Source organism: Collinsella ihumii, from assembly GCF_030385545.1.
In the GTDB taxonomy this organism is placed as follows: Bacteria; Actinomycetota; Coriobacteriia; order Coriobacteriales; family Coriobacteriaceae; genus Collinsella; species Collinsella ihumii.
The window spans coordinates 112,911-170,581 of the sequence record NZ_JAUEIQ010000004.1; the positions used below are offsets into that span (position 1 = coordinate 112,911).

54 protein-coding genes and 1 riboswitch (2 of these 55 cut by a window edge) are annotated in these 57,671 nt (G+C 66.1%); of the genes, 43 read left to right on the forward strand and 11 right to left on the reverse strand.

Going from position 1 to position 57,671, the window contains the following annotated elements; translation table 11 throughout:
* From QVN30_RS05385 to pyk, 14 genes are all read left to right on the forward strand, one after another.
* Positions 1-127, forward strand: partial view of a BMC domain-containing protein gene (locus QVN30_RS05385; protein ID WP_087200347.1) — the end only. The gene continues 176 nt to the left of window position 1, outside the view; only the last 127 of its 303 coding nucleotides appear in the window; its start codon lies beyond the left edge, outside the window; it ends in the stop codon at positions 125-127.
* Complete coding sequence (locus QVN30_RS05390; RefSeq protein ID WP_087200349.1) at positions 114-383, forward strand: EutN/CcmL family microcompartment protein; 270 nt, start codon at positions 114-116, stop codon at positions 381-383. The genes QVN30_RS05385 and QVN30_RS05390 overlap by 14 nt, the downstream gene beginning before the upstream one ends.
* 14 nt (positions 384-397) lie before the next feature.
* Positions 398-1,387, forward strand: a complete 990-nt coding sequence (gene pduL, locus QVN30_RS05395; RefSeq protein WP_087200350.1) for a phosphate propanoyltransferase — start codon at positions 398-400, stop codon at positions 1,385-1,387.
* Positions 1,388-1,440: 53 nt separating this feature from the next.
* Positions 1,441-1,728, forward strand: coding sequence for a BMC domain-containing protein (locus tag QVN30_RS05400; protein WP_289826759.1), 288 nt, complete (start codon positions 1,441-1,443; stop codon positions 1,726-1,728).
* 431 nt (positions 1,729-2,159) lie between these two features.
* Entirely contained in the window at positions 2,160-2,444 is a 285-nt protein-coding gene (locus QVN30_RS05405; RefSeq protein WP_289826786.1) for a BMC domain-containing protein, read from the forward strand.
* A 309-nt stretch (positions 2,445-2,753) separates the two neighbouring features.
* On the forward strand, positions 2,754-4,376 hold the full coding sequence (locus tag QVN30_RS05410) for an acetaldehyde dehydrogenase (acetylating) (RefSeq protein WP_289835711.1): 1,623 nt from the start codon (positions 2,754-2,756) through the stop codon (positions 4,374-4,376).
* Between the two features lie 120 nt (positions 4,377-4,496).
* Positions 4,497-4,763 carry a BMC domain-containing protein gene (locus QVN30_RS05415; protein WP_087201036.1) on the forward strand — a complete coding sequence of 89 codons (267 nt, stop codon included), beginning with the start codon at positions 4,497-4,499 and terminating at the stop codon, positions 4,761-4,763.
* A gap of 6 nt (positions 4,764-4,769) precedes the next feature.
* Positions 4,770-5,600: a tetratricopeptide repeat protein gene (locus QVN30_RS05420; protein WP_289835712.1), complete on the forward strand. Its 831-nt coding sequence runs from the start codon at positions 4,770-4,772 to the stop codon at positions 5,598-5,600.
* Positions 5,597-6,532 (forward strand): DUF4037 domain-containing protein, encoded by a 936-nt coding sequence (locus QVN30_RS05425; protein ID WP_289835713.1) that lies wholly within the window; start codon positions 5,597-5,599, stop codon positions 6,530-6,532. Before QVN30_RS05420 ends, QVN30_RS05425 begins: the two co-directional genes overlap by 4 nt.
* 25 nt (positions 6,533-6,557) lie before the next feature.
* On the forward strand, positions 6,558-7,250 hold the full coding sequence (locus tag QVN30_RS05430) for a DUF4125 family protein (protein WP_289835714.1): 693 nt from the start codon (positions 6,558-6,560) through the stop codon (positions 7,248-7,250).
* Entirely contained in the window at positions 7,247-8,104 is an 858-nt protein-coding gene (locus tag QVN30_RS05435; protein ID WP_289835715.1) for a MerR family transcriptional regulator, read from the forward strand. Before QVN30_RS05430 ends, QVN30_RS05435 begins: the two co-directional genes overlap by 4 nt.
* Positions 8,105-8,205: 101 nt before the next feature.
* On the forward strand, positions 8,206-9,300 hold the full coding sequence (locus tag QVN30_RS05440; protein ID WP_289835716.1) for a 1-propanol dehydrogenase PduQ: 1,095 nt from the start codon (positions 8,206-8,208) through the stop codon (positions 9,298-9,300).
* A gap of 500 nt (positions 9,301-9,800) precedes the next feature.
* A complete protein-coding gene (locus QVN30_RS05445) occupies positions 9,801-10,652 on the forward strand; it encodes a class II fructose-bisphosphate aldolase (RefSeq protein WP_204587536.1) in 852 nt (283 codons plus the stop codon).
* Positions 10,653-10,944: 292 nt separating this feature from the next.
* A complete protein-coding gene (gene pyk / locus QVN30_RS05450; protein WP_087201050.1) occupies positions 10,945-12,402 on the forward strand; it encodes a pyruvate kinase in 1,458 nt (485 codons plus the stop codon).
* 186 nt (positions 12,403-12,588) lie between these two features.
* On the opposite strand, the gene QVN30_RS05455 is transcribed toward pyk, so the two are convergent.
* Positions 12,589-13,668 carry a threonine aldolase family protein gene (locus tag QVN30_RS05455; protein WP_289835717.1) on the reverse strand — a complete coding sequence of 360 codons (1,080 nt, stop codon included), beginning with the start codon at positions 13,666-13,668 and terminating at the stop codon, positions 12,589-12,591.
* 131 nt (positions 13,669-13,799) lie between these two features.
* On the opposite strand from QVN30_RS05455, the gene hisS reads away from it, so the two are divergent.
* Together hisS and QVN30_RS05465 are read left to right on the forward strand one after the other, a co-directional pair.
* Complete coding sequence (hisS, locus tag QVN30_RS05460; protein WP_289835718.1) at positions 13,800-15,116, forward strand: histidine--tRNA ligase; 1,317 nt, start codon at positions 13,800-13,802, stop codon at positions 15,114-15,116.
* A 710-nt stretch (positions 15,117-15,826) separates the two neighbouring features.
* On the forward strand, positions 15,827-18,616 hold the full coding sequence (locus QVN30_RS05465; protein WP_289835719.1) for a phosphoenolpyruvate carboxylase: 2,790 nt from the start codon (positions 15,827-15,829) through the stop codon (positions 18,614-18,616).
* A 119-nt stretch (positions 18,617-18,735) separates the two neighbouring features.
* Here QVN30_RS05465 and QVN30_RS05470 read toward each other — a convergent pair whose 3' ends face one another.
* The 3 genes from QVN30_RS05470 to QVN30_RS05480 all read right to left on the reverse strand — a co-directional run bounded on the left by QVN30_RS05470 (position 18,736) and on the right by QVN30_RS05480 (position 21,790).
* Positions 18,736-19,512, reverse strand: a complete 777-nt coding sequence (locus QVN30_RS05470; protein ID WP_289835720.1) for an amino acid ABC transporter ATP-binding protein — start codon at positions 19,510-19,512, stop codon at positions 18,736-18,738.
* Positions 19,513-19,518: 6 nt separating this feature from the next.
* Positions 19,519-20,832 carry an amino acid ABC transporter permease gene (locus QVN30_RS05475; protein WP_289826769.1) on the reverse strand — a complete coding sequence of 438 codons (1,314 nt, stop codon included), beginning with the start codon at positions 20,830-20,832 and terminating at the stop codon, positions 19,519-19,521.
* Positions 20,833-20,938: 106 nt separating this feature from the next.
* A complete protein-coding gene (locus tag QVN30_RS05480; protein WP_204571297.1) occupies positions 20,939-21,790 on the reverse strand; it encodes an ABC transporter substrate-binding protein in 852 nt (283 codons plus the stop codon).
* 491 nt (positions 21,791-22,281) lie between these two features.
* Here QVN30_RS05480 and aspS point away from each other — a divergent pair, with 491 nt between their 5' ends.
* A complete protein-coding gene (gene aspS / locus QVN30_RS05485) occupies positions 22,282-24,036 on the forward strand; it encodes an aspartate--tRNA ligase (protein WP_289835762.1) in 1,755 nt (584 codons plus the stop codon).
* A 594-nt stretch (positions 24,037-24,630) separates the two neighbouring features.
* On the opposite strand, the gene QVN30_RS05490 is transcribed toward aspS, so the two are convergent.
* The 5 genes from QVN30_RS05490 to QVN30_RS05510 form a co-directional block, all read right to left on the reverse strand.
* Positions 24,631-24,765 carry a family 1 glycosylhydrolase gene (locus QVN30_RS05490; protein WP_273342558.1) on the reverse strand — a complete coding sequence of 45 codons (135 nt, stop codon included), beginning with the start codon at positions 24,763-24,765 and terminating at the stop codon, positions 24,631-24,633.
* A 26-nt stretch (positions 24,766-24,791) separates the two neighbouring features.
* On the reverse strand, positions 24,792-25,442 hold the full coding sequence (locus QVN30_RS05495) for a hypothetical protein (RefSeq protein ID WP_289835721.1): 651 nt from the start codon (positions 25,440-25,442) through the stop codon (positions 24,792-24,794).
* A gap of 103 nt (positions 25,443-25,545) precedes the next feature.
* Positions 25,546-25,929, reverse strand: a complete 384-nt coding sequence (locus QVN30_RS05500) for a VOC family protein (RefSeq protein ID WP_289835722.1) — start codon at positions 25,927-25,929, stop codon at positions 25,546-25,548.
* A gap of 73 nt (positions 25,930-26,002) precedes the next feature.
* A complete protein-coding gene (locus QVN30_RS05505; protein WP_289835723.1) occupies positions 26,003-27,205 on the reverse strand; it encodes a chloride channel protein in 1,203 nt (400 codons plus the stop codon).
* Between the two features lie 69 nt (positions 27,206-27,274).
* Positions 27,275-28,243 (reverse strand): helix-turn-helix transcriptional regulator, encoded by a 969-nt coding sequence (locus QVN30_RS05510; protein WP_289835724.1) that lies wholly within the window; start codon positions 28,241-28,243, stop codon positions 27,275-27,277.
* Between the two features lie 157 nt (positions 28,244-28,400).
* Here QVN30_RS05510 and QVN30_RS05515 point away from each other — a divergent pair, with 157 nt between their 5' ends.
* The 3 genes from QVN30_RS05515 to QVN30_RS05525 are packed head-to-tail and all read left to right on the forward strand — an operon-like array spanning position 28,401 to position 31,696.
* A complete protein-coding gene (locus tag QVN30_RS05515; RefSeq protein WP_289835725.1) occupies positions 28,401-29,966 on the forward strand; it encodes an ABC transporter ATP-binding protein in 1,566 nt (521 codons plus the stop codon).
* Positions 29,963-30,664, forward strand: coding sequence for an ABC transporter transmembrane domain-containing protein (locus tag QVN30_RS05520; protein ID WP_289835726.1), 702 nt, complete (start codon positions 29,963-29,965; stop codon positions 30,662-30,664). Before QVN30_RS05515 ends, QVN30_RS05520 begins: the two co-directional genes overlap by 4 nt.
* A gap of 33 nt (positions 30,665-30,697) precedes the next feature.
* Positions 30,698-31,696: an ABC transporter ATP-binding protein gene (locus QVN30_RS05525; protein ID WP_289835727.1), complete on the forward strand. Its 999-nt coding sequence runs from the start codon at positions 30,698-30,700 to the stop codon at positions 31,694-31,696.
* 69 nt (positions 31,697-31,765) lie between these two features.
* Here the strand turns inward: QVN30_RS05525 and QVN30_RS05530 are convergent, their stop codons facing one another.
* A complete protein-coding gene (locus QVN30_RS05530; RefSeq protein WP_273342576.1) occupies positions 31,766-32,488 on the reverse strand; it encodes a UTRA domain-containing protein in 723 nt (240 codons plus the stop codon).
* Between the two features lie 259 nt (positions 32,489-32,747).
* Here QVN30_RS05530 and treP point away from each other — a divergent pair, with 259 nt between their 5' ends.
* From treP to QVN30_RS05640, 22 genes are all read left to right on the forward strand, one after another.
* The gene (gene treP, locus QVN30_RS05535) at positions 32,748-34,748 is read left to right on the forward strand and encodes a PTS system trehalose-specific EIIBC component (protein ID WP_289835728.1); all 2,001 of its coding nucleotides are present in this window, start codon (positions 32,748-32,750) and stop codon (positions 34,746-34,748) included.
* Between the two features lie 115 nt (positions 34,749-34,863).
* Positions 34,864-36,564, forward strand: coding sequence for an alpha,alpha-phosphotrehalase (locus QVN30_RS05540; RefSeq protein WP_289835729.1), 1,701 nt, complete (start codon positions 34,864-34,866; stop codon positions 36,562-36,564).
* A 454-nt stretch (positions 36,565-37,018) separates the two neighbouring features.
* Positions 37,019-37,330 carry a DUF6110 family protein gene (locus QVN30_RS05545; protein ID WP_289835730.1) on the forward strand — a complete coding sequence of 104 codons (312 nt, stop codon included), beginning with the start codon at positions 37,019-37,021 and terminating at the stop codon, positions 37,328-37,330.
* Between the two features lie 87 nt (positions 37,331-37,417).
* The gene (locus tag QVN30_RS05550) at positions 37,418-39,553 is read left to right on the forward strand and encodes a heavy metal translocating P-type ATPase (RefSeq protein WP_289835731.1); all 2,136 of its coding nucleotides are present in this window, start codon (positions 37,418-37,420) and stop codon (positions 39,551-39,553) included.
* Positions 39,554-39,621: 68 nt separating this feature from the next.
* Positions 39,622-39,747: riboswitch (TPP riboswitch) on the forward strand.
* Positions 39,748-39,798: 51 nt separating this feature from the next.
* Complete coding sequence (locus QVN30_RS05555) at positions 39,799-40,107, forward strand: thiamine-binding protein (RefSeq protein WP_289835732.1); 309 nt, start codon at positions 39,799-39,801, stop codon at positions 40,105-40,107.
* The gene (locus QVN30_RS05560; RefSeq protein ID WP_079988981.1) at positions 40,091-40,900 is read left to right on the forward strand and encodes an ABC transporter permease; all 810 of its coding nucleotides are present in this window, start codon (positions 40,091-40,093) and stop codon (positions 40,898-40,900) included. The genes QVN30_RS05555 and QVN30_RS05560 overlap by 17 nt, the downstream gene beginning before the upstream one ends.
* A gap of 52 nt (positions 40,901-40,952) precedes the next feature.
* Complete coding sequence (locus QVN30_RS05565) at positions 40,953-42,035, forward strand: ABC transporter substrate-binding protein (protein WP_079988980.1); 1,083 nt, start codon at positions 40,953-40,955, stop codon at positions 42,033-42,035.
* Between the two features lie 58 nt (positions 42,036-42,093).
* Entirely contained in the window at positions 42,094-42,846 is a 753-nt protein-coding gene (locus QVN30_RS05570) for an ABC transporter ATP-binding protein (RefSeq protein ID WP_289835733.1), read from the forward strand.
* Between the two features lie 772 nt (positions 42,847-43,618).
* Positions 43,619-43,858, forward strand: a complete 240-nt coding sequence (locus QVN30_RS05575) for a FeoA family protein (RefSeq protein ID WP_066828580.1) — start codon at positions 43,619-43,621, stop codon at positions 43,856-43,858.
* A 58-nt stretch (positions 43,859-43,916) separates the two neighbouring features.
* Positions 43,917-44,138, forward strand: a complete 222-nt coding sequence (locus QVN30_RS05580; protein WP_066828578.1) for a FeoA family protein — start codon at positions 43,917-43,919, stop codon at positions 44,136-44,138.
* Positions 44,139-44,277: 139 nt separating this feature from the next.
* Complete coding sequence (feoB, locus tag QVN30_RS05585) at positions 44,278-46,512, forward strand: ferrous iron transport protein B (RefSeq protein WP_289835734.1); 2,235 nt, start codon at positions 44,278-44,280, stop codon at positions 46,510-46,512.
* 153 nt (positions 46,513-46,665) lie between these two features.
* The gene (locus QVN30_RS05590; protein WP_087201083.1) at positions 46,666-46,869 is read left to right on the forward strand and encodes a hypothetical protein; all 204 of its coding nucleotides are present in this window, start codon (positions 46,666-46,668) and stop codon (positions 46,867-46,869) included.
* Between the two features lie 436 nt (positions 46,870-47,305).
* Positions 47,306-48,652, forward strand: coding sequence for a glutamine synthetase family protein (locus QVN30_RS05595; RefSeq protein WP_087201084.1), 1,347 nt, complete (start codon positions 47,306-47,308; stop codon positions 48,650-48,652).
* A 140-nt stretch (positions 48,653-48,792) separates the two neighbouring features.
* Positions 48,793-49,455: a response regulator transcription factor gene (locus tag QVN30_RS05600; RefSeq protein WP_066828554.1), complete on the forward strand. Its 663-nt coding sequence runs from the start codon at positions 48,793-48,795 to the stop codon at positions 49,453-49,455.
* Positions 49,456-49,707: 252 nt separating this feature from the next.
* Positions 49,708-51,129 (forward strand): S1C family serine protease, encoded by a 1,422-nt coding sequence (locus QVN30_RS05605; protein WP_289835735.1) that lies wholly within the window; start codon positions 49,708-49,710, stop codon positions 51,127-51,129.
* A gap of 168 nt (positions 51,130-51,297) precedes the next feature.
* Positions 51,298-51,768, forward strand: coding sequence for a deoxycytidylate deaminase (locus tag QVN30_RS05610; RefSeq protein ID WP_066828549.1), 471 nt, complete (start codon positions 51,298-51,300; stop codon positions 51,766-51,768).
* Positions 51,769-51,973: 205 nt separating this feature from the next.
* Positions 51,974-53,311 (forward strand): electron transport complex subunit RsxC, encoded by a 1,338-nt coding sequence (gene rsxC / locus QVN30_RS05615; protein WP_289835736.1) that lies wholly within the window; start codon positions 51,974-51,976, stop codon positions 53,309-53,311.
* A complete protein-coding gene (locus tag QVN30_RS05620) occupies positions 53,308-54,255 on the forward strand; it encodes an RnfABCDGE type electron transport complex subunit D (RefSeq protein ID WP_229254060.1) in 948 nt (315 codons plus the stop codon). Before rsxC ends, QVN30_RS05620 begins: the two co-directional genes overlap by 4 nt.
* Entirely contained in the window at positions 54,242-54,829 is a 588-nt protein-coding gene (locus QVN30_RS05625; RefSeq protein WP_289835737.1) for an FMN-binding protein, read from the forward strand. The genes QVN30_RS05620 and QVN30_RS05625 overlap by 14 nt, the downstream gene beginning before the upstream one ends.
* A gap of 1 nt (position 54,830) precedes the next feature.
* Positions 54,831-55,481: an Rnf-Nqr domain containing protein gene (locus tag QVN30_RS05630; protein WP_204538522.1), complete on the forward strand. Its 651-nt coding sequence runs from the start codon at positions 54,831-54,833 to the stop codon at positions 55,479-55,481.
* Positions 55,481-56,077 carry an Rnf-Nqr domain containing protein gene (locus QVN30_RS05635; protein WP_066828473.1) on the forward strand — a complete coding sequence of 199 codons (597 nt, stop codon included), beginning with the start codon at positions 55,481-55,483 and terminating at the stop codon, positions 56,075-56,077. The genes QVN30_RS05630 and QVN30_RS05635 overlap by 1 nt, the downstream gene beginning before the upstream one ends.
* An 11-nt stretch (positions 56,078-56,088) precedes the next feature.
* Entirely contained in the window at positions 56,089-56,253 is a 165-nt protein-coding gene (locus QVN30_RS05640) for a hypothetical protein (RefSeq protein WP_289835738.1), read from the forward strand.
* 225 nt (positions 56,254-56,478) lie between these two features.
* On the opposite strand, the gene QVN30_RS05645 is transcribed toward QVN30_RS05640, so the two are convergent.
* Positions 56,479-57,135, reverse strand: a complete 657-nt coding sequence (locus QVN30_RS05645; protein ID WP_289835739.1) for a helix-turn-helix transcriptional regulator — start codon at positions 57,133-57,135, stop codon at positions 56,479-56,481.
* A gap of 322 nt (positions 57,136-57,457) precedes the next feature.
* Between QVN30_RS05645 and ligA the strand changes: the two genes are divergently transcribed.
* Positions 57,458-57,671, forward strand: partial view of an NAD-dependent DNA ligase LigA gene (ligA, locus tag QVN30_RS05650; RefSeq protein ID WP_289835763.1) — the beginning only. It continues 1,964 nt past the right edge of the window; the window shows 214 of its 2,178 coding nt (coding positions 1-214); the start codon lies at positions 57,458-57,460; the stop codon falls past the right edge of the window.

The window sequence follows — 57,671 nt, forward strand, 5'->3', positions numbered from 1 at the left end:
GAGCGACATCCGCGGCGCCTGCCCCCAGCACATGGTCTGCCTGGCGGTGGCGGGTGACACGGCGGAGGTCATGGAATGCCTGGCGCGGATCGAACGGGGAGGGGGTGAGGCCCGTGGTGGTGTGTAAGCTCGTCGGCTCGCTCTGGGCGACGCGCAAGTACGAGGAGCTCAACGGCATGAAGCTCATGCGCGTCGAGATCATCGAGGGCGCGGATGCCGGGCGGCGCATCGTCTGCGTGGACACCGTGAGCGCCGGCGTCGACGACCGCGTGCTCGTGGCCGAGGGGACGGCCGCCTACCTGTTCATGAAGGAGAAGTTCGACGTCAACGCCCCGGTTGACGCGGCGATCGTAGGAATTATCGACGAAGACGTGAGTCTATAAGAAAGGAGGAGCAGATGAAGCGACTGATCAGCGCGGCCGACGTGCAGGCGGCGGCCAAGCGCGGGGAGCGCCTTGTCGTGGACGACAACACCATCGTGACCGCTCAGGCGGCAGATGAGGCCCGCGAGCTGGGCGTCGAGCTGGTGCGCGGCGACGCCTCCGCGGCTGTTGCGACGCCGGCGCCCGCACCTGCGGCGGCGCCCGCGCCGGTGGAGCCCGCAGCCGCGTCTGCCGCCGAACCTGCCGCCGAGCCCGCGACGGGCAGCGGCACCTGTCCGGTGCTCACCTATGCGCGCGAGCACGAGCCCGTGCTCTCTGCCGAGGAGATGGAGCGGGTCATCGGCGACGCCATCGACAAGGGGGTCTGGACCGAAGGGCAGCTCGCCGAGCTGTTCGGCAGCGCGCTTGGCGGCGCGTCGGCGCGCACATGCGCCCCGCTCACCGTGCCGGTCGGCGTCTCGGGCCGCCACATCCATCTGTCCCAGGCCGATCTGGACGCCCTGTTCGGCGCCGGCCACGAGCTCACGTGCGCCAAGGAGCTCTCGCAGCCCGGCCAGTTCGCCGCCAAGGAGACGGTGACCCTGGCCGGTCCCAAGGGCGTCATCGAGCGCGTGCGCGTGCTCGGGCCCGTTCGTCCCGAGACCCAGGTCGAGATTCTCTCCGGCGACACCTTCAAGCTGGGCGTGAAGGCCCCGGTGCGCCTGTCCGGCGACCTCGCCGGCACCCCGGGCGTGACCGTGATCGGCCCGGCCGGCTCGGTGGCGCTCACCCACGGCGTCATGGTGGCCGCCCGCCACATCCATATGTCCTGCTCCGAAGCGGCCGAGCGCGGCCTGCACGACGGGCAGACCGTATCCATCGTCGTCGCGGGGGAGCGCGGCGGGCGCCTGGACAACGTGATCGTCCGCGCCAACGACGCGAGCGCCCTCGATTTCCATATCGACACCGAGGAGGCCAACGCACTCGGCCTCAAGAACGGATCTGTCGCCGAGATCGTCAAGTAATAGGCACCCGTGCCCCGAGGTAGGGGCGCGCCTGAACCAAGAAGGAGACTGCAATGGCAAACATGACCCAGGCCCTCGGCATGATCGAGACGAAGGGGCTCGTCGGCGCCGTGGAGGCGGCCGACGCCATGGTGAAGGCGGCCAACGTGTCGCTGATCGGCAAGGAGCAGGTCGGCGGCGGCCTCGTCACCGTGTTCGTGCGCGGCGACGTGGGCGCCGTGAAGGCCGCCACCGACGCCGGCGCCGCGGCGGCCCAGCGCGTGGGCGAGCTGCTCTCGGTCCACGTCATCCCGCGCCCCGACGGCTCGGTCGAGACGATCCTGCCCGGTAGCGAGGCGTAAGCGCCATGGCGGAGCAGGAGAAGGGGACGCCCGGAGCGGGTGGCACCTCGCCCGAGTCCGCGCCCAAGCAGGCTGGCCGTCCGACGGCCAAGAAGGCCCCGGCCAAGCGCTCGACCCGAAAGCCCCGCGCGTCTGCGAAGAAGGCTGAGCCCGCTGCGGTGAAGCCGGCTGACGAGGCCGTTGCGGCGGCTCCCGAGTCCAAGCCGGAGCCCAAGGTCGAGGCCCCGGCGCCCCAGCAGACAGAGCCGGTCGAGGCCGCGTCCGAGTCCGTTCAGCAACCGGCTCCCGAGGCCCCTGAGGTCCCGGAAGCCTCGACCACCGATGCGGCGTCCCAAAAGGACGCCGCGCCCGCCGCAGAAATCCCCGCGGCACCCGATACCCAGACCACCGTGCGGGATGAGGTCCCGCAGGCCATCAAGAAGGAGACTGCAATGGCAAACATGACCCAGGCCCTCGGCATGATCGAGACGAAGGGGCTCGTCGGCGCCGTGGAGGCGGCCGACGCCATGGTGAAGGCGGCCAACGTGTCGCTGATCGGCAAGGAGCAGGTCGGCGGCGGCCTCGTCACCGTGTTCGTGCGCGGCGACGTGGGCGCCGTGAAGGCCGCCACCGACGCCGGCGCCGCGGCGGCCCAGCGCGTGGGCGAGCTGCTCTCAGTCCACGTCATCCCGCGCCCCGACGGCTCGGTCGAGACGATCCTGCCCTCCTCGAAGTAGCGGATCGGGCGCCTAGCTCCGCCCGTCGCATACCGGGGCTCGCGGCCTGCCGATGCGAGCCCTCGGATCGATCCCCCTCTCGCGTCTGGACCCGCGCGCTGAGGGCCCAGGAGACAAAAAAGATCGGTGTCTCCCCGAGGAGGCGCCGGATGAACCGTCCGGCGTCTCCCTCTGGCCCCAGCGCGCGTCCAGTCGCATATGCGCCGGCCCGTGCGGCAGCATCCGACAGGACCGGCTGACATCAGTTTCGGACGCAGACAGTCGTGCCCGCGCCCGCGTCAACGAATCACACCTATGGAAGGAGGCACGATGCAGGATTTCGATTTCGACCTTCAGAGCATCCAGGCCGCACGCGAGCTCGCTCGCCGCGGCAAGGTCGCCGCGAACCAGATCGCCGAGTTTACCGAGGAGCAGATCGACCGCATCTTGCGTCACATGGTCGAGGTCGCCGAGGCCAACGGCGAGCAGCTTGCGCGCATGGCCGTCGAGGAGACCGGTTTCGGCGTCGTGGAAGACAAGGTCTTCAAGAACCATATGGCCTCCGGCCTGCTGTATGAGCAGATCCGCGACCAGAAGACCATCGGCATCATCGATGTCGACGAGAAGCTCCAGACCATCACCATCGCCGAACCCGTCGGCCTGCTCATGGGCATCGTCCCCTCGACGAACCCCACCTCGACGGTGCTCTACAAGTCGCTCATCGCCCTCAAGGCGCGCAACTCCATCGTGTTCTCGCCGCATCCCGCGGCGGCCAAGTGCACGCAGACGGCCATCCAGCTCATGTGCGACGCCGCCGTCGAGGCCGGTGCGCCGGCCAACATCATCCAGGGCATCACCCTGTCCACGATGGCGGCGACCAACGAGCTCATGCATGCTCCCGAGGTGGCCATGATCATCGCCACCGGCGGACCCGGCATGGTGAAGGCCGCCTACAGCTCGGGCAAGCCGGCCCTCGGCGTGGGCGCGGGCAACTCGCCGGCCTACATCGAGGCCACGGCCGACGTGCACGCCGCCGTCCGCCGCATCATGGCGTCCAAGACCTTCGACAACGGCACCATCTGCGCATCCGAGCAGAGCGTGATCTGCGAGACCTGCAACCGCGAAGCCGTCATCGCCGAGTTCACCCGCCAGGGCGGCTACTTTATGTCCGAGGACGAGTGCAACAAGGTCTGCGCGCTGCTGTTCCGCAACGGCCATGCCATGAGCCCCAAGTTCGTGGGCCGCAGCGCCCAGGTCATCGCCGACGCCGCCGGCATCACCGTTCCCGCCGGCACCCGCGTGCTCATCGGCGAGCAGCACGGCGTGGGCGACAAGTGGCCGCTGTCCTACGAGAAACTCACCTGCGTGCTGGGCTTCTACACGGTGTCTAACTGGGAGGAGGCGTGCGACCTGTCGATCGCGCTGCTCCAAAACGGCATCGGCCACACCATGAGCATCCACACCGAGAGCAAGGACATCGTGCGCAAGTTCTCGGTGAAACCCGCCTCGCGCATCCTGATCAACACCGGCGGCACCCAGGGCGGCACGGGCCTTTCCACCGGTCTGGACATCGCGCTGACGCTGGGCTGCGGCACCTGGGGCGGCAGCTCCGTGTCCGAGAACGTGGGGCCGCGCCACCTCATCAACGTCAAGCGCGTGGTGAACGGCATCATCGAGCCCGATGAGCTGGTGGCCCGCGACGAGCTGTTCGCGAAGTACCATCCCGAGCTGGCGCGCACCCGCGGTCACAAGGATGCCGCGTGCTGCGCATCCGCTCCGGCTCAGGCCGCCACGGCGCCGATCTCCTATTCGCCGGGCTGCGGCTGCGGCGCGGCTTGCGCTCCGGTGACCGCTCCGGCTCAGGCCGACAAGCCCTCCGATGCCGTCGACGCCGACGAGCTGAAGAGGATGGTCGAGGAGCTCGTGAAGGCGTTTCGCAGCATCCCCGAGTAACGCATGCACCTCGGCGCGCGCGGGCACATTACCCCTGCGCGCCGCGCGGCAAGCGGGGCGCATCGCCCCGACGACTATATGTTCCAGGGGCGCTAGGCCCCGCAGATGAGGAGGACAATCATGAACGAGGCACTGGGTATGGTCGAGACGTACGGCGCGGTGGGCGCCGTCGAGGCCAGCGACGCTATGGTGAAGGCCGCCGACGTGCGCCTGATCGGCAAGGTCAACGTGGGCGCGGGCATCGTGACCACGTTCGTGCGCGGCGACGTGGCGGCCGTGAAGGCCGCGACCGACGCCGGCGCCGCGGCGGCGCAGCGCGTGGGCGAGCTCCGCTCGGTCCACGTCATCCCGCGTCCGCACACCGACGTCGAGACCATCCTTCCGTAACGCGCCATGGACTCGCGCGCATTCGACATCGAGGGCTTCCTGCGCGACGCAGACCGCTGCTATCGGGAGCTGCGCGGCGACGAGGTGGTGCGCTTCTTCGAAGAGGCGCTCCTGCGCGCCCGCGCCTGCGGATCGGCCGACGCCGTGATCGTGGTCGCCAACGAGTTCGGCAGCGTGGCCCGTACCCGGGGCGAGCTCGGGCGCGCCCGCGAGCTGTATCGCGAGGCGTTTTCCCTGCTCGAGCGGCGCCCCGGCGAGGTCCCCGTCCGCTCGCGCGCGAGTCTTCTGCTCAACTACGGTGACGTGTGCGTGGCGCAGGGGTCGTTCGCCGAGGCGGTCGAGCTGTTCGACGCCGCCGAGGCCCTGCTCGCCGATGAGCCGGAGTGCTGCTACGAGCGCTCCGCCATCTGCAACAACCGTAGCTCCGCGTGGCGCGGGCTCGGCCGCATGGCGGATGCCCGGCGCGACCTGGAACGCGCCGTCGACCTGCTCGGGCGGGTACCGGGTTCTGCGGGCGCTCGCGCGGTGGCCCGCGTGAACCTGGCGCAGCTGCTCATCGACGAGGGGCGGCTCGATGCGGCGGAGCGCGCGCTCGCGCCGGCGCTCGAGGCCTTCCTCACGCTGAGCGGCGGACGCGATATCCACCGCCCGAACGCCTTCGCCGCCGCAGGGCAGCTCCGCATGCTGCAGGGCCGCTATGCCGAGGCGGCGGTGTGCTACCGGGAGGCGGCGCGCTCCCTTGCCGACAAGGTCGGTGCGTCCGAGAACGTCGAGCGCCTGCGGGCGGCGGGGTCCCGCGCCGCGCGTCTTGCCGGATGGGAGGCGGGTGCATCGTGAAGGGGCTCGAGCTTTCGCGCCGCTACTTCGAGGCCTACGGGCCGTCGCTGTTCGCCGGCCTGCCTGCCGACGTGCGCGCCCAGGCGGCCATCGGCCTGGTAGGGCCGGGGTCGGAGTGCCTGGGGTTCGATGACGAGCTGTCGCGCGACCACGACTTCGGGCCGGGCTTTTGCATCTGGCTGCCCGCAGCGGTCTTCGATGTCTGGGGTCCCGAGCTGCAGAGGCGCTACGACGCGCTGCCCCGCACATTTCTGGGCCTCCCCCGCCCGCAGGCCGCGCCGCTTTCCGGCAAGCGCGTGGGCGTGTTCGAGACGGGCTCGTTTTTGCGCGCCTTCACCGGGCTCGATCGCCCGCCGGCGACGTTCCGCGAGTGGCTGGCGATTCCCGAGCAGTTTCTAGCCGTGGTGTCGGGCGGCGAGGTCTTTGTCGACGAGGGCGGCGGCATCTCTGCGGCTCGCCACGTCTACGAGGGCTTTTATCCCGAGCCGGTGGTGCGCCAAAAGGTGGCGGCAAACCTTGCGACCATGGCCCAGGCGGGCCAGTACAACCTGCCGCGCTGCCTGTCGCGAGGCGACGCCGTAGCCGCCGGGGCGGCGCGCGCCGAGTTCGCATGCGCCCTCATGGCGGTCCTGCATCTGCTGAGCCGGGTATATATGCCGTTCTACAAGTGGTCGTTCAGATCGCTTGTCGAGCGCACGGCGGCAGGCCGCGCCTATGCGGCGCGGATCGAGGCGCTCGTGGCGGCGCCCGTGCGCACGGTGCGCGCGGGCGAGGTCGAGTGCCTGTGCGCAGGTGTGCTGGGCGCGGTGCGCACGCTGGGATGGACGGGTTGCGCAAGCGATTTCCTGCTGGATGCGGCGCTCGACATCCATGGCCGCATCGAGGACGAGTATCTGCGCGCCTGCCCCTTGGGTGCCGGCGCGTACGCGTGAGGCATCTTCGATTCGAGGAGAGGACATGGGCTGCTGCAAGCTGGGCGCGCCGTCCGGGCGCCGTTTGGAGGTGTATCCGCTGTTCGCTCGCCCCGGCGTGCGCGCGCTGCTCGGGCGCGCGGGCGCGGGTGAAGCCGATACGGCCGTCCTGCGCGAGATCGTGGCGCTCGAGTGGGAGCAGTTCGACCGCGTTGAGGGCATGTTCGGCCGAGCGTCCTGCCAAGACGACCTGCAGTCGTTTTTCGTGTATCGGCTGGCGCAGCACCTCGCCTTCCCGCGCGCGGCGCTACCGTATATCCTCGACGATCTGCGCAGTGCCGAGGCGGGTGGCCGCAATCTCGTCGAGGAGAAGTACGCCCGCATGATGGAGGCGACCGATCCCGAGCGCTACGCCGCCACCTGGGCGGCGCGCCTGGAGGCGCCCTCGCCGGTGCGCGCCGCCGTGCTGAGCGAGATCGCGGACCTTGTGCGCGCCCGCCTGGAGGAGACGTCTCGCGATCTGTCCGTGACGTCGGGGCACGCGCGCGGAGCCGTCAGCGAGCCGGGGCGCGTCTCCGCGCTCGACTACTATCTGGCCGAGGCCGCCGGCTACCGCCTGCGCACGCTCTTCGCGCTGCGCGACGGGCTGCTCCGCCAGGAGCGCGGCCGCATGAACGCTATCGAGGGCACCTACCGCTACACGATGGGCCTTCTTACGGCATTGGAGGCGACGGCATGACCAGAAGACGGACCGGCCGCGATGACGCTGGCGAGGAGCTGTACCTGATCGGCGAGGTGAGCCGTATCGGCGGGGTGTCCCAGCGCAGCCTGCGCCATTATGACGATCTCAAGATCATCGAGCCCGACGTGATCGGTGACAACGGCTACCGCTACTACACGCGCAACACCATGCTCAAGATCCCCGTGGTCAACTACCTCAAGAACATGGGGTTCACCCTCGAGGATATCTCGCACATCTTCAACTCCGATTTCGGCGAGATCGAGCAGACCTTTGCCAAGCGCCGCGATGCGTGGGAGCGCGAGATGCAGCTCATCCGCGAGCGCATGCGCATCATCGACGACTGGGTCGCGCTCATCCACGAGGCCAACTACGTGCTGGGCGCCCGCCCCACCGAGGTGCGCACGGTGTTTTTGCCCGCCGACACCTTTTTGGCCATGCCGTATCGGTTCAACGGGGATTTCGCCGAGGCCACCATCAACCTCGAGTTCTCCAAGTTCGTGGCCGACAACGACAACCCCATCACCGGGCCGGTGATCTTGCGGCACGAGTCGTTCGACGCGTGGCGACAGCGGTGCTCGCAGGGCGAGCCCTGCGATGCGATGGTGCTGCAGCACGCGGTCCGCACGGTCGACCCCAAGGCCCGCTTCGTACGCCCCGACGGCATGTACCTGGCCACCTACCATGTGGGGCCCTTCGAGGAGCTGGGGGAGGCCTACGACCGGATGGCGACGTTCGCGGACGAGCACGGCTACCGGTTGGCGGGCTGTTCGTACGAGCGCTTCGTCACCGACTACTGGACCACCTACGATCCCGACCGTTTCGTCGCCGAGGTCCTCGCCCCCATCAAGTAGGGGAGCGCCGGCAGGGCTCGACCCGCTCGACGGCTCCGCGCCCGCCTGCGCCCGCCTGCCCCGTGTTCCGGCCTCGCCTCGATATCTGTTTAGGAGCATCCATGAATGCATACAAGATGAAGACCGAGCTGTTTTTCGGTTTCCGTGCCGTTGAGCACCTGTCCGAGATGCCGTATCGCAACCTGCTCATCATCACCGACGGCTTTTTGGAATCGTCGGGCGCGCTTGCCAAGCTGGTGCAGCACCTGCCTGCCGGCGCCCGCTACGAGACGTATTCCAACGTGCGCCCCGATCCCAGCCAGGAGCTGGTCGACGAGGGCGCGGCCGTGCTCACCCGCGTGCGCCCCGACCTGCTCGTGGCGTTCGGCGGCGGCTCGTGCATCGACGCGGCAAAGGCGATGCTGCTGTCCGCGTGCGAGGGCGGCATGGAGCGCCCCTATTTCCTGGCCGTCCCCACGACGGCCGGAACCGGTTCGGAGGTGACCAACTTCGCGGTCGTCACGCGCGGCAGCGACAAGGTCGTGCTCATCGACGATTTCCTGGCGCCCGACGGCGCGCTGCTCGAAGCCGACTTCACGCGCACCGTGCCCCCCGCGGTCACGGCGGACACGGGCATGGACGTGCTCACCCATGCGCTCGAGGCCTACGTGTCGAGCACGGCGACGTCGTTTACCGACGCCATGGCGGTCAAGGCCCTGCGGATCGTGTGCACCGATCTGCCCGCCGCCTTCCGCGACGGCATGGCCATGCGCAGCCGCACGCGCATGATCGAGGCGTCGTGCATAGCGGGCATCGCGTTCACCAATGCGGGCCTGGGTATCAACCATTCGCTCGCCCATGCGCTGGGCGGCCGTTTCCACGTGGCGCACGGCCGCCTGAACGCCGTGCTGCTGCCGTATGTGATCCGCTTCCACCTGGGCCGCTCCGACTGCCGCGAGGCCTACGAGCGTCTGGCCGTCGAGCTGGGCATGGCCGACGCGGATGAGCTGCTGACGCGTATCTGCGCTCTTCGCGCCGATCTCGGCATCGAGAACAGCCTGTCCGAGCTCGGGTGCATCGACGCCGCGAGGTTCGAGGCCGAGCTGTCTGCCATCGCCGAGGCAGCGCAGCACGATCGCTGCACGCCCACCAACCCCTGCGCCGTGAGCAAGCAGGATCTGGTGAATATCCTGCGCGACGCGTTCGCCGGACGATAAGAAATTGCCTCTCCTTCTTGGGCCGCCCCGATGCACATGGAGCGCATCGGGGCGGCGGTGCATCACTCCTGGTATCACCCGGCCGGAATGCACGGAATCAGCGCCGATTCCGTGCATTCCGGCCGGGTGATACCTTCATAGGTGCAGCTCGTCGTGTCAGGGGCCGAGTTGTGTAGATTTTGCTTTTCTCTTATTTTTTTTTAGGCAAGCAAAATGCTTGCGGTTGCTTTTCATTCGAAAGAGAAACGTCGGGCGGCGACGAGTCACGCGCAAAAATGCCGAGACGCATCCTGTGCTAGAGCGCAGATCCTGCACAGGATGCATGCGGGCGCATGCGAAGCGGTTTTTCTTTCCTTTCCCATGCCCGAGCGCACCGTTTATCCCGCGCGGCGCACCGCGTGCTCCCATTTCGTACAATACAGGCAACGGATGCGCCGGTCAGAGGGATGCGGCGCCGCGTGGCCGCCCCGAGAGGAGCGCGGCAGGAGGGAGCGAAACCGATGCTCGTTACCACCAAGGACATGCTGCTCGATGCTCAGAAGAACCACTATGCGGTCGGTGCCTTCAACATCGAGAACCTCGAGTTCGTCATGGCCGTGCTGGCTGCCGCCGAGGAGACCAAGTCCCCGGTGATCATGCAGACCACGCCCGGTACGGTGAAGTTCGCCGGTCTCGATTACTTCTACGGCATGGTGAAGGCCGCTGCCGAGCGCGCGAGCGTGCCGGTCGCCCTGCACCTCGACCACGGCGACGGCTACGATCGCTGCATGCAGGCGCTCCGCACCGGCTACACCTCCGTCATGATCGACGGCTCGCATGAGAGCTTCGAGGACAACATCGCGCTCACCGCGAGCGTGGCGCGCGCCGGTGCCGCCATGGGCGTGCCGGTGGAGGCCGAGCTCGGCAAGGTCGGCGGCAAGGAGGACGACGGTCCGGCGGTCGAGGGCGAGAACCCCTACACCGATCCGGACGAGGCGCGCGAGTTCGTCGAGCGCACCGGCTGCACCAGCCTCGCCATCGGCGTGGGCACCGCTCACGGCGTGTATACCGAGACCCCGCATATCGAGCAGGACGTCGTGCGCGCCATCCGCGCCGCCGTGGACGTGCCGCTGGTGCTGCACGGCACCTCCGGTGTGCCCGATGAGCAGGTTGCCGAGGCCGTGAAGAACGGCATCTGCAAGGTCAACTACGCCACCGAGCTGCGCCAGGCGTACACCCGCGGCTATCAGGGCTTCATGGCCGAGAACCCGGACGCCTTCGACCCCAAGAAGCCGGGCCGTGCCGGCATGGCCGAGATCACCAAGATCGTGAAGATCCGCATGGAGAACCTCGGTTCCATCGGTCGCGCATAACGGCAACGAATCGATACGCTGCGAAGCCCGCCGGAGATTCCCGGCGGGCTTTTTTTGTGGGCGCGATGCGTCGCGGACGGCTCCTGTGGGCTCCCACTGCCAGACAACGCATCCCCGTCATATGAACATTGCCTTGTGCTACCTGCGCGGATGATCGCGCAACGCTCACCAGACAATCCGACCGTTTGAAGACCGGCCGCGCGAACCTCTTGCGCGTGCCGTTACGCTTATAGCATCGCAGGGGATTTTGTCGGCATGCGCGGGAGCGTATTCAAGAAAGGTGGAGCGGAGCATGAATAAGCGTACAAAGATCGTTTGCACCATGGGACCGGCTTGTGATGACGACGATATCCTCCGCGAGATGATCAAGGCGGGCATGAACGTCGCCCGTTTCAATTTCTCGCACGGCAGCCACGAGGAGCAGCGTGCGCGCATGGAGCGCGTCAAGCGCATCTCCGGCGAGCTCGGCATCCCGGTGGGCATCCTGCTCGACACCAAGGGTCCCGAGATCCGCACGGGCTTTCTGGAGGGCCATGCCAAGGTGGCGCTCGAGCCCGGCTCGACCGTCACGGTGACTGCGGCCGAGACCTCTGAGGACCTGCAGGGCAACGCCGAGCATTTCTATCTGGATCACCTCGAGCTTCCGCGCGAGGTCCACGTGGGAAGCACGATCCTGATCGACGACGGCCTGATCGGTCTCACGGTCAAGGGCATCTCGGGCCAGGACATGACCTGCTATGTCGAGAACGGCGGCGAGCTGGGCGAGAAGAAGGGCGTGAACGTCCCGAACGCCAAGCTGTCGCTGCCCACCATCACCGAGCAGGACCGCAAGGACATCCTGTTCGGCCTGGAAGAGGGCATCGATTTCATCGCGGCGTCCTTCATCCGCGATGCGGCCGGCGTGCGCGAGATCCGCAAGCTGTGCGATGAGAACGGCGGCAAGAACGTAGACATCTTACCGAAGATCGAATGCGCCATGGCCGTCTACCACTTCGATGACATCCTGAAGGAGGCCGACGGCATCATGGTCGCCCGCGGCGACCTGGGCGTCGAGGTGGCGCCCGAGGTGTGCCCCACCATCCAGAAGGAGATCATCCAGAAGTGCAACAAGGCCTATAAGCCCGTCATCACCGCGACCCAGATGCTCGACTCGATGATCCGCAACCCGCGCCCGACGCGCGCCGAGGTGACCGACGTGGCCAACGCCATCAACGACGGCACCGATGCGACCATGCTTTCCGGCGAGACGGCCGCGGGCAAGTACCCGCTCGAGGCCTTGAAGATGATGGCCAACATCGCGCTGATCGCCGAGGCCACGATGCCCGAGCACAACCGCCTGGACATCCACACGGACGAGACGGGTATCCGCGCGATCAACAGCGCGATCGGTCTGGCCGCGGTGAGCACGGCGTTCAACGTGAAGGCGCGCGCCATCATCATCCCGACCGAATCCGGCCGTTCGGCGCGTCTGGTGTCCAACTTCCGACCGATGCTGCCGATCCTTGCCGTGACGCCGCATGACGCCGCCACGCGCAAGATGACCATCTACTGGGGCGTCGACCCGGTGACCGAGGGCGAGATCGGGGATAAGCGCTATATCGTCAAGACGGCGATCAACTGCGCCAAGCAGCGCGGATACGTTCGCGTGGGCGACGTGGCCGTGCTTACGGTGGGCGACCCGGACACCTCCATCACCTTCTCCGACGGCGTGACGTCGACGAACGTCGTGCACGTGGCGCAGGTGCGTTAACGGTCGTTCAGAAGATGTGCAGGCGGGGGCGTCGTACGCGGCGCCCCCGCCTTTTAACGTGCAAATCGGGGACGTACCTTGCGCGTGCATTTTTGCAAATCGGGGACACCCCTTCTGCCCGGGCCGACCCGGCGGCATGGGTTGAAACGAACCCGTCCCCAACCGACCCATCGGCAGGGGCCAGCGCTACACGAGCGTCTGGGCGTATGCGACCGCTTCGTCGACGTGCCCTTCGGTCGTGGCCCAGCTCGTGACGAAGCGCACGACGACGCGGCCGGCGCCCGTGGGGTCTTCGGCGATCATGGTCTCGCAGCCCAGGGTGTCGACGAGGGCTTCGGCCTGCGCGGGCGTCGCCCAGAAGAACTGCTGGTTGCCGTTCGTGCTGATATAGGGCTCGAAGCCGGCGCGGGCAAGCCCCTCGGCCAGACGTACCGCGCAGGCGTTCGCTCGGCGCGCGTATGCCCAGTAGGGGACGTCGCCCGCCTCGTTCACCTTCGCGGGATCGAAGGCCGCCTCGTACATGACGCCCATGAGACGGCCCTTGGCGGTCATCGCGCCGGCGCGTTTCGTGAGGTAGGGGATCCTGTCGATGGCGCGCATGCCGCGGGCGGAGCGCGGGCTCACCACGAGCGCCTCGCCGAAGAGCATGCCGTTTTTGGTGCCGCCCAGCGTGAACGCGTCGGCGCGCGCGGCGATGTGCTCGATGTCGAGGTCGCCGCCCGCGGCGGTCATCGCGCTCGCCATGCGGGCGCCGTCGACGTAGACGGCCAGCTCGTGCGAGGCGGCCCGGTCGCACAGCGCGTCGAACTCGGCGCGCGTGTAGACGTGCCCGTACTCGGTGGTGTTCGAGAAGTAGATCATGGCGGGGCGCGTGGTGTGGCAGCCGGTCGCCGTCATGTGCTGGTAGGTGAGCTCCGCCGCGTCAGGCGTGAGGATGCCGAAGGGGTCGTCCGTTGCCAGCAGGCGCCGGCCGCACGCCTCGATGGCGCCCGTCTCGTGGATGGTGGGGTGCGCGTCGGCGGCGCAGATGGGGCCCTCGAAATCCTCGGTGAGCGCGCTGATGGCGAGCATGTTGGCAACGGTGCCGCCCGGCACGAAGCGCACGTAGGCATCCGGCTGCTTGATCGCCGCGCGGATCAGGTCGGCGGCGTGCGCGCAGTGGGCGTCGTCGCCGTATCCGGGCGTCTGCTCGTCGTTCGTGCGGATGAGCGCTTCGAGGATCTCGGGCGCCGCCCCTTCGGAGTAATCGTTGGTGAATCGGTGCATCTGCTGCGTCCTTTGCGTCGTATGTCTGGTAAGAATCTGGTGACTGGGTTCGTTGTCGTATTGTCTCATCATATAATGAGTGACCGAATTGAATCGCCGCCGCACGGGCAGGCACGACATAAGGGGAACATATGCAGGCACAGAGGGCTGAGGGCACCAAGGATTTGATCGGGCGCGACATGCGCGCCTGGCGTCATATGCAGGAGGTGGCGGCCGAGGTGTTCGAGCCCTACGGGTTCGACATGATCGAGACGCCCGCTATCGAGCAGCTCGACGTGTTCGTCCACGGCATCGGCCAGTCGACCGACGTGGTGCGCAAGGAGATGTTCCGCGTGTTCTCGGGGGCCAACTTCGCGCGCGTGCTCGAAGAGGGGACCGACGCCAAGCTCAAGGCCAAGCAGCGCCTGGCCCTGCGTCCCGAGGGCACGGCCGGCGTCGTGCGCGCCGTGGTGGAGAACAACCTGGTTCCGCAGGGCGCCACGCCGTTCAAGGCCTACTACGCCGAGGCGATGTTTCGCGGCGAGCGCCCGCAGAAGGGGCGCCTGCGCCAGTTCCATCAGGTCGGCATCGAGTGGCTGGGCGCTCCCGACCCCGCTGCCGACGCCGAGTGCATCATCATGCTCATGGAGTTCTACAAGCGGTTGGGTTTTGACCTGAGCAAGCTTCGCCTGCTGATCAACTCGATGGGCGATCCCGCGTGCCGTCCGGCCTACCGCGACGCGGTGCGCGATTTCATCCTTGACCACGCCGACGAGATGTGCGACGAGTGCCGCGAGCGCGCCGAGCTCAACCCGCTGCGCGCCTTCGACTGCAAAAACGACCACTGCCGCGAGGTCATGAAGGCGGCGCCGCTCATGCGCGACAACCTGTGCGACGACTGCCGCAGCCATTACGAGCAGGTCAAGCGGTATCTCGATGCCGCGGGTATCGAGTATGTCGAGGACCCCACGCTCGTGCGCGGTCTGGACTACTATACCCGCACCGTGTTCGAGGTCGAGGCGCCCGGTGCCGGGGTCGGTTCCATCGGCGGCGGCGGTCGCTATGACGGCCTGGTCGAGCTGGAGGGCGGCAAGCCCACGCCGGGTGTCGGCTTTGCCGTGGGATTCGAGCGCGCCATGCTCGCGCTCGAGGCGTTCGGCGCCGATATGGCGACCGAGATCGAGCCGTGCGTCTATGTGGCGAACGCTGGTGCCGAACTGCGCGGTGAGGTCTTTGCGTTGACGCACGAGCTGCGTGCTGCTGGCATTCGCACCGAGGCGGACTACCAGGGGCGTTCGCTCAAAAGCCAGTTCAAGCAGGCCGACAAGCTCGATGCCCGCCTGATCCTGGTCATCGGCGGCGACGAGCTCGCCGCCGGCAAGGTGAAGGTCCGCAACATGGTGACCCACGACGAGGAGCTGGTGGACCGCGGCGCCGTCGTCGAGGCTGTCGTGCGCCTGCTCGCGTAGGACCGCGCGAGGGATTCGGTTTCTCATGCCCGCCTGCCTGCCGCGACGCGGCAGGCAGGCGGGCATGCTGCGTTTTGCGGGCCCTGTCATTGGGGGGGCGGGCGGCCAATGCCGCCCGGAAGATGGTCAATGAGTGCATTCCCATTGCAATTTCTCATAGAAGGATTGAGTTGTGGTCAATCACCTCACTCCCATTGCAAATCGAAGTGGCGGAAAAGCGCCAACAGCGGCTCATGACTCTGTATGAGGTTGGGTATAGGAGCTTTTTCGGACTTGCGAGGCCCCAAAGGGCGCTCCGAATCTCAGTGCATATCATAATATGATAAACCGAATCTGGTTCGGTATTACTGTTTGCAATGGGAACGCACTCATTGACCATGCTGCTGATTCTGCACGAGTATTTGCAATGGGAGTGCGTTCATTGACCACCTCCGAGGCGCAGGGGAGATGCCGGTCAATCCATTTCGTGCCCGGCCTACGGGCCCACGTTGCGTTGGCGCAGCCTCTGCCTTCACGCTCGCTATGCGCCGCGGTGTGCGCGGGGCAGCTGATTGGTTGATTTAGTTTGCTAAAGCGTGAACTCTGTGAAGCCTGTTGTGCGCGCGGGGGACTCACGTATACTTTGCGATTGTTCTTAACGTGTTCTTTCTTCAAGCGGCAGCAACTACTCGGTGGGTGGTTGCCGCTTGCATCAGAAGGAGGGTGTGCGAATGGCGAAAGAAATGGAGCAACCGGAAGAGCGCGCGCAGCTGCTATCGGAGCTGAAGGAGACGGTCGGTGCGCTGACGTGCGGGCCGCTGTCGGAGATAGAGATCCCCGAAAGCCTGCGTGACAACCTGGCGCTGTTCCAGCGGCTCGAGCGCCGCGTGCTCATGGAGTACGATCCCCAGATCTGCGAGCTGTTCGACGTGCTGCTGCGCCATGCGATCCATGCGAACGAGGGCAACCCCGGCGCCGCGGCCGCGTCGGAGGAGACCGACGAGCAGGGTGTGCCGCTGGCGACCAACGACAGCAACAGCGCGTTCCGCGCTGCCGTCGAGCTCGTCGACGAGCTGCCGCTGCAGACGCTCGAGACGCTGGTGCGCGCCTTCACCTCGTTTTTCCACCTCGCGAACCTGTGCGAGGAGAACTACCGCGTCGAGACGCTGCACGATCGCGAGCGCCTGGTGTCCATCGAGGCGGACGTCGATCCGTCCAACGAGCTCACGATCGCGTTCAAGCAGCTGATCGACGAGGTCGGCGTGGACGATGCGACGGATCTGCTGAACAAGCTTGAGTTCCACCCGGTGTTCACGGCGCATCCCACGGAGGCACGCCGCCGTGCCGTCGAGGGCAAGATCAGGCGTATCGGCAAGCTTCTTTCCGAGCGTCCCCATCTGGGCGGTTTGGACCTTGCGGAAAACGAGCGCCACATGCTGCAGGAGATCGATGCGCTCGTGCGCACCTCGCCGGTCGCCATCAAGAAGCCGACGCCGGTCGAGGAGGCGGACACCGTCATCGACATCTTCGACCATACGTTGTTCGACATCGTTCCGCGCATCTACCGGCGCTTCGACGACTGGGTGCTCGGCGAAGGCGCCGGCATCGTGCCGCCCGTCTGCCCCGCGTTTTTCCATCCGGGCAGCTGGATCGGGTCGGACCGCGACGGCAACCCCAACGTCACCGCGAAGGTGAGCCGTGAGGTCGCGGCGAAGTTCTACAAGCACATGGTGGCGACGCTCGCCGACAAGTGCCGCCGCGTGGGCCGCAACCTCACCCTCGAGGCGGGATACGCGGCGCCGTCCGACGAACTGCTCAACCTGTGGAACCATCAGGTCGAGATGAGCGAGATCATCACGAGCCGGGCGCGCGACATCTCCGCATCCGAGCCGCATCGCGCCGTCATGCTGGTCATGGCCGACCGCCTGGACGGAACGGTGGCGCGCGATGCCGACGTGATGTACGCCTCGGCGGAGGACTTCCTGGCCGACCTGCGCGTGGTCCAGCGCTCGCTTGCCGCGGCAGGTGCCGAGCGCGCCGCCTACGGTCCGGTCCAGACGCTCATCTGGCAGACCGAGTCGTTCGGGTTCCATATGGTAGAGATGGAGTTCCGCCAGCATTCGCTCGTGCACACGCGAGCGCTCGAGGACATCCGCGAGCACGGCATCCACGGAGACCTGCAGCCCATGACGCGCGAGGTGCTCGACACGTTCCGCGCGATCGGCTCCATCCAGAAGCGCTACGCGGTCAAGATGGCGCACCGCTACATCATCTCGTTCACCAAGTCCGCGCAGCACGTGGCCGACGTCTACGAGCTGGCGAACCTGGCGTTCGCGCACGCTTCGGACGTGCCGCAGCTCGACGTCATCCCGCTGTTCGAGCAGCTGGAGGATCTGGAGCACTGCGTCGACGTGCTGAACGACATGCTCGAGCTGCCGGCGGTCCAGGCCCGTCTCGCGCAGACGGGCCGCAAGATGGAGGTCATGCTCGGCTACTCGGACTCCGCGAAGGATGCCGGCCCCACGACCGCCACGCTCGCGCTGCATTACGCCCAGAAGCGCATCGCCGTCTGGGCCGACGAGCACGATATCGACTTGGTGCTCATGCACGGTCGCGGCGGAGCGGTCGGCCGCGGCGGCGGTCCGGCCAACCGCGCGGTGCTGGCGCAGCCCGCCGGCTCGGTGAGGTGCTTCTTCAAGGTCACCGAGCAGGGCGAGGTCATCTTCGCGCGCTACGGCAACCCGGTGCTGGCGCAGCGCCACGTCGAGGGGGTCGCGGCGGCGACGCTGCTCAACTCCGCCCCGTCGGTGGAGCGCGCGAACACCGAGATGACCGAGAAGTACCTCGCCATGGCAGACGAGCTCGACCGCGTCTCGCACGAACGGTATCTCGACCTGCTGCATATGCCCGACTTCACGCCGTGGTTCTCGACGGTGACTCCGCTGACCGAAGTCGGCCTGCTGCCCATCGGCTCGCGCCCCGCCAAGCGCGGCCTGGGCGCCAAGTCGCTGGACGACCTGCGCACGATCCCGTGGGTGTTCAGCTGGAGCCAGGCGCGCATCAACCTGGCGGCGTGGTACGGCCTGGGCAGCGCCTGCGAGGCGTTCGGCGACCTCGAGACGCTCAGGCGTGCATATCGGGAGTGGCCGCTGTTCTCGACGTTCATCGACAACGTGGAGATGTCCATCGCCAAGACGGACGGCCGTCTCGCCAAGATGTACCTGGCGCTGGGCGATCGCGCCGATCTGGCCCATACGGTGTACGACGAGATGCAGCTCACGCGTCGCTGGGTGCTGGCGATCGTGGGCGACGAGTGGCCGCTCGAGCATCGTCGCGTGCTGGGGCGCGCGGTCCGCGTGCGCGACCCGTATGTCGACGTGCTGTCGCTCGCGCAGGTGCGCGCCCTGCGCATCGTGCGCGACGAGGGCCGCGACCTTTCCGAGGAGGCCAAGGCGAAGTACCTGAGCCTCATCCTCGCGACCGTGACCGGCGTCTCCGCGGGCCTTCAGAACACGGGGTAGATGCGATTTCGCGGGCTCATGAGCTGAATCCGTAACAACAGGGGGTCGGGGCCCATCAGAGCCCCGACCCCCTGCGTCGTTTGCATCGGCCTTACGGACAACGTGCCGGATAGGCCCGCTTACTTAAGGCTGACCTCGCCCAAGAAGGCGCGGGTGCGCTCGCTCTTGGGATGGTTGAAGACCTCGTCGGGCGAGCCCTGCTCCACGATCACGCCGCCGTCCATGAAGATGACGCGGTCGGCGACATCGCGGGCGAAACCCATCTCGTGGGTGACGACGACCATGGTCATGCCGCCCTGGGCGAGCTCGCGCATGACGTCGAGGACGCCGCGCACGAGCTCGGGGTCGAGCGCGCTCGTGGCCTCGTCGAACAGCATCACGTGCGGCTCCATGGCAAGCGCGCGGGCGATGGCCACGCGCTGCTGCTGGCCGCCGGACAGCTCGCTGGGGAAGTGGTCGGCGCGATCGGCCAGCCCGACGCGGGTGAGCTGCTCCATGGCGATGCGCTCGGCGTCGGAGGCAGAGCGCTTGAGCACCTTCTGCTGCGCGAGCATGACGTTGTGCAGGGCGTCGAGGTGCGGGAACAGGTTGAACTGCTGGAACACCATGCCCATGTGCTCGCGGACCTTGTTGACGTCGACCTTGGGGTCAGTGATGTCCTTGCCCTCGAAGATGATCGAGCCGCCCGTGGGCTCCTCGAGAAGGTTCAGGCAGCGCAGCATCGTGGACTTGCCGGAGCCTGACGGGCCCAGGATGACGACGACCTCGCCGCGATGGATGTCGAGCGAGATGTCACGCAGGACCTCGAGGTCGCCGAAGCTCTTGCGCAGGTTCTGGATGCGGATGATCGCCTCGTCCGCTGCGGGCGCGGTGGGCGTGGATGCGGTATCGGCCATGATCGGTTAAGCCTCCTTCGTCGTTGCGGACGCCGCGGGGACGCCTTTGCGCTTGCGCTTGCGCCCGGCGCGGGTGCGCTCCTCAAGATGGCGCGTGACCTTGGACAGCGGCAGGGTGATGACTAGGTAGAACAGGGCCGCCACGATATAGGGCGTGATGGAGCCGGTGGACGCCACGATGGTGCGCGCGTACATGACGAGCTCCATGATGCCGACGGCGGCGAGCAGCGAGGTGTCCTTGTACAGTGTGATGAACTCGCTCGTGAGGTTGGGGATCACCAGGCGGAACATCTGCGGGAGGATGACGTAGAGTGTGGTCTGCAGGCGGTTCATGCCCAGCGAGCGCGCCGCCTCGGTCTGCCCCTTGCTGATGGAGAGGATGCCGGCGCGGAAGATCTCGCACATGTACGCGCCGGAATTGAGCATCATGACGACGACGCCGAGCGGGAAGTTGGGGATGTTGATGCCCGCCAGCGGCAGGCCGAAGAACGCGATGTAGATCTGCAGGAACAGCGGCGTGCCGCGCACGATGTTGACGTAGGTGGTGGCGATGCCGCGCCACAGGCGGAACTTGGAAAGGCGCATGAGCGCGAGCACGAGGCCCAGCGGGATCGCGAGCGGGAAGGCGACGGCGACGATGGCGATGGACATGAAGAAGCCCGTCAGCACGACCGGGAAGCTCGTCACGAAGATCGTCGGGTCCGCGAACAGGCGCAGGAAGCGGTTGGAGTTCCACGCCTTCACCCAGTCCTGCTCCTCGAGCCACTGGGACAGCGCCTCGGTGGCGGAGATGCCCTGCACGGAGATGACGGGGATGCCCTCGATGGAGGCGTTGTCGACCGCGCCGTCGGCGGTTGAGTAGCTCGCCTCGACCTGCATATCGCCGCCCTCGGTGGGGAAGTAGACATCGTAGACGATGATGTTCAGGTGGCCCGCCTGGGACAGCGGCGTGTTGAAGTCGAGGACGAGGTCCTGCCCGTCGACGGTCTCGGTGTAGTCGACTTCGTTGCGCGTCATGAGGTCGTCGCCGGTGAGCAGCGTCAGCGCCAGGTCGTCGGTGTTGAACGACGTGCCGTCGGGAATGTGCAGGACGAGCTGGGAGATGTTCTCCCCCTCGTCGACGGTGGCCTCGAAGGTGATGCGCGACTGGGTGTTGCCCATGATGGCGGTGGGGTCGTCTTCGGAGTTGGGTCGCCCGGTGCACTTGACGATCTCCATGGCGTGCGCGGGCGTGGAGGCAAACAGAAGGCACGCGCACAGCGCCACGATGATGGCGCTCAGGGCAGGTGCAAGATGACGACGTGTGGAACTACTACTCACGGGAGCCTCGTTTCTAGCTTCTACATATGGGAAATGCGGCCCCCTTCCGCATCGGAGAGGGGCCGCGAGCAAACGGTTTCGTAAGCTGTTGCCGTGCGATGGGGGATTAGCCCATGTTGTTGGCGATGATCTCGTCGAGCGTGCCGTCCTCGGTCAGCGCGGCGATGGCCTCGTTCATGGCGTCGACCAGGTCGGGGTTGTCCTGGGAGACGGCGATGGCGTACTCCTCGCCGGTGGCGGAGGTCAGCACGGTGTGCTCGTCGGAGTACGCGCCGGCGAGCATCTGGTCGACGACGGCCTTGTTGCCGCAGACCGCGTCGGCCTGGCCGGCCTGGACGGCGGCGAAGGCATCGGTGAAGTTGGGGAACGGCAGCTGCTCGGCGTTGGGGAAGTTCTCGGCGGCGAAGTCGGCGCCGGTCGAACCGCTCTGGACCGCGATGGTGACGGCCTCGTTGTTGAGCGCCTCGGCGGCGTTGTCCTCGGTGATCTCGGTGTTGTCGCTCATGACCGCGACGGCCTGGTTGTCGATGTAGTACGGGTCGGTGAACAGGACCTGCTCCTCGCGCTCGGGCGTGATGGAGATGCCGGAGAGGCCCGCGTCGGCCTGGCCGCCGGCGACGATCGCCGGGATGATGCCGTCGAAGTCGATGTTGGTGTAGACGCACTCGAGGCCCAGGTAGTCGGCGATGGCGCGGCCGAGGTCCATATCGAGGCCGACGTACTCGCCGTCCTCGAGGTTCTCGAACGGCGGATAGTCGGGCGAGGTGGCAAACGTCAGCTTGCCGGACTCGAACAGGGTGAGCTCGCCGTCGGAGGAGGCGTCGGCGGACCCGGTGTCAGCGGCGGGCGTGCTGCCGGTGGCGGTGGATGCGGTGTCGTTGCTGCAGCCGGCGACACCAAAAGCGGCCATGGCGGAAGCGGCCGCCAGGGGGACAAACTGCCTACGGGTGATGTTCATGAGAGTTCTCCTTCCAAAACCCCGTTGAATTCATGAGTGGACCCTATGCTAATTCTTATAACTATGCATGGGCAAGAAAAAATATGCATGCAACAGTATGGAAACACCTATCAATATTCATTTTTACTGGGTCATTTTGCGACAATGTGCACGAGTTATGCATAAGGGTGCCGAATAATGCACAGTCCGTGCAAATCAATGTCTTGACATGCATGGGTCATGTGGGGACGGGTTCGCCTCAACCCATCCTGCCCAGGGATGGCCGGGGCCGCCGCGGGCAGGCGGCCGCATCCCGTTTGCTTCCACTTTGTAAAGTATGCGCGGAGAGGGAAGTTTTTCGCTATGCTAGTGCAACTGCCCAGCCTGCGCCGTCTACGCAGGTTCGGCAATCTGTAGGCAAGCCGCCCGTACCGGCACGGGGCGGCACAGATCTCATAAGGAGGACCCCTGTGGCTACCGACCACATCGCAAACCCCGTCGACATCCATTCCATGCACACCCGCACCTGCGGCGAGCTGCGCGCCGAGAACATCGGCGAAGAGGTCAAGCTCACCGGCTGGGTGAGCCGTCGCCGCGATCACGGCGGCCTCATCTTCTGCGACCTGCGCGACCGCGAGGGCATCACGCAGTGCACGTTCGATCCCGAGCACGCCGCGGGCGAGGCGTTCCACACCGCCGAGACCATGCGTCCCGAGTGGCCCATCCTCGTGCACGGCACCGTCATCGCGCGCGACGAGGACACGGTGAACCCCAAGCTCCCCACCGGCGAGATCGAGGTCCTGGCCGACCGCGTCGAGGTGCTCAACCGCTCCAAGACCCCGCCGTTCCAGATCGAGGACGGCATCGAGACCTCCGAGGACACCCGTCTGCGCTACCGCTATCTGGACCTGCGCCGTCCCGAGATGATGGCCAACCTCAAGCTGCGCAGCGACTTCACCTTCGCCATCCGCAGCGCGCTGCACGACCGCGCGTTCATGGAGGTCGAGACCCCGAGCCTGTTCAAGTCCACGCCCGAGGGCGCGCGCGACTTCATCGTCCCGTCCCGCCTGCAGCCGGGCAGCTTCTACGCCCTGCCGCAGTCCCCGCAGCTGCTCAAGCAGCTGCTCATGGTCGGCGGCGTCGAGCGCTACTACCAGGTCGCCAAGTGCTTCCGCGACGAGGACCTGCGCGCCGACCGTCAACCCGAGTTCACCCAGGTCGATATCGAGATGAGCTTCGTCGACCAGGACGACGTCATGGGCGCGCTCGAGGACGTGCTGCACGACGCGTTCGCGCACATGGGCGTCGACATGCCCACGCCGCTGCGCCGTCTTTCCTATTGGGACGCCATGGACACCTACGGCTCCGACAAGCCCGACACCCGCTTCGGCATGACGCTCGTCGACCTCACCGACGTGTTCAAGAGCTCCAAGTTCAAGGTGTTCGCAGGCGCCGCCAACACGGAGGGCCAGGTCGTCAAGGCCATCAACGCCAAGGGCGCCGGCGCCTGGCCGCGCGCGCAGATCGACAAGCTCGCCAAGGTGGCCGAGACCTTTGGCGCCAAGGGCCTGGCATGGATCGCGTTCCGCGAGGACGGCTCCATCAACAGCCCCATCGTGAAGTTCTTCTCCGACGAGGAGATGGCTGAGCTGCGCCGTCGCTGCGACGTCGAGCCCGGCGACCTGGTGATGTTCGCCGCCGGCCCGCGCCTCGCCTCCAACGAGATCCTGGGCGGCATGCGCTCCCACATGGCCGATGCGCTGGGCATCGAGCGCACGGGTCACGACTTCCTGTGGGTCGTCGACTTCCCGCTGTTCCACTGGGACGACGAGGTCAAGCGCTACGAGGCCGAGCACCAGCCGTTCACGCTGCCGCATGTCGACGAGCTCGACCTGCTCGAGACCGATCCGCTCGCCATGGGGTCGTGCACCTACGACTTCGTCATGGACGGCTTCGAGGCCGGTGGCGGCGGCATGCGTATTCACGACTCTGAGCTGCAGCTCAAGATGCTCGAGTTCATGGGCTTTTCCGAGGAGCGTGCCCGCGAGCAGTTCGGCTTCCTCATGGAGGCCCTCACCTTCGGTGCGCCTCCCATGGGCGGCTTCGCGCTCGGTCTCGACCGCGTGTGCATGCTGCTCGCCGGCAGCGACTCCATCCGCGACGTCATGGCGTTCCCCAAGACGAGCTCCGGCTCCGACCTCATGTCGGCCGCGCCGAGCGAGGTCTCCATGGCCCAGCTGAAGGAGGTCGGGCTGCGCCTCATGTAGGCCCCCGGCACGTCTGGAACTATTGAGACGCGGTCAGAACGCGCCGCGCCTCCATGCTGAAGCAGCCCTTGCGCTCGGCGCGCAAGGGCTGCTTTTTGCTGGGTTTACGGCATGGGCCCTGCGACACGGCATGTTTGGTCGGCTAGCGCCTTAGCGAAGGTGGTCAATTGGTGCGCTCCCATTGCAAACGCGCGCACAGAATCCGTGCCGTGGTCAAAACATGCGCTCCCATTGCAAACGGAAATGCTGAATTGCTTCTGCGCATTATAAAATGATGCGCATTGCCATGCGAATCTTCCTGTCTCGGGGCCGAATACGCGGAAACCGGCGAACGGCCATCCCTAAACGGACAAAATCGCCTTCAGAGACGCCGTTGCGTCACTTCGATTTGCAATGGGAATGATGCAATTGACCGCGACACGGATTCTGTGCGCGCGTTTGCAATGGGAGTGCCATTTTTGACCATTTTGGTCGGGCGCCTACCTCCTTGCGGTACGCTCGCCTGCGGGCCGCGCCCGTCCCGCATGGTGATAGTCCTCCGGATCCCAGCGGGGATCCGGAGGGCTCTACAGGCGGATGGGACGAGAGGCGCTCCTACAGCGAGAGCCCGGCGCCATTTCTTGCGATCACGTCGTGGTACCAGGCAAACGAATCCTTGCGGTACCGGCGGCACTCGCGCGGGTCGTCATCGGTGCGATCGACATAGATGAAGCCGTAGCGCTTCTTCACGCCGTTGCTTGTGTTTGCTTGGCAGCTTAGACGAGGCCGCGGATGCAGGCGATATCGGCTTCGGGGAGCTCGAGCGCCGGCGTGAACGAGAGCGATGCGATGTCGAGCTCGATGACGGGCGAATCGGCGAACGTGGTGATGGTGAACAGTTCGTTGGTCGCGAGCGTATCGGGATCCTGGCCGAGCTTCAGGGTCTCGGTCTGGCTCACGCGGACGATGAACTCTTCGGGGCTGTCGGGTCGCGACGCGGCGAGCCTCCACGTGGCGTAATCCATGCCGCTGAGGGTGTCGGTGAGCTGGGAGATATCCGAGGCGTCGTCGTAGGTGGCGAGCACCTCTCCCGTTTGCGCGTCCTCGACCGTCACGGTCTGCGCCTTGGAAAGCACGCCGTCTTTCCCGAGCAGGTCGGTGAGCACGCTCGGCAGATCGGAGAGGTCCTCGAGGGTGCCCGTCACGTCGTTGATGGCGCCCGCTATGTCGCTTTGCACCTGATCGAGGGCATCGGCCACGTCACCGAGCGCATCGGAAGTCTGGTCGAGGGCGTCTTGGATGGACGGGTCGCTCAGCTCGTCGATGCGCGATCCGGTGTTGTCGGCGACCAGGCAGCCGGAAAGGGGCACCACGAGCGCCAGCGAAAGCGCGGAGACGACAAGACGGGTGATGTGGGTGCGCAGCATGCAGGCCTCCTTCGGGATCGATTTCAATTGTAGGGGAGCGCTGCGCGCGTACGGCACCGTATGGCAGAGTTAAGCGATTCCTAAGCAGGGGCGCGGCAGTCGATTACACGGTGATCTCGATCTGGTTGCCCTCGAGCGCCACGATGCAGCTCTCGTAGTACCCGTCGCCCGTGGTGCGCGGGCCGCTTGCGACCCGGTACCCGTCGGCGGCGAGCTGCGCGGTCAGGCGGTCGACGGCCTCGGGGCTTTCGACGCTGAAGGCAAGATGCGCAAAGCCGGTCCTTGCAAGCGGCTTCTCCAGGTCGTCCATGTCGGGGCGCGTCATGATCTCGAGGCGCGCGCCGTCATCGAACGAGAGGAAGTAGGAGCGAAATCCTGTCGTGGCGTTGTGGTACAGCTCGTTGGACCGGGCGTCGAAATAGCGCGTGAAGAACTGCTTGGCGGCATCCAGGTCGTTGACATACAGCGCGACGTGTTCGATGCGCATTGGAGCTCCTTATGGCTAACATGTTCGAACAAGTATACCATGGGTTCGTTGGGGACGGGTTCGTTCCAACCCATCAGATGCGCGTCTGGCCCGTGTAGATCGAGCGGTTGCCGTTCACGAGGTAGCCCACCGCGCATACGACGAAGAACGCGGGCAGGTTCTCAAAGCCAAAGACCTCGCCGCCGATGAGGATGGGCGCGAGCATCGTGTTGGTGGCGCCTCCGAAGACGGCCGCGTAGCCAAGCGCCGCCGTCAGCTCGAGGGGAAGCCCGAGCGCGCCTGCAAGCACGACGCCCAGGCTCGCGCCGATGGAGAACAGCGGGGTCACCTCGCCGCCCTGGTAGCCGGCGGCAAGCGTGGTAACCGTGAGGGCGAATTTGAGCGCCCAGTCCCAGACGAAGATGCCGCCAGCGCCCTCGCCAGAAAAGCTCGCGGAGATGAGGTTGGTGCCCAGGCCGGCATAGCGGCCCTGCCACAGCGCGAGCAGCGCGACCGACAGCGCGACGCCGATGACGGCGATGCGCACGAGCGGGTTGCCGATGCGCGCGGCCTGCCGTTTGGCTGCGGCGAGGCACCAGGCGAAGGCACCGCCGACCAGCCCGAAGACGATGCCCGCCAGGCAGAGCTGCACGAGCGAGGCGGGCGTGATGGCGAGGGCCTCGGCAAGCGGGACCTCGAATTTCTCGAGCCCCAGGGCGCCCGAGGTCATGCTGGCGGCAAACGACGCGGTGAGCGCGCAGGACAGCGCACGGTACTCGAGCCTGCCCGCCACCAGGACCTCGAGGGCGAAGATGCAGGCGGCAAGCGGCGTGCGGAACAGGCCCGCGAAGCCGGCGGCCATGCCGCAGACCAAAAAGGTGTTGCCCGCATCGCGCAGGGGGAGCTTTCTTCCGACCCCGTGCGCGAGGGTGGCGCCGATCTGAACCGCCACGCCCTCTCGGCCGGCGCTACCGCCGAACAGGTGCGTGATCCACGTGCCCCCCATGATGAGGGGGACGAGGCGCAGGGGAATCTCGGGTTCCGTGCCGTGCCCGACGTCGAACACGAGGCCCATGCCCCGTCCGGTGTTCTTGCCGAAGCGGCGGTAGGCCCATGCGATCGCCACGCCTGCAAGGGCGAGAAACGGGATGAGCTGCCGGGGATGCGCGTCGCGGAACGCGGTGATGGCGAGCAGCACGCGGCCGAACAGCGCGTCGATGGCGCCGACCGCGATGCCGATGGGTATACCGATGAGGGCGAGTATCGCGATGGTCCTATAGGTTTCTCCTATACGCATGAGATGCCCTCCCGGCGGCGGCACTGTTTGGAACGGTGTTGTTTTTGCCCATGATGGCACAGCGCACCGTCATGGGCAAAAACGATCCCGTCCGAGAGCGCCACCGCACCGCGCGCGAAAGGCGGTAGGGGAGCAGCCGAAGGCGTGCTCGAAGGCGACGGTGAAGCTCGACGTGCGCGGATAGCCCACGGCGCGCGCGATGGCGGCGATGTCGAGGCGGGGGTTGCCCAGTAGCTCCGCGGCGCGCTCCATGCGCGTTCGGCGGATGTAGGCGCCCAGGCTCTCGCCCGTCTCCTGCTTGAACGCAGCGCACAGGCGCGTGCGGCTGGTCAGCAGGTCGCGGGCGACCTGATCGAGCGAGAGCGGCTTATCCAGATTGACGCCGACGTGACATTGCGCGCTGCGAACCAGCTGCCTTTGCTCCCGCGTGCCCGCTGCGGCCTCGGCGCGCGTCCGCTCGAGGTACCACCCGAGCGCGGTCAGCGCCGCACGCCCCGTATGCGCATGCAGCATCGCCAGATCGGCGAGTCTTCCGCCGAACAGCGGCGTCAGGGCGCGCATCGTGCGGTCGAGCACTGCCGCGGTATCCCCGATGCACGTGTCGCCCGGTTCCTCCATGAGGGTGCGCGCCGCATGGCGCGCGCGACCGTCCAGCCGGTCGAACCATCGGGGCAAAAGCATGATCGACGTCGCGTCCTGCCGCGTTCCGGCGCGCAGGATCGACCGGTCGCTTTTCATAGCCCCGTCGCCAAAGATGGCGACGTTGCCGTGCGGACGGCTGCGCCGCGGGGGCGCGACTGGGCACAGGGCAAGGCTGTCGCGCGAAAGGGTGCAGACGCACAGGCCCGGCACGGATTGCTCGAAAAACGGCATGTCGCGCTTCACGAGCACGCGGTGCGAGGTGACGACGCAGCAGCCGTCGATGCGGTACACGAAGACGGCGGCATCGGCATCGTCGGTGGACGCACGGCCCGCGAGGGCCTCTCCGCACGGTTCGAGCGCGATGCCGAACTGCTCGACCTGTGGCTCGTAGAGCATCGAGAGGCGGTCGTGCGCGCGGGTGCGTGCCCGCGGTGCCGCGCAGGATGCCGCATCGTTTCGAATTCGTCCCAATCTGGCCTCCATAAGTTAGCCAACGTTCACTCGAATGATAAGTTAGACATGCTCAACAAAACAAGAGAGAAGGGGGTATCCCATGGGACAAAACGGTGAGTCCGCCGCCCAGGGCAAGGGGCGCGGCGCCATATCCCAGCTGCTCGATTTTGCAGAAGAACGCCGCGTGCTCACCTATGTGGGCTGCTTGCTCTCGGCGGCATCGATGCTTATCAGCTTCGGTCCCTATATCTGCATCTGGCTCGTCGCCCGCGACCTCATCGCGGTGGCACCCGATTGGAGCGCGGCGACGGGCATCGGCGTCTACGGATGGTGGGCGCTGGTCTTTGCTGTGGGTTCGATCCTGCTGTACTTCGCTGGGCTCATGTGCACGCACGCGGCCGCCTTCCGCTGCGCCTCCAACATGCGCAAGCGCGCCACCGAGCATCTCATGCACACGAGCCTCGGCTATTTCGACACCCATGCGAGCGGCGCGCTGCGCCGCGTGGTGGACGGCTGCGCCGCCGAGACCGAGGGCCTGCTTGCGCACAAGCTGCCCAACACGGCCGGCAGCATCGCCATGATCGTCGGCATGCTCGTGCTGTTCTTCGTGTTCGACTGGCGGCTCGGCCTCGCGTGCCTGGCGGCGGTCGCCATCTCGCTCGCCTGCCTGTTCTACATGATGGGCGGCCGGGGCATGGATTTCATGACGCGCTACATGGAGTCGCTCGTCAAGATGAACAAGACGGGCACGGAATATGTGCGCGGCATCCCCGTGGTGAAGGTGTTCCAGCAGACCGTCTACTCGTTCCGCGCGTTCCACGATGCGATCGAGGAGTTCACGCGTCTGGCGCAGGACTACGCGGTCACATGGTGCCAGGTCCCGCAGTCGCTGTCGCTTGCGATCATCAACGGCGTCGTGGTGTTCTTGGTGCCGGTCGCGCTGCTGCTCGCCCCGGGCGCGACGGTGGCCCTCGTGGGCCCGTCGGGCGGCGGCAAGACGACGGCGGCGAGCCTCGTCCCGCGCTTTTGGGACGTCGATTCCGGACGCGTGTCGCTCGGGGGCGTCGACGTGCGCGATCTCGACCCGCACGGCCTCATGGACCGCGTGGCCTTCGTGTTCCAGGCGAACCGGCTGTTCAGGCAGACCGTGCTCGAGAACGTGCGCGCCTCGCGCCCCGAAGCGTCGCGCGAGGAGGTCCTGGCGGCTCTTTCCGCGGCCCAGTGCGACGACATCCTGGAGAAGCTGCCGCAAGGAGTCGACACGCTGGTGGGGACGGGCGGCACGTATCTGTCCGGCGGCGAGGTCCAGCGCCTCATGATCGCCCGCGCGATCCTGAAGGACGCGCCCGTGGTCGTGCTCGACGAGGCGACGGCGTTCGCCGACCCGGAAAACGAGGTCAAGATCCAGAAGGCCTTCAAGCGCCTCGCGCGCAGCCGCGACGGTGCTCCGCGCACGGTGATCATGATCGCCCATCGCCTCTCGACGGTGCGCGGCGCGGACAACATCGTGGTGCTCGACCGAGGACGCGTGGCCGAGCAGGGTTCGCATGGGCAGCTGCTTGCCGCAGGCGGCATCTACGCGCGCATGTGGGCCGATTACGAGCAGGCCGTGAGCTGGCGCATCTCGAGCGATGCGGCGTCAACGGAGAGGGGCGATGCCCGATGAGCATCAAGGAGAAGTACGCGCTCACCGTCGAGGGCGTGCGCAACGTCAAGCTCGGCGCCGCGTGGACCGCAGCGGCCAACATCGCCGTGTTCGCCGGCGTCGGCATCATCTATATGCTGATGGATGCGTTCATGGCGCACCTCACAGACGGCGCCGCCCTGCCCGACCCGCTTCCGTATCTGGCGGGCCTGGCCGTGTTCATCATCGCGCTGTTCGTGGCGGAGTACTACGCCTACTACTATCAGTACGGCGTGATCTACAAGGAGAGCGGCCGCCAGCGCATCAACCTCGCCGAGCGCCTGCGCAAGCTGCCGCTGTCGTTTTTCGGTCGCCGCGACCTCGCGGATCTCACCGAGACGCTCATGACCGACGTCAAAACGACCGAGCACGCCTACAGCCATGTGCTGCCGGAGCTCTACGGCGCCTACATCACGCTTGCCGTGGCGGCGGTGGGGCTCTTCGCGTTCGACTGGCGCCTCGCCCTCGCCTCCCTGTGGAGCTGCCCGGTCGGCCTGGCGGTGCTGTTCGGCGCGCGCTCGGCCCTGCAGCCGATGATGCACGCCACCCGCATGCGGGGGCTTGCGATCTCCGAGGATATCCAGGAAGCGCTCGAGTGCGTGCGCGAGGTGCGTGCCACCAACCAGGAGGAGCGCTATCTCGAGCACATTCGCCGCGACGTCGACGAGGCCGAGCGCTAGGCGTTCAAAAGCGAGATCGCGTGCGGCGTGTGCGTGAACGGCGGCCAGATCATCCTGCGCCTGGGCTTTGCGACCACGGTGCTCGCCGGCGCGGCCTTCATCATGGACGGCACCTGCACGTTCATGACGCTGTTCGCCTTCCTCGTCGTGGTGAGCCGCATCTACGCGCCATTCGACCAGTGCCTCATGCTGATCGCCGAGCTGTTCTCCGCGCGCACGGCGTCCGCCCGCATGCGCTCGTTTTACGAGGAGCCGCTCGCCACGGGAGACGGCGCGTTCGAGCCGGTCGGCCATGACGTGGTGTTCGACGACGTGAGCTTCTCGTACGGCGGCGCGGAGCAGGTGCTCTCGCATGTGAGCTTCACGGCGCGCGAGGGGGAGGTCACCGCGCTCGTGGGCCCCTCCGGATCCGGCAAGTCGACGTGCGCCCGCCTGGCGGCCCGCTTCTGGGACGCGTCGGATGGCCGGGTGAGCGTGGGCGGCGTGGACGTCTCGGCCGTGGACCACGAGTCGCTGCTGCGCGACTTCTCCGTGGTGTTCCAAGACGTCTTGCTGTTCGACGACACGGTGATGGGCAATATCCGCCTGGGCCGCCGCGACGCCACCGACGAGGAGGTGCTCGCGGCGGCGCGGGCCGCCAACTGCGACGACTTCGTCTCCCGCATGCCGCAGGGCTACGACACGATGATCGGCGAGAATGGCTCCAAGCTTTCCGGCGGCGAGCGCCAGCGCATCTCGATCGCCCGCGCCCTGCTCAAGGACGCACCGGTCGTGCTGCTCGACGAGGCGACGGCGAGTCTTGATGTCGAGAACGAGACGGCGGTGCAGACGGCGCTGTCGCGGCTGCTGGCGGACCGGACCGTCATCGTGATCGCCCACCGCATGCGCACGGTGCTCTCGGCGAACAAGATCGTGGTGCTCGACGAGGGGCGCGTCGTGGAGCAGGGGAGCCCCGACGAGCTGCTTGCGGCCGACGGCCTGTTCGCGCGCATGGTGCGCCTGCAGCGCGAAAGCGCCGACTGGATGCTGTAGCGCACAATTGGATTTTTTGGACGGGGCCGCTTGCCCCCTCGGCTGCCGGGGGCAAGCGGCCCCGTCTCATCACACCTTCTGGCGCACGGCGGTATCGCGGAAGCGGAAATGGTCCAGGCGGTGGCGCGACTGCGTGCACTCGATGAGGATGCCCTGCGCGTCGAAGGTGCGGTTGTCCACGACGGCCAGGTAGTCGACGCCGTCGAGGTCGAGCAGCGCGCGGTCGCGCTCGTTGGCGCGCTCGCCGGTGATGGTACGCTTGCTCATGGCGATCGTGATGCCCAGCGTGTGCTCCATGTACTCATATATAGACGAGCGCGCGATGTCCTCGGTGATGTCGGGAACGACTTCGGTGAGAAACAGGCTGCAGTCGCGGATGAGGGCCTCGTCGTGTATGACGCGCACGCGCTCGACGTAGGTCAGGTCGACCCCTTCCTCGAAGCCGTAGGCGGTGGCGATCTGCTCGGTGGCGGTGAGATGGTGGATATCCACCACGCGGGTCTCGGCTCGAAAATGCGAGCGCCTGCCCGCCTCGCGGAACGACTCGATCTGCCCGACGGAGAAGGTCTCGCGCTCCGTTTTCTGGAAGACCACGCGCACGCCCTTGCCGTGCACCGGCTGCACGTAGCCCTGTTCGCGCAAGAGCCCGAGCGCGCGCCGGAGCGTGTTGTGCGAGCAGGCGTAGTACTGGGTCAGCTCCGCCTCCGAGGGGAGGAAGGACTGGAACGGGTAGGTCCCGTCCTCGATGGTGTCGCGCAGGTCGCGAAAGATAGCGTCGTATCGGGCTTTCACAGATCCACCGCCAAGAGAATCGCATCGTCGGTTGTCGGATACCCACAGCTTATTCAGATAAGTGAGCGCGCGCAAGCGGAAGGCACCGAGGGGTCAAAAGCGGCCTAATCGGCCACATCTTCGCTGCTCAACGAACCGTTTGCGGGCAAAAACCGACCGTTTATGGCAAGCCAAACTTATTCAAATAAGTTTTGAGCCTACGGGCGTACACTTGCATCAGCAACTTATTCAAATAAGTTATCTGCGAAAGGGGTACCGCATGGCAAAGTACACAGAGGATGCCGCAAAGCTCCTCGACCTCGTGGGCGGGAAGGAGAACATCTCCGCCGTCACCCACTGCATGACGCGCATGCGCTTCGTGCTGGTCGACGAGGGCAAGACGGACGTGGCGGCTATCGAGGAGCTGCCCGCCGCCAAGGGCACGTTCACGCAGGCCGGACAGTTCCAGGTCATCATCGGCAACGACGTGGCAGACTTCTATCAGGAGTTCACGAAGGTCTCCGGCATCGAGGGCGTGTCGAAGGAGGCCGCCAAGGCCGCGGCGGGAGCGAACCAGAATCCGCTTCAGCGCGCCATGGGCGTGCTCGGAGAGATCTTCGCCCCGCTCATCCCCGCGCTCATCTGTGGCGGTCTGATTCTGGGCTTCCGAAACATCATCGGCGAGGTCAACTTCTTCAACGACGCCGGCGCCTTCGATCTGGAGCACGGCACGAAGTCCATCGCCGACATGTGGGTCTTCTGGAACGGCATGTACAGCTTCCTGTGGGTCATCGGCGAGGCCGTGTTCCACATGCTGCCGGTCGGTATCTGCTGGTCGGTCACGCGCAAGATGGGCACCACGCCCATCCTGGGCATCATCTTGGGCCTGACGCTCGTCTCGCCGCAGCTGCTGAACGGCTTCTCGGTGGCGGGCGCGTCGGCGGAGGATATCGCCGCCCACACCTATGACTTCGGGTTCTATTCCTTTGTGGGCACCGGCTACCAGGGCCAGGTCATCGCCTCGCTCATGGCCGCCTTCGTGCTGGTGGGGCTCGAGAAGTTCTTCACCAAGGTCACGCCCGACGTGGTGCGCATGATCGTGGTTCCCTTCATGTCGCTCGTGCCCGCGGTGTTCATCGCCCATCTGGTCGTGGGCCCCATCGGCTGGGCTATCGGCGACGCCATCGCCAACGCCGTGAGCTGGGGTCTCGCCTCCGACGTGCGCGTGCTGTTCGCTGCCCTGTTCGGCCTGCTCTACGCTCCGCTCGTTATGACGGGCCTGCACCACATGACCAACGCCATCGACTCCCAGATGGTGAGCATCTACGAGTACACCACGCTGTGGCCCATGATCGCGCTGTCCAACATCGCCCAGGGTTCCGCCGTGCTCGCCATGATCGTGCTCCAGAAGCGCAACGAGCGCGCCCAGCAGGTGAACATTCCCGCGTGCATCTCCTGCTACCTGGGCGTCACCGAGCCCGCGCTGTTCGGCGTGAACCTCAAGTACAAGTTCCCGCTCGCCTGCGGCATGATCGGCTCGGCCTGCGCCGCCATGGTCTGCACGGGCTTCGGCGTGAAGGCCCTCTCCATCGGCGTGGGCGGTCTTCCGGGCATCCTGTCCATCATGTTCAACTACTGGGGCATCTTCGCGCTGTGCATGCTCATCGCCATCGTGGTGCCCTTCGTGCTCACCCTGATCGTGGGCAAGCGCCAGCTGTCCGCCGCCGACCGCGGCATCGCCAAGATCGAGGCCGCCGCCGAGCCCGCAACCGACGCCGAGCCCGCTTCCGCTTCGGCCCCTGCAGCCAGCGCTGAACCCCGCGAGCAGGCCCTGCTCGCCCCGCTTGCCGGCCGCGTCATGCCCATTACCGAGATGCCCGACCCGATGTTCGCCAGCAAGGTCATGGGAGACGGCGTGTGCATCGAGCCCTCCGGCGACACCGTGGTGGCGCCCGCCGACTGCACCGTGACCGTGACCATGCCCGCATCCAACCACGCCGTGGGCCTCACGCTGGACAACGGCGTCGAGCTGCTCATCCACGTGGGCATCGACACCGTGGACATGGGCGGCGACGGCTTCGCGTGCTTCGTGAACCAGGGCGACAAGGTCAAGGCCGGCACCAAGCTGCTCACGTTCGACACCGAAAAGATCGCCGCGGCGGGCCACCCGGCGACCACGGCCTTCATCGTGGCCTCCACGGCCGACGCGACCGATTTCGAGTTCGCGAGCGGCATGGACGCCGTGGAAGGAAAGACGCCGGTCATCACGTTTTGCGGTTAACCGCGCGCTCCGGGTCCGCTGGGCACATCGCCCGGCGAACCCGGAGTTCCAAAGAAGGGGCGCCGGATGGGCGCAGCAGCGCATCCGGCAGGACCATCGGAAAGGGGCTTGCAGCATGGCTGCAATCGAGAAGGATTTCAAGCGAAGCGTCGTCTACCAGATCTATATCAAGAGCTTCTGCGACAGCGACGGCGACGGCGTCGGCGACCTGCCGGGCATCACCTCCAAGCTCGACTACCTGGCGCATCTGGGCGTCGACTACCTGTGGATCACGCCGTTCTTCCCGTCACCCCAGGCTGACGGCGGCTACGACATCTCCGACTACTGCGCAATCGATCCGGTATACGGCACGATGGACGACTTCGACGAGCTCGTGCGCGAGGCGCATGCGCGCGACCTCGGCGTCATGCTCGACATGGTGCTCTGCCACACCTCGAGCGAGCACGCCTGGTTCCAGCGCGCGCTCGCGGGCGATGGGCGCTACCGGCGCTACTACATCCTGCGCGACGGGCGCGGCAGTACCGGTGCGGGAGATCCGGGCGAGCCGCCGACCAACTGGCAGTGCGCCTTCGGCGGCAGCGCATGGGAGTGGGAGCCGCGCCTGGGGAAGTGGTACCTGCACATGCACGACGTGAGCCAGCCGGATCTCGACTGGACGAATCCCGAGGTGCGCGCCGCATGCGCCAACGTGGTGCGCTTCTGGCGCGAGCGCGGGGTGGACGGGTTCCGCTTCGACGTGGTGAGCCTCATCTCCAAGCCCGAGGTCTTCGAGGACACGCCGGACGGCTCGTGCCGCAGCCTCGTGGCCGACGGCCCGCACGTCCACGAGTACCTGCGCGAACTCGTGGCCGCGTCCGGTATCGACGGCATGCTCACGGTGGGCGAGATGGCCGCGACCACGCTCGAGAACTGCATCCTCTACACCGCGCCCGAGCGCCACGAGCTCACCCAGACGTTCAGCTTCCACCATCTGAAGGTGGACTACGCCGACGGCGACAAGTGGAAGCTCATGGAGCCCGACATCGCGCGGCTGCGCGAGATCCTGCGCTCGTGGCAGGAGGGCATGCAGGCGGGCGGCGGCTGGAACGCGCTGTTCTGGGACAATCACGACCAGCCGCGCGCGATCACGCGCTTCGGCGGCCGCGAGGGTGCCGGCGAGCGCGGCGGAAGCTGGGAGCGCGTCGGCCGCATGCTCGCGATCTGCTCGTTCACCCTGCAGGGGACGCCCTATATCTTCCAGGGCGACGAGCTGGGCATGACCAACGCGGGGTATCCTTCGATCGACTGCTTCGCGGACGTGGAGAGTACGAACAACTACCGTATCCTGATGGAGGGCGGCGCCACGGCCGAGGAGGCGCTGCACGTCGTGAACGAGCGCTCGCGCGACAACGGGCGCACGCCCATGCAGTGGACCTCGGGGCCGCATGCGGGCTTCACGACGGGAACCCCCTGGCTCGCGGTGCCGGAAAACCACGTGCTCGTCAACGCCGAGGCCGAGGTCGGCGTCGCCGGCTCCCTGTTCGAGTTCTACCGCGAGCTCGTGCGGTTGCGCCACGAGCTGCCCGTGCTCGCCGAGGGCATCGTTCGCTTCCTGGATGCCGGCGCCCAGGCGCCCAAGGTCATAGCCTTCGAGCGCACGCTTGGCGATGCGCGCCTGGTGACGGTGTGCTCGTTCGATTCCGAGCCGTCGCGCGCGACGGGGCTTGATGTCGACGGCGCGCGGTACCTGATCGGCAGCTACGACGATGCGCCCGTGTCGGGTGCCGACGGCGCGCTCGAGCTGCGCCCCTACGAGGCGGCCGTGTTCCTGTCATAGAAGCGGTCTTTTAGCGGTTTTTTTAGGGACAGTCCCCCGAATTTCACTCAGTGATATTCGGGGGACTGTCCCTAAAAACCAGGGCGCCGTGACCGAGAACGGGCTGGTCATCACCTCCGGCCAGCTGCCAATCAACCCGTTGGCGTGCGCCGCCTTTTCGGGAGGGGCTCCGGCCTTCCCTATATGTGCTTCTTGCCCGTGTAGACGCACATGAGCGCGCACACGATCATCGCGTACACCCAAAACCGATGCTGTTTCATGGCGATCCTTTCGTGCGGGTTTCCCTTCAAAAGGATTGTAGGCAGCCTGGGCCCTCCCCTCAGATTCTCAATAGTTTCCCAAAGGAAACTATGTCTATCGTGTTGTGGCAAAAAGTTTCCCTCGGCATACCGTGCACGCGAACTATGTTGAAAAACGACTATCGGCATCATTCGCGACACGGAAGGGTCATCTCATGTCTATCTTCAGCATTTCCAAAACGCATGCGGCGCTCGTCGGCATCGGCGCTCTGCTGGGCGCCGTGGGCATCAAGGCCGTCACGAGTGACGCTGCCAAGCGCCTCGCCGTTCAGGGCGTCGCCGCAGGCATACGCGTCAAGGCGGGCTACGAGGACATCGTCGAGCAGGCCAAGGCCGAGGTCGACGACATCGTGGCGGAGGCCGAGTACCTCAACTCCGAGATGGCTGCGGACGATGCCTGCTGCTGCGGGTGCTGCGTCGACGAGCCGGCCGTGGCGGATAAGCCCGTCGAGCAGAAGGCCGAGTAGCGCCTCGAATCCGGACAGCTGGAAGGCGGCTGCGGAGGGACCCGCCCCCCACTGCAGCCGCCGTTCATGAAGGGGAGACGTGCGATCATGCAGATAACGATCGAGCATGAAGTTCCCGGGCGCATGCGCGTGAAGCTTGCCGGAAGGGTGCCCGACGCGGATCTGGACGCGCTGAGGCGCGTGCTGCTCTCCGCTCCCGCCATCGCCGCGGTGTCGATCTACCCGCGCATCGGGTCGGTGGCCGTGCGCTATGCCGTCGGCGAGCGCGAGGGAGCCCTGGCGGCGCTGCGCGCGGTCGATGCCGAGGCGATCGACGCGGCGCGGGGGTCGTGCGAGATCGCGCTGGCACCGAAAACCCACGGCCTGCTGATGGACGTGGCGACGCTCGTGGGCGGCCATGTCGCCCGACGCTGGTTCCTCCCCGCGCCGGTGCGCGCTCTGTGCACCCTGTGGGGCTTTCGGGGGTTTGCCCGCGCCGCGGCGCGCTCGCTGGCCCGTGCGCGCCTGGACGTGCCGGTGCTCGACGCGGCCGCCATCGGCATCTCGCTTCTACAACGCGATTTCAAGACGGCCGCCAGCACCATGCTGCTGCTCAACTTGGGCGAACTGCTCGAGGACTACACGCGCGCCACGTCGCAAAACCAGCTGATCTACACGTTGCTCGACGTGCCCGATTACGCACAGCTCGTGCCCTGTGGAGATCCGGCCCTGCGCGGAGCGGAGGAGCGCCGCGTCCTTGCGGACTCGCTTGTCGCCGGCGATCTCATCGTCGTGCGCACCGGCATGCCCGTTCCGGTCGACGGCACGGTCGAGCAGGGGACCGCCATGGTGAACCAGTCGTCACTGACCGGCGAGCCGCTCGCGGTGGAGCGCACCGTGGGCGACGACGTGTTCGCCGGCACCGCCGTGGAGGACGGCGAGGCGTACGTGCGCGTCAAGGCCGGCGCGAGCGACACCAAGCTGCGCTCGATCGTGAACCTGGTCGAGCAGGCGGAGGCCTACAAGGCGGAGGGCCTGGCGCGTCGCGAGCGGCTCGCCGATCGAATCGTGCCGTGGAACTTCCTGCTTGCGGGCATCGTCGCCCTGACGACGCGCAACCTCACCCGCACGAGCGCGGCGCTCATGGTCGACTACTCGTGCGCCTTGAAGCTCACCGGCGCCATCGCGGTCCTTTCGGCCATGAGCCAGGCGGCGCGCGAGGGCTTCACGGTCAAGGGCTCCAGGCACTTCGAGGCCATGGCGGAGGCGGACACCATCGTGTTCGACAAGACCGGCACGCTGACCGAGGCGGCGCCCCGGGTGTGCGCCGTCATTCCGCTTGACGGATGGACGAGGACGCAGGTGCTCCGCTTCGCGGCGTGCCTGGAGGAGCACTTTCCGCATCCGGTGGCGCGCGCCGTGGTACGCGCCGCGGCGGCGGAGGGGCTTGAGCATCGCGAGCGCCATGCGGCGGTCGAGTACCTGGTCGCGCACGGCATCGCGAGCTCGCTCGACGGCAAGCGCGCGGTGATCGGCTCGGAGCATTTCGTGGTGGAGGACGAGGGCGTCCGCATCCCCGACGAGGCTCGCGGGAAGATCGCCGCCGAGCTCGGCGGCCTGTCCGTGCTCTATCTCGCGGTCGACGGCGAGCTCAAGGGCGTCGTGGGCATCCAGGATCCGTGCAAGCCCGGCACGGCGCGCGCGATACGCGAGCTGCGCGAGCTCGGCCTCACGCGCATTGTGATGCTCACCGGCGACAACGCCCGCGCCGCGTCGCGCATCGCCGCGGAGGCGGGTATCGACGAGTGGCGAAGCGACCTGCTGCCGGAAGACAAGCACGGCATCGTCGAGCAGCTGCGCCTGGAGGGTCGCCGCGTGGTGATGGTGGGCGACGGCGTGAACGACTCGCCGGCGCTCTCCGCTGCCCATGTCGGCGTCGCCATGGGGTCGGGGACCGCGATCGCCAAAGAGGTCGCCGATATCACGCTCACCGATGGCGACCTGGATGCGCTCGTGCGCCTGCGCAGGCTCTCCATGGGCCTCGCGGCTCGCATGGACGCGTCGTTCGCCGAGGTCATCGGTTTGAATTCGCTGCTTTTGGCGGGCGGCGTCACGGGGATCGTCACCCCGCAGGCGAGCTCGCTGGTGCACAACGGCAGCACGGTGCTGCTCGCGGCGCGCAATGCGCGCGCGTACGGCGCGGAGCCCGGCCGTCGCGCGCTGCCGTTGGCCGCATCTCGATAGCGCATGGAGTCCCGCGCCGTCCGATGTCGCAAGAACGCGCGAGCGGTTGCGCGAGTTGGGATATACTGGACACGCAAGAGGGGAGCTGGCGGATGCCGGCTGAGAGGAAGCTCGACGGGCAGCATCGCCCGCACCGCTTCGACCCTGAACCTGATCCGGGTAATGCCGGCGTAGGGACCAACGCTTTGATACAAAAGCCCCTACGATGTTCGAGGGGCTTTTTCCATGCCCCGGAAGGGAAGACCATGGAGGCAAGCGTAGCGATTCAGGTGTTGCCGCAGAACACGGAGAGCGACGAGGAGACCTGCCGCATCGTCGACGAGGCCATCGCCTACATCATGTCCAAGTTCCCCGATGCGTACGTCGGTCCGTTCGAGACCGCGATCGAGGGCGACTACGACCTGTGCATGGAGGTGCTCACCGAGGTGAACCGTATCGTCATCAAGGCCGGCGCCGACAAGGTGGCCACCTATGCCAAGATCTTCTATGCGCCCGAGCGCGGCCTGCTGACGACGGAGCAGAAGGTCGGAAAGTACCATGAGTCCGAAGCGTAAGGGCTCGGGCGCGCCGGCGCTTGCGCGCACGGCGGGGGTGAGCCCGCTTGTCGGCAAGCTGGCCGCCCCGGTGACCGTGCTGGCCCTGGTCGCTATCTGGCAGCTCGTGTGCTCGGTGGGGCTTGTCCCGTCGTTTCTGCTGCCGAGCCCCGTGGCAGTCATCCAGGCGCTCGTCGGCGACTGGCAGCTGTTGGCCGGCCATGCCGTGACGTCGCTCGCCGAGGCGGCGGCGGGGCTCGCCTGCGGTATCGCGCTCGGTTTCGCCGCGGCGGTCCTCATGGACCGCTTCGAGCTCGTCTACCGTGCGTTCTACCCGCTCGTCGTGCTCACGCAGACCATCCCGACGGTCGCCATCGCGCCGCTGCTCGTGCTGTGGTTCGGCTACGGCATGCTGCCCAAGGTCGTGCTTATCGTCATCACGACCTTTTTCCCGATCACGGTGGGGCTGCTCGACGGGTTCCGCTCCGTCGACCCCGACGTCATCGACCTCATGCGGTCCATGGGCGCGAGCCGCGCGCAGATCATGCGCCACGCGAAGCTGCCCGCGTCGCTCGGGCACCTGTTCTCGGGCCTGAAGATCTCCGCGACCTACGCCATCGTGGGCGCAGTCATCGCCGAGTGGCTCGGCGGCTTCTCGGGCCTGGGCGTGTACATGACCCGCGTGCGCAGCGCCTACGCGTTCGACAAGATGTTCGCCGTGATCATCCTCATCTCCGCCCTGTCGCTGGTGCTCATGTGGGCGGTCGGCGCGCTGCGCCGCAAGCTCATGCCCTGGGAGCGCTCCGAGGGGTAGGAAAAGGCGCCGACAAGGCGCATCGATCAGATTTCGCATATTGGAGAGTCATATGTCTCGTATCTCAACCATCGATCAGCTTTTTGCCCACCGTCCGGTTTCCCGCCGCGGGCTTGTGCGGTGCGGCCTTGCGGGCGCCGGCGTCCTCGGTGCCTCTGCGCTCGCCGGATGCTCCGACGGCACCTCGTCGAGCACCGCATCTTCCGGCGGCTCCGCGGCAACAGGCGCCTCTGAGCTCAAAAAGATCACGTTCGCGCTCGACTGGACGCCCAACACCAACCACACGGGCGTGTACGTCGCCGCGGCCCGCGGGTACTACGAGGAGGCCGGTCTCGAGGTCGAGATCGTGCAGGCGCCCGAAAACGGCGCCGACGCCCTGGTCGCCACCGGCGAGGCCCAGTTCGGCGTGAGCTTCCAGGACACCATGGCGAGCTACGTCTCGAGCGAGGACAGCCGTCTTCCCGTGAGCGCCATCGCCGCCATCATCCAGCACAACACCTCGGGCATCATCAGCCGCGCCGAGAAGGGCATCACGCATCCCGCGGCCATGATGGACCACACGTACGCCACCTGGGAGGGCCCCATCGAGCAGGGCGTGATCAAGCATTGCGTCGAGGCCGACGGGGGAGACTTCAGCCGCGTGCAGATGATCCCCTCCACGGTGACCGACGAGGTGACCGCGCTGCAGACCGACCAGGTGGACACCATCTGGATCTACTGGGCGTGGGCCGGCGTGAAGTGCCAGCTTGCGGGCCTCGACACGAATTACTTCGCGTTCGCCGACATCGACTCGGTCTTCGACTTCTACACGCCGGTGATCATCGCCAACGACGACCTGATCGCCGACGACCCCGATACCGTGCAGGCGTTTCTGGATGCGACGCGCCGCGGCTACGAGGACTGCATCGCGGACCCGGACGCTGCCGCCGACGTGCTGCTCGAGGCGTCGCCGGAGCTCGATGAGGAGCTCGTGCGCGCGAGCCAGGAGTACCTGGCCGACCAGTACCAGGCCGACGCCGACGCGTGGGGCGTGATCGACCAGGGCCGCTGGGACGCGTTCTTCGGCTGGGTTGGCGATCAGGGCTTTGCGCCTGAGATCGAGCCCGGTGCCGGTCTTGACCTGCAGTTTATCTAACAGAAGCTTAGGGCACGGGGCAGCGGCGACGGCTCGCTGCCCCCAGGGGGAGGCAAACGTGGCACAGCTTGAAGTCGGGCACGTGAGCGTGGCGTTCGACGGGGTGCAGGTGCTCGACGACATCAGCCTGACGGTACCTGCAGGGCATATCGCCTGCCTGCTCGGCCCCTCGGGCTGCGGCAAGACGACCCTGTTCCATGTGGTCGCCGGGCTCTCGCTGCCCGATTCCGGCAGCGTCGAGCTCGACGGGCGCGACATCACGGGCGCGCCGGGGCAGCTGGCGTACATGCTGCAGAAGGACTTGCTGCTGCCCGAGAAGACGATCGTCGACAACGTGTCCCTGCCGCTCGTGTTGCGCGGGGTGCCCCGTGCCCAGGCGCGGGAGCAGGCGATCGCGCTGTTCGACACGTTCGGGCTCGCGGGCACGGCCGACCGCTGGCCCTCGGAGCTTTCCGGCGGCATGCGGCAGCGCGCCGCCCTGCTTCGCAGTTATCTGTTCAGTCAGGATTTCATGCTGCTCGATGAGCCCTTCTCCGCGCTCGACGCGTTCACCAAGGCCGACATGCACGCGTGGTTTCTTGACGTCGCCGAGCGCTTCGGCACGACGGCGCTCGTCGTGACCCATGACGTCGACGAGGCGCTTGAGCTCGCCGACGAGATCTTCGTCATGCGCGGCGCTCCCCAGGCGGGACGCCCGACGCGCATCGTGGGCACCGAGCGCATACCGTGCCCGCGCGCAGAGCGCGCCTCCTTCGCCCTGACCGAGGAGTTCCTGGAGCACAAGCGCCAGGTGCTGGCCCTCCTCGGCTAGGGAGACGCTGGTTGATGGTCTTTGCGGCGGTCGGGTCCGCGGCGGGTGTTGTATCCGCCCGCGTGCGAAACCGCACCTTGGTAAAACCTTTTACCAAGGTGCATGGTTGTTCTGGTTTGAATTTGGTGTCAAGTCTTGGGCTATAAGGGCCACTTAAGGGCTGATCGGAGGCCCCTTCCGGGACCTCCGGGATCGGCCGGACAAAGAAGCCGCAGGTCACGGACTTGTCAGATATGGCCGTTTTCCACTCATTCTTCCCGATTTGATACCAAATTCATTTTGAAAAAACAATAACCCCCTCTTTCCTGGGGTTTCGCGGTGCGGTTTGCCCACCGCACGCATACGGGGTCTCTCGAGCAAGGCTCGACCACCGCCTCTACCAGGTCACCCGCTAACAGGGCCCAGTAACGGTACCCAGAACTGCGGGTGAGGGGCCCTTGAACGGCCCTCTCTCGCAGTTCTGGGTACCGTTACTGGGTACCGTTGCCGGGTAGTCCCGTGGTTATGTCGATGACCGGGGTGCGTCGGCATAAACATCGGCGTTTCCCAGCAGGCGTGACAGCAAGGCGGGGAAATCGCCACGTTGAAATGTCACCCAGCTTATAGCATATGTAAGCCATCGGTAACTTTTTTGCTCAACTTGGCCACAACCCCTTCACAACAAGTTAGCCTTGTGTTAGTTTACCGTAGGAAACATAGACAGGGCTAACTTGAAGCGTTGCCTCGCCTATGCCGTTCCATTCGATCGGACGATGATGAGGAGACATGCCGTATGACTCAAGGGCCGCAGGTTCCCGCGATGCCGCTTTCCTTCCGAAAGGCGGGGGAAACCATCATGGTGACGCGCGTGCGCGGCGATGAGGACCTCAAGCACCATCTCGCGAACATCGGGTTTGTCGAGGGCTCCGAGGTGCACGTGGTGTCTTCCAGTCCCTCCAACATCATCGTGACGGTCAAAGGCGCTCGCTTTGGCTTGGACACCAAGGTCGCTCAGCGCGTCATGACGGTCTGACACGGGGCGCGCGACGGCGCGCCGACCGTGGACGTGGCGAACAGGAAGGGGGAAGGACATGAAGACACTGGGAGATGTTGCGGTGGGCGATAGCTCCACCATCATCAAGCTGCACGGTGAGGGCGCACTCCGCCGTCATCTGATGGACCTGGGCCTCATCAAGGGCACGCAGTTCAAGGTCGTGAAGGTCGCGCCGCTGGGCGACCCGATCCAGATCACCGTCCGCGGCTACGAGCTCTCCATCCGCAAGGAGGAGGCGGCCATCGTCGAGGTGCAGTAACGGCACCCGCGAGGGCGTTTGCGCAGGTAGAGTTAGCTATTTCTAACTATGAGGGTCCTAAGGCGCCCGCCAGGGATCTCGCACAGCTAGCTCGGTAACTTGAAGAAGTTTCAAAGCCTATTTTGGAAGAAGGAAACGCATGGCGGCTTCACAGCTTCATGTCGCGTTGGCGGGTAACCCCAACTGCGGCAAGACCACGCTTTTCAACCTGATCACCGGCCAGAACGGCTATGTGGGCAACTGGCCCGGCGTCACGGTTGAGAAGAAGGAGGCCAAGCTGACCAGTGACAAGAGCGTCACGATCACCGACCTCCCCGGAATCTACTCGCTTTCCCCCTACAGCCCGGAGGAGAAGGTCTCGCGCGACTACCTCATGAGCGGCGAGCCCGACGTCGTGATCCAGGTCATCGATGCCACGAACCTTGAGCGCAACCTGTACCTGGCGCTTCAGGTCGTCGAGACCGGACTGCCGGTCGTGGCGGCGCTCAACATGGCCGACCTCGTCGAGAAGAACGGCGACAAGATCGACACCCGCGCCCTCTCAAAGAGCCTCGGGTGCCCGGTCGTGATGATCTCCGCGCTGCGCAACAAGGGCGTCGACGAGCTGCTCGCCGAGGCCAAGCGCGCAGCGGCCACCAAGGGCAGCGTGCCCGAGCACAGGTTCGATTCCGCTATCGAGGACGTGCTCACCAAGATCGAGGACCTGCTCCCGTCGTCCGTGCCCGCGTCCAAGCGCCGCTACTACGCGGTCAAGCTGTTCGAGCGCGATCAGGACGCCTTGCGCCTCATCAACCTCCCCAAGGACAGCGCCGCCCGGGTCGACGAGCTTATCGCCGCATGCGAGAAGGACTGCGACGATGACGCCGAGTCCATCATCACCGGCGAGCGCTACGCGGTCATCGCGCACATGATCGACGGCTGCCTCAAGAAGGCGCCTGCGCGCATGAGCACCTCCGAGAAGATCGACCGCATCGTCACGAACCGCATCCTCGGCCTGCCCCTGTTCATCCTCATCATGTGGGCTGTCTATTCCATCGCGACGGGTGCCGACGCGTTCGGCACCGCCGGTACCGACTGGGTGAACGACAACCTGTTCGGCGAGGGCTTCGAGCTGTTCGGCATGCAGTTCCAGTCTATCCCCGGCGTGATCGAGGGCTGGCTTGTCGCCGCCGGCGCGAGCGATCTGGTCCAGAGCCTCGTGCTCGACGGCATCGTGGCCGGCGTGGGCGCCGTGCTCGGCTTCATCCCGCAGATGTTCGTGCTGTTCGTGCTGCTTTCCTTCCTCGAGGACTGCGGCTACATGGCCCGCGTCGCCTTCGTGATGGACCGCGTGTTCCGCCGTTTCGGCCTGTCCGGCAAGTCGTTCATCCCCATGCTCGTCTCCACGGGCTGCGGCGTCCCCGGCGTGCTCGCCACCAAGACGATCGAGAACGAGAAGGACCGCCGCATGACGGTCATGACCACCACGTTCATCCCCTGCGGAGCCAAGCTCCCCATCATCGCCCTGCTCATGGGCGCTATGGTCGGTGACGCCGAGGCGAGCTGGATCTCCCCTCTGTTCTACTTCCTCGGCGTCATCGCGGTCATCGTGTCCGGCATCATGCTGAAGAAGACCAAGCTGTTCGCCGGCCGTCCGACCCCGTTCGTCATGGAGCTGCCGAGCTACCACTTCCCGTCCATCCGCTCGTGGTGGCTGCACATCTGGGAGCGCGTGTCCGCCTACGTCAAGAAGGCCTTCACGATCATCTTCGCCTCCACCATCGTCGTGTGGTTCCTCACCAACTTCGGCGTGTACGAGGGTGCGTTCGGCTTCTTGCCCGCGATGGAGGGCATCCCCGAGGAGTTCACGGACTACTCCGTGCTCGCCATGGTCGGCGGCGCCATCGCCTTCATCTTCGCCCCGCTCGGCTTTGATTCCTGGCAGGCGACGGCCATGTCCATCACCGGCCTGGTGGCCAAGGAGAACGTCGTGGCCACGGCCTCCTCGCTGCTCCATATCGCCGACGGCACCGAGACCGATCCGAACCTGTGGGCCGCGTTTGCCGGTATGTTCCCGTCCATGGGCGCTATCGCTGCGTTCGGTGCGTTCAACCTGCTGTGCGCCCCGTGCTTTGCAGCTATGGGCACCATCCGCGCCCAGATGAACTCCGCCAAGTGGACTGCGATCGCCATCGGCTACGAGTGTGCCTTCGCGTGGGTCGTCGGTCTTATGATCAACCAGTTCTATCTGGCAGCCACCGGCGTCTTCAGCATCTGGACGGTCGTTGCCGTCGCGTTCGCCGCGGCGATCATCTTCCAGGTCGTGCGCCCCATGCCCAAGTGGGCGTGGGAGGACAACGACAAGGTCGTCCCCGCCGGCGTCGTGACCGCGTAACCTGAGCGACTTAGCACGCTCCTCCCCAAAGGGTCGCCTGCACATGCGGGCGGCCCTTTTTGCGCGCTCCCGTCCGTGCAGATTTCCTGCTCCGCGTGGTCATGGACGAGGAAATGGGGTAAAGTTTCATATGGCAAACAACGAGGAGGAACCATGTCTCCCATCGACTTCATCATCCTGGCCGCGATCGGTGTCGCGTTCGTGGCGGTGTGCGTCCGCATCAAGCGCAAGGGGAGCTGCGCGGACTGCGCCCAGGGCGGGACGTGCTCGGGCCACTGCGGCTCCTCGCCGGACAGCTGCCCCGCGTGCCAAGGTGTCGACCGCGTGGCCGAACGACTGGGCCGCGGCGTCAAGTAACACCCCAACCGCAAGTGCAAATGTGGGGACGTACCTTCTGCGTGCACTTTTGCAAATCGGGGACGTACCTTCCGCATGCAAATGTGCGCGCGGAAGGGGCGTCCTTTTGCAAAACCCCTGCTGGGCCATCGTGGATACAGATGGCCGGGGGAGGAGCTCATGAAAAAGCGCCGAGCCGGGCCGAGCCGGAGGATGCGGCAGTATGGGTTGAAGCGTCCTCCAAACAACCTGAAACATGTCATTTTGCTCGAAGGGGTGTCCCCATATTTGCAAAAGTGCACGCAGAAGGTACGTCCCCCAATTTGCATTCGGGGCGCTCGCGATCGTCTGGGCTTCTGTGGGGGCGGTAACCCAGCCGAAACATAGGTATGGCACAATGTGCGCCTATAGTCAGTCGGTTCGATAGTCCACCGCGCGTCATGGAAGGGTTGTCCTTATGGATAAGAGCCAGAACATCGATTTCGTCCTCCGCACGGTCGAAGAGCGCGATATTCGTTTTGTCCGCCTGTGGTTCGTCGACGTGCTCGGCCGCCTCAAGAGCTTCGCGATCAGCCCCGAGGACCTCGAGGTCGCCTTCGAGGAGGGCATCGGGTTCGACGGCTCGGCCATCGAGGGCTTCACCGCGCCCGAAGAGGCGGACATGCTGGCGTTTCCCGATCCCTCGACGTTCCAGGTCCTGCCCTGGCGCCCGTCGAGCGACGGCGTGGCGCGCATCTTCTGCGACGTGTGCACGCCCGACCGCAAGCCGTTTGACGGCGACCCGCGCAACTGCCTGCGCCGCATGTTCTACAAGGCCGAAGAGGCCGGCTACATCATGAACGTGGGTGCGGAGCTCGAGTACTACTACTTCCCCGACGAGCACACGGTGGCCCCGCTCGACAACGTGGGCTATTTCGACCTGCTGCCCTCCGATTCGGCGCGCGACGTGCGCCGCAGCACCGTGCTCACGCTCGAGAAGATGAGCGTGCCGGTCGAGTACACCTTCCACTCTTCCGGCCCCTCGCAGCACGGCATCTCGCTGCGCCACGCCGAGGCGCTCACCATGTCCGACGCCATCATGACGGCCAAGCACATCATCCGGCTGGAGGCCTACGAGGCGGGCATCCACGCGTCGTTCATGCCCAAGCCCATGGCGAACGAGGCGTCGTCGGCTATGTTTTTGCACCAGTCGCTGTTCGACTACGACGGCAACAACGTGTTCTACGGCGAAGACGACCCCGTCTACCACCTGTCCCCCATCGCCAAGAGCTACATGGCGGGCATCCTCATGCATGCCGGCGAGATCTCGGCGATCACGAACCCCACGGTCAACTCCTACAAGCGCCTGGCGACGGGCAAGTCCAGCTCGCCCACGCCCACGCACGCGACCTGGGGTCTGCGCAACCGCGCCGCGATGATCCGCATCCCCATCTACAAGCCGGGCAAGCAGCTCTCCACGCGCATCGAGCTGCGCAGCCCCGACCCCATGGCCAACCCCTATCTCGCCTGCGCCGTCACGCTGGCCGCCGGTCTCGACGGCATCAAGCGCGGCTTGAGGCTGCCGGCCGAGACCGAGCTCACCGATGCCGGGCTGTCCGACCTCGAGCTGCGCGAGCTCGGGTGCTCCCCGCTGCCGAGAAACCTCCAGGAGGCGCTCGACATCTTCGAGAACTCCCTGCTCATGAAGGATGCGCTCGGCGAGCACATCCACAGCTTCTTCCTCAAGAAGAAGCGCAAGGAGTGGGAGAAGTACGCGTCGAGCATTACCGAGTGGGAGCTCAAGCAGTATCTGGCGAGCTCCTGACGACGGCGTCGTCGCGGCTCTCGCCATCGTCGCGGACGCGGCGCGAGGGCTCGCACACGGTGCGGCGCATCCGGGCGTTGCGGCCCGCATGCGCTGCGCGCTGTCCCTTGGTATGATTACGCCAGCGAGAGGGTGGTGGTATGTCCGAGAAAAACGTCCTGTTCATGGCTCGAACAACGCGGTATTACGAGTTTGCCCAGACGCTCACGACGTCGCTGGGCGTTGATGTGAGCGCGGCCACGCCCGATTCGCCGACCGCCGCGCGCGATTTCGACCTGCTGATCCTTGACGCCGACGGCATCCGCGCCGACCGGATCGAGCAGATCGGCAAGTGGCTCGACGACCGCGGAAACATCCCGATGCTCGTTCTGGTCGATGACGACGGGCTTTCGGGGCTGCACCTGCCGTCCCGCTCGCGCTGCGACTTCATCTGCTCCGGCGCCAGCGAGGGCGAGCTCGAGGTTCGTGCGCGCCGCCTGATGGGGGAGGAGGAGAGCTTCTCCGTTGACGATGTGCTGCGCGTGGACAACATGACCATCAACCTCGCCACGTACCAGGTGTACCTGGACGACAAGCCGGTTGACCTGACGCTGATGGAATACTCGCTGCTGTCGTTTTTGGCCATGCACCCCAACCGCGCCTACAGCCGCGAGGTGCTGCTGCACCGCGTGTGGGGCTTCGAGTACTGCGGCGGCACGCGCACGGTCGACGTGCACATCAGGCGCATCCGCTCCAAGGTCGGCCCGCAGATCGCGGCGCACATCACGACGGTGCGCGGCGTGGGCTACCTGTTCAAGGGGTAGGGTCAATCAAAGACGCGCTTGCGGGGTGGGGCGGCACGGCCCGCCCCGCTTTTTTTGCGCATGGGGGCTCCCGCCGCGCTCGTCTCGCACGTGGCGGGTATGCGCGCCGGGCCCGGTCTTCCTGCACCATCATCTGCCCATCTCTCTTACAAATCCCTTAACGTGGCCTAAAGCCTGTGTACCTCGAGCGCCGCATGGGGTACAACGTGTTCAGACAACAAATCCTTTGCTGGGCAATTGAAAGGAACCATGATGAGTGAGAACACCCCGCAGCGCCCTGATGGGTTGAACGAGAGCACGGGCGCTCCGCGCGTCCAAGTGGAGCCGACCCCGGTCAAGCCGGATGAGGTGTCGCAGACGACCGCGATGCCGAACGCCGGCGCCCATGCCGCGCAGGAGCCGTCGACCGAGAAGATCAGCCGCACCGTGGTGAAGACCCGCACCAAGCGGCTGCCCGTGTTCCTGAGCGCGCTCGGCGGCCTGGCGGTGGGCGCCGTGCTGGTCATCGCGCTGGTCATGACCGGTGCGCTCGACATCAACCGCGACGGCGGCAGCGTGAGCGCCAACACGCCCGCCGGCACCCAGACGATCCAGATCGACGCCGAGGACACCACGCTCGCCGAGGCCGTGTCGGCCAAGGCCCTGCCCTCGGTGGTCTCCATCGAGACCGAGGTGCAGGACACCTCCAGCATGATGAGCGGCGGCTCGTCGAGCAGCGGCAGCATCGGTTCGGGCGTGATCCTCGACTCCGACGGCAACATCCTGACGAACTACCACGTGGTCCAGAACGCGACGAGCATCGTGGTCACGCTGAATGACGGCTCGAGCTACGAGGCGGAGATCGTCGGCTCCGACGAGTCGAGCGACCTTGCGGTCATCCGTCTGGTGAACGCCGACCCGAACGCCCTGACGCCGATCGAGATCGGCGATTCCGACGAGCTGACGGTCGGCTCGTGGGTCATGGCCATCGGCAGCCCGTTCGGCAACGAGCAGTCCGTGTCGACCGGCATCGTGAGCGCGCTGTACCGCTCGACCGCCATGCAGTCGACGACCGGCACGACCATCTACGCCAACATGATCCAGACCGACGCCGCCATCAACCCCGGTAACTCCGGCGGCGCGCTCGTCAACGACAACGGTGAGCTCGTGGGCATCAACTCCATCATCGAGAGCTACTCGGGCTCGAGCTCGGGCGTGGGCTTCGCGATCCCGGTGAACTATGCTAAGAACATCGCCGACCAGATCATCGCTGGCCAGACGCCGGTCCATTCGTATCTGGGCGTCTCGCTGACCACCGTGAACGCGCTCAACGCGCGCCAGAACAACCTCTCGGTCGACTACGGCGCCTACATCAACGAGGTTACCGAGGGCGGTCCCGCCGCCGAGGCCGGCATGCAGGCGGGCGATATCGTGATCGCAGCGAACGGCGACGAGATCACCTCCGCAGACGGCCTGATCATCGCCCTGCGCGGCTACGACGTGGGCGAGAAGGTGACGCTTACCGTCATGCGCGGCAGCGAGCAGATGGATCTCGAGGTCACGCTCGGCTCCGACGAGGCCCTGCAGGAGCAGCAGGACAGCTCGACCGATCAGAACGGCCAGGGCTCCAACTCCATGAGCGAGGAGCAGCTGCGCGAGCTGCTGAACGAGCTGCTCGGCCAGGGCGGGCGCTAACAGGCGACAACGACGGGGCGGCCTTCGGGTCGCCCTTTTTCTCGATTCGGCGCAAAGGCGCGCGAACGCGGCGGGAGCCGGGGCAGCCGTCCCGGCTCCCGCCGTCTGTACCCGTCCCCGTCGGCGGGATAGAATGGGGCGATAAGATCGTTTGAGAGGAGCGCACCCATGCCCGGTAAACGCACCGATGTTATCAGCTGGGACGAATTCTTCATGCGGGTCGCCATGGCGGCGAGCATGCGCAGCAAGGATCCGAACACGCAGGTGGGTGCCTGCATCGCCGACACCAACCATCGCATCCTGTCGGTCGGCTACAACGGAACGCCGTCGACGCTGAACGATGACGAGTTTCCTTGGGATACCGCCGAGGACCCGTTGCTCGACAAGCACAGCTATGTGATCCACGCCGAGGCCAACGCCATCCTGAACTACCGCGGCTCCCTCAAGGACATGGGCGGCGCCACCGTCTACGTGACGCTGTTCCCGTGCCGCGAGTGCGCCAAGACGCTCGTGCAGGCCGGCATCGGAGAGGTGGTCTACCTCTCGAACAAGTACGATGGCACTGAGGACAATCTGATCGCGCGCAGCATCTTCGACCGGTGCGGCATCACCTATCGGCAGGTAACGGTCGACGAATAGCGCTATTCTCCCAGCTCAGCATAGTTATGGGGCAGGGCCCGCACCGACGACCTCCACGTCGGGCGGGCCCTGCCCGTATGCAAAAAGCAGTTCGGTTCTGGTATTCGCTAACACAAATCGCTAAACTTGTGGCGATATCGTGTAATCAGGATGTGTTTATTCTGATTGCAGAATAAAGGGGGAGAGAGGTCAGAAGGGGGAGAACATGTTCTCTCTGCACAAGACACGGGGAGGAGTCCATCCGCCCCAGTGCAAGGATGTGCGGGAATACGCCTGCACGTCCGTGACGCCGCCCGAACGGGTGCGCATCCCGCTCAACATGCATATCGGAGGCCCGTGCACGCCGTGCGTGAAGCCGGGCGACCATGTGTATGTGGGCACGCTGATCGGTGACGGGTCGGGCCTGTACGCACCCGTCCACGCGAGCGTCTCGGGCACGGTGGTCTCCACCGACACCGAGCAGCTGCCGACCGGGGCCACGGCGCCGGTCGTCGCCATCGAGTCCGACGGCAAGATGGAAAACGATCCCGCGCTCGCGCAGCCGAGCTACAGCACCAAGGAGGAGTTCCTCGATTGCGTGCGCGCGTCGGGCGCGGTGGGCCTGGGCGGAGCCGCCTTTCCCACGTGGTTCAAGATGCGCGCGCCCGAGGGGAAGAAGTTCGAGTTCCTCATCATCAACGGCATGGAGTGCGAGCCGTTCATCACGAGCGACTACCGCCAGATGATGGAACACGCCGAGCGCGTCGTCGACGGCGTCCACCGCATCGCGACCGCGCTCGAGATCCCCGCCGCGGTCATCGGCATCGAGGACAACAAGCCCGAGGCCATAGCCAAGCTCACCGAGACGGTGGCGGCAAAGGGCTGGAGCGACCTCATCGACGTCATGGCCATTCCCACCAAGTACCCCGCGGGCGGCGAGAAGGTGCTCATCAGCGCCACGACCGGCCGCGACGTGCCCGCAGGCGGCCTGCCGGTCGATGTCGGCTGCCTCGTGGTCAACGTCACCACCGCGTCGCGCATCGAGCAGTATTTCCGCTACGGCATGCCGCTCGTGACCAAGACGCTCACGCTCGCGGGCGATTGCGTCGCCAACCCGGGCAACTACCGCGTGCCGATCGGCATGAGCGTGCGCGACATCATCGAGGCGACGGGCGGGCTTACCAAGGAGCCGCGTAAGATCATCATGGGCGGTCCCATGATGGGACGCACGCTCACGAGCATCGACTGCCCCATCATCAAGGCCAACAACGCCATCCTGTGCCTGGACGACCAGGCCGTCCTGCCCGACGAGACACCGTGCATCCGCTGCGGGCGCTGCGTGCGCGTGTGCCCGCTCGGGCTCATGCCGTACGCGCTCGATTCCGCCTCGCGCAGCCATGATGTCGTTGCGCTCGATGAGCTCGGCATCATGAACTGCATGGAGTGCGGCAGCTGCGCCTACACCTGCCCGGCCCATCGCCGCATCACCGCGTCGATCCGCGAGGGCAAGGGTTTCTATCGGAGCGAGGTCGCGCGCCTCACCCAGCCTGCGAAGGGGGCGTGAGCTTAAGCATCATGAATCTCATCAACGAGGCATCTCCGCATTTCCACGGTAACGCTTCCACCACCAAAATCATGGGCGCCGTCTGCCTGGCGCTCGTGCCCACGCTCATCGCGGCGACCGTGCTCTACGGTCTCGCCGCGCCGCTTCTGGTGCTCGTCTGCATCTCGACGGCGCTCGTGAGCGAGCACCTGTGCTGCATCGCCATGCACCGCGAGTCCACGGCGGGCGATATGTCCTGCGTGGTCACCGCCATGCTGTTCGCCTTCACGCTGCCGGCGAACTGCCCGTTTTGGGTCGCCGTGCTCGGCACCGCGTTCGCCATCGTCGTGGTGAAGATGCTGTTCGGCGGCATCGGCTGCAACATCTTCAACCCGGCGGTCGCCGCGCGCGTGTTCATCATGGTCGCGCTGCCGAGCGCGCTTTCGGCCTATCCCGACGTGGCGGGCAAGCCGCTCGACGCCATCACTGGCGCCACCCCGCTCGCCATGGCAAGCGCGGGCGATATGCCCTACAGCTACCTCGACCTGCTGCTCGGCAACCATGCCGGCGCACTGGGCGAGACCTGCATCATTACGCTTCTGATCGGCTACATCTTCCTGCTCGCCGTGCGCGTGGTCGACGCCTGGGCGACGCTGCCGTTCATCGGCGCCGTGGCGCTCATCTCGGCCTTTGCGGGTCAGGATGTCGTCTACCAGCTGCTGTCCGGCGGTCTTGCCATGGGCGCCTTCTTCATGGCGACCGACTACACGACCACGCCGATGAACCCGGTGGGCAAGATCATATTCGGCCTGTGCTGCGGCATCATCACGGGGCTCATCCGCTTCTTCGCGTCCTCTCCCGAGGGCGTGGCGTTCTCCATCCTGTTCATGAACATGTTCGTGCCGCTGATCGACCGCATCACGCGTCCGCTTCCGGCTGGAGGTGTCAAGAATGCCCTCATCTAATTCCTGGCTGGCGCGCCATAAGGAAGGCGCCTGGTATTCGCTGGTCGCGATCGTGCTGGTCGTTGTCTTCTGCGGCGGCATCACCGCGGGCGTCAACTTCGCCGGCCACGACGCCTTCGCCGAGGCCGACGCGCGCCTCGACGAGTCTAAGGGCGGCGCCCAGCGCGCGCTGCTGTTCCCCGATGCGACCTCGTTCGAGCAGGTCAGCGCTCCTGCGATCGAGGGCCTGAACTCCGTGTACCAGACCAACGACGGCGCGTGGGTCTTCGACTGCTCGGCTACGGGCTACCACGGCGACGTCGAGCTCATGGTCGGCATCGGCACCGACGGCACGGTCGCCGGCATCCAGATCGTCACCGAGGACGAGACCGACGGCATCGGCACGAACGCCCTGACCGAGGACTACTTCGGCACGTTTGCTGAGCTTCCCGCGACGGGCACGCTGACGGTCGAGGAGGCCGGCAGCGGCGAGACGCACGTCGACGGCGTCTCGGGCGCGACGTTCACGAGCAACGCGGTGATCGGCTGTTTGAACATCGCGTTCGAGGCCTATGCGCAGTTGGGGGGTAACTAACATGGCGCTGAACGAGCTTATCCAGCGTGAGCAGGACGAGCGCGTGCGCGCGCTCACCCATACGCCCACGTTTTTGGTCGTCGCCGGATCGCTGCCCGGCCTGTTCGTGGCGACCTCTGCGGTCGACGGCTTTGCCATCGGCGCGGTGTCCGCCGCAAGCATCCTCGCCATGGCGATCCTGGCGCGCCCGCTGCGGGCCGTGACGGGGCGGTTCGCCTACATTCCCGTGACGCTCACCGTGAGCGTCACCATCGCGATCCTGCTCGGGTTCGCCCTGCGCGTCATCGACCCCGTGGTCCACGAGGACCTCGGCATCTATGTGACGCTTGCCGCCCTGAACGCGATGGCCATGACGTTTGTCTCCTGCGACGGGTTCGCCGCGGCCCCGACGGCGAAGTCCTCGCTGGCGACGGCCCTGTTCGCCGCGGTCTGCACGTGCGCGACGCTCACCTTCGTGGGCTTCATCAACGGCATGTTCGCGACCGGCCAGGTCTTCGGTCTCACCATGACCGAGCTCGCCGCGACGCCGATCGCCATCTTCGGCAAGCCTGCAGGCTCGCTTTTGATCATGGCGCTGGTCGCCACGTTCGTGCAGTCCATCGAGAGCGCCGTCGCGATCAGCCGCAAACAGTCCGAAGGTGGTGAGCGCTAATGGAGTTTTTGAGCGCGCTATTCACGGCGGCGTTCGATAGCAATGTCGTCTTTGCCCAGATGGTGGGCATGGTCGCGGTCTTTCTGCTGGCGTTTAAGCCGCAGGATGCCGTAAGGTTCGGGCTTGCCCTGTGGGCCGCCACGTCCATTTCCGGTCTGGTCGGCTGGCCGATCTTCGCCCTGTTCTTCGAGCCGTGGGGCATCGGCTACATGGCTCCGATCGCCTACGTGCTCGTGAGCTCGATCGTGGTGTTCCTGTACGGCGCCGTGGCATGCACCGGCAAGAGCGAGGCCGCGCGTGCGCGCATCATGACGCAGTGCACCCTGCTCGCGGTCAACGCCTGCGTGCTCGCGGCTCCGCTCGGCAACGCCGCCGCCGGTGAGGCGACGACGCTCGCCGTGGCGACCGGCTCCTCCATCGGAGCGGGCCTCGGCGCCTTCATCGCCGTTGTGCTGTTCGCCACGATCCGCCAGCGCATCGACGAGCGCCTGGTGCCCGGGGCCCTGCGCGGTCTCCCCATCTCGCTGGTGACGGCTTCGCTCATGTGCATGGCGTTTTCCTGCGTGGCGGGTATCGCCGGCGGACTGTTCGCGTAAGGAGGCTGGCTATGGATCTCATCATCATGATCGGCATGCCGCCGTTGCTGCTTTTGGTCGTGGCGCTTCCTCTTGCCGCCGCGCTGGCGATCGCCGTGGGGCTCTTGCACTACCACGACCGCTGCGACGCCGAGGACGCCGCCGCTGCGGCTGCCGAGGAGCCTGAGGCCAAGTAGCTCGCTTTCCGGTGGTGCTTTTTGGGACGGGGCCGAGTGGGCCGCGCCCGCACTCATTTTGGCGATGAAGCCGCCGCTTGGGGACTCCCCGGTCGGTACGATGCCGGCCGGGGAGTCTTCTTATGGCTTTTGAATGTCGTCGCCTCTCTTTGCGCTTGTCCATAGGGCGGGTGAATGGCGGACGGATGGAGGAACGGTGCGGCAAAGCCTTGCGGGACGTCGACATCATATCGTCAGCAGCAGCGCGATCAGCAAGATGATGATCGCTAACACGACGGAGCTGAGGAACCAGACCACGTTCCAATGCGGAAGGACCACACGGTACAGAAAGGTGTCGGGTACGGGGGAGCGCCTAGGGCTTCCTTCTAAGAAGCGTATGAGCGCCACGGCGTCATCCATGTCGCGTTTTCGCATCAGACGATGGATTCGGGAGCGAAGCAGCGAGCCCCATATGGCGCAGGCGAACATGAGCATCGAGCACAGAAGCCAGAATCCCTGGTAGGTGCTGTTTTCGGAGTCGCCGATCGAATCGCTCGCGTGATGCCGTAAAACCATATACGGGATGGCTATCACCACGCATCCGATTATTGCGATGGCGAATCGGGCAAGCAGGCCAAGCAGCTCGTGTCGCGCCTCAGCGGCTCGTTCGATTTCCGGTAGCGTTGTCCCTGCGAGGTCGTCCATCGAGGTTTCGAACGCCTCGGCGAGAAGACGAAGGCTCTGGGTGTCCGGAAGGGTCTTGCCGGCTTCCCAGTTGTTCACGGTCTGCCGGGTCACGTACACGCGCCGTGCCAGCTCTCCCTGCGTCCAACCGGCCGCCACCCGATGTTCGCGAATGGCAGAGCCGATAATCATGGCCTCATGTTTGATACGGGTGCTCACCGCGTTTCCCTTCTTCTGATTGTCGTTACTTCCATTCTTTCCCGAACGGACCGCATCGAGGCCGTCGGGTGGGGTGAGCGGCCTGTCAAAAGGTTTTGACAGGCAACGCGCCCACAGTGCAAATCGGGGGACGTACCTGTTGCGTGCATTTTTGCACGCAACAGGTACGTCCCCCGATTTGCACTGTGGGCGCGTTGCGCCGTCATGGGTAAAAACGGCCCCGTCCCCAAATGCGCCACCGGTGGTGTACCCTATGAGGTCGAGTCAAACCGAGTGAAGGGAAGCCATCGTGGAGCAGCAGAGCCTGTTTGGTGACGGTACGTTGGATGCGCCGGTCGAGACGACGTCGGCAGCGGAGCACGATGCGGCCGCCGAGCGCGCTGCCGAGCTGCGCCATCTGCTCGACTACCACGCCTATCGCTATTACATGCTCGACGCGCCCGAGATCACGGATGCCGCATTCGACAAGCTGCTGGTCGAGCTCCAGCAGCTCGAGGCCGCCTACCCCGACCTCGTGACGCCCGATTCCTACACGC

Coding starts and splice junctions, on each gene's coding strand:
- pduL (WP_087200350.1), top strand. CDS start 398: ATGAAGCGACTGATCAGCGCGGCCGACGTGCAGGCGGCGGCCAAGCGC.
- QVN30_RS05400 (WP_289826759.1), top strand. CDS start 1,441: ATGGCAAACATGACCCAGGCCCTCGGCATGATCGAGACGAAGGGGCTC.
- QVN30_RS05405 (WP_289826786.1), top strand. CDS start 2,160: ATGGCAAACATGACCCAGGCCCTCGGCATGATCGAGACGAAGGGGCTC.
- QVN30_RS05410 (WP_289835711.1), top strand. CDS start 2,754: ATGCAGGATTTCGATTTCGACCTTCAGAGCATCCAGGCCGCACGCGAG.
- QVN30_RS05415 (WP_087201036.1), top strand. CDS start 4,497: ATGAACGAGGCACTGGGTATGGTCGAGACGTACGGCGCGGTGGGCGCC.
- QVN30_RS05420 (WP_289835712.1), top strand. CDS start 4,770: ATGGACTCGCGCGCATTCGACATCGAGGGCTTCCTGCGCGACGCAGAC.
- QVN30_RS05430 (WP_289835714.1), top strand. CDS start 6,558: ATGGGCTGCTGCAAGCTGGGCGCGCCGTCCGGGCGCCGTTTGGAGGTG.
- QVN30_RS05435 (WP_289835715.1), top strand. CDS start 7,247: ATGACCAGAAGACGGACCGGCCGCGATGACGCTGGCGAGGAGCTGTAC.
- QVN30_RS05440 (WP_289835716.1), top strand. CDS start 8,206: ATGAATGCATACAAGATGAAGACCGAGCTGTTTTTCGGTTTCCGTGCC.
- QVN30_RS05445 (WP_204587536.1), top strand. CDS start 9,801: ATGCTCGTTACCACCAAGGACATGCTGCTCGATGCTCAGAAGAACCAC.
- pyk (WP_087201050.1), top strand. CDS start 10,945: ATGAATAAGCGTACAAAGATCGTTTGCACCATGGGACCGGCTTGTGAT.
- QVN30_RS05455 (WP_289835717.1), bottom strand. CDS start 13,668: ATGCACCGATTCACCAACGATTACTCCGAAGGGGCGGCGCCCGAGATC.
- hisS (WP_289835718.1), top strand. CDS start 13,800: ATGCAGGCACAGAGGGCTGAGGGCACCAAGGATTTGATCGGGCGCGAC.
- QVN30_RS05465 (WP_289835719.1), top strand. CDS start 15,827: ATGGCGAAAGAAATGGAGCAACCGGAAGAGCGCGCGCAGCTGCTATCG.
- QVN30_RS05470 (WP_289835720.1), bottom strand. CDS start 19,512: ATGGCCGATACCGCATCCACGCCCACCGCGCCCGCAGCGGACGAGGCG.
- QVN30_RS05480 (WP_204571297.1), bottom strand. CDS start 21,790: ATGAACATCACCCGTAGGCAGTTTGTCCCCCTGGCGGCCGCTTCCGCC.
- aspS (WP_289835762.1), top strand. CDS start 22,282: ATGCACACCCGCACCTGCGGCGAGCTGCGCGCCGAGAACATCGGCGAA.
- QVN30_RS05495 (WP_289835721.1), bottom strand. CDS start 25,442: ATGCTGCGCACCCACATCACCCGTCTTGTCGTCTCCGCGCTTTCGCTG.
- QVN30_RS05500 (WP_289835722.1), bottom strand. CDS start 25,929: ATGCGCATCGAACACGTCGCGCTGTATGTCAACGACCTGGATGCCGCC.
- QVN30_RS05505 (WP_289835723.1), bottom strand. CDS start 27,205: ATGCGTATAGGAGAAACCTATAGGACCATCGCGATACTCGCCCTCATC.
- QVN30_RS05510 (WP_289835724.1), bottom strand. CDS start 28,243: ATGCTCTACGAGCCACAGGTCGAGCAGTTCGGCATCGCGCTCGAACCG.
- QVN30_RS05515 (WP_289835725.1), top strand. CDS start 28,401: ATGGGACAAAACGGTGAGTCCGCCGCCCAGGGCAAGGGGCGCGGCGCC.
- QVN30_RS05520 (WP_289835726.1), top strand. CDS start 29,963: ATGAGCATCAAGGAGAAGTACGCGCTCACCGTCGAGGGCGTGCGCAAC.
- treP (WP_289835728.1), top strand. CDS start 32,748: ATGGCAAAGTACACAGAGGATGCCGCAAAGCTCCTCGACCTCGTGGGC.
- QVN30_RS05540 (WP_289835729.1), top strand. CDS start 34,864: ATGGCTGCAATCGAGAAGGATTTCAAGCGAAGCGTCGTCTACCAGATC.
- QVN30_RS05545 (WP_289835730.1), top strand. CDS start 37,019: ATGTCTATCTTCAGCATTTCCAAAACGCATGCGGCGCTCGTCGGCATC.
- QVN30_RS05550 (WP_289835731.1), top strand. CDS start 37,418: ATGCAGATAACGATCGAGCATGAAGTTCCCGGGCGCATGCGCGTGAAG.
- QVN30_RS05555 (WP_289835732.1), top strand. CDS start 39,799: ATGGAGGCAAGCGTAGCGATTCAGGTGTTGCCGCAGAACACGGAGAGC.
- QVN30_RS05560 (WP_079988981.1), top strand. CDS start 40,091: ATGAGTCCGAAGCGTAAGGGCTCGGGCGCGCCGGCGCTTGCGCGCACG.
- QVN30_RS05565 (WP_079988980.1), top strand. CDS start 40,953: ATGTCTCGTATCTCAACCATCGATCAGCTTTTTGCCCACCGTCCGGTT.
- QVN30_RS05575 (WP_066828580.1), top strand. CDS start 43,619: ATGACTCAAGGGCCGCAGGTTCCCGCGATGCCGCTTTCCTTCCGAAAG.
- QVN30_RS05580 (WP_066828578.1), top strand. CDS start 43,917: ATGAAGACACTGGGAGATGTTGCGGTGGGCGATAGCTCCACCATCATC.
- feoB (WP_289835734.1), top strand. CDS start 44,278: ATGGCGGCTTCACAGCTTCATGTCGCGTTGGCGGGTAACCCCAACTGC.
- QVN30_RS05590 (WP_087201083.1), top strand. CDS start 46,666: ATGTCTCCCATCGACTTCATCATCCTGGCCGCGATCGGTGTCGCGTTC.
- QVN30_RS05595 (WP_087201084.1), top strand. CDS start 47,306: ATGGATAAGAGCCAGAACATCGATTTCGTCCTCCGCACGGTCGAAGAG.
- QVN30_RS05600 (WP_066828554.1), top strand. CDS start 48,793: ATGTCCGAGAAAAACGTCCTGTTCATGGCTCGAACAACGCGGTATTAC.
- QVN30_RS05605 (WP_289835735.1), top strand. CDS start 49,708: ATGAGTGAGAACACCCCGCAGCGCCCTGATGGGTTGAACGAGAGCACG.
- QVN30_RS05610 (WP_066828549.1), top strand. CDS start 51,298: ATGCCCGGTAAACGCACCGATGTTATCAGCTGGGACGAATTCTTCATG.
- rsxC (WP_289835736.1), top strand. CDS start 51,974: ATGTTCTCTCTGCACAAGACACGGGGAGGAGTCCATCCGCCCCAGTGC.
- QVN30_RS05625 (WP_289835737.1), top strand. CDS start 54,242: ATGCCCTCATCTAATTCCTGGCTGGCGCGCCATAAGGAAGGCGCCTGG.
- QVN30_RS05630 (WP_204538522.1), top strand. CDS start 54,831: ATGGCGCTGAACGAGCTTATCCAGCGTGAGCAGGACGAGCGCGTGCGC.
- QVN30_RS05635 (WP_066828473.1), top strand. CDS start 55,481: ATGGAGTTTTTGAGCGCGCTATTCACGGCGGCGTTCGATAGCAATGTC.
- QVN30_RS05640 (WP_289835738.1), top strand. CDS start 56,089: ATGGATCTCATCATCATGATCGGCATGCCGCCGTTGCTGCTTTTGGTC.